This window comes from Peribacillus sp. SIMBA_075 (assembly GCF_046534585.1).
Map to the genome: position 1 here is coordinate 1 of NZ_JAWRYN010000001.1, position 57,671 is coordinate 57,671.

The window sequence follows — 57,671 nt, forward strand, 5'->3', positions numbered from 1 at the left end:
CGCGGAAAGCGAGTGCCCTACGTTCCAATCAACGGCCAAATTGTACAACTCATAAAAAATAGACAAACTCGATTTTCCTCGAGTTTGTCTACAGTCTGAGACCTTTCCATCGAGGAAAGGTTTTTTGCGTTGTTTGCAGGAATCAAAGGTAAAATGTTGAAGTTTACCTATAAGTGAGTTTTTAACCGTTTTAATATACAGTATATGCATAATTTGAACCCTTACTTGCTGGAACTCCGTCGAATGAAGTTTAAATCATTAGTAAAGGAGGTGGAAAAAATGAACAAATATACTGGAAGGATCATTGTCCCTGCCCTATTCTTCATATTGATATTGCCCTATTTAGGATGGTTGGGCCATGAAGAACGCAGGTTTTCCGCCTTTGCAGGAATATATTTACTCGCCATTCTATCCATTGCTTGGTGTTTGGGTGCTATCTATGATAATAAACGGAAAACGATAGCTATATTGCAAGATAGCGAAGGACGTTATCGCATCTTCTCCAAGTACTCCAAAGAATTGGTCAATAGCTTCAATGAGGTTATTTTTCAAACGGATGATAAAGGAAAATGGTTGTATTTAAACCCAGCATGGAAATCGATGAGTGGTGCGACGGTGAACGAATCACTTGGGCTTCACTTTTCTAAACATATGGATATGACTTCTTATCAGGACGTATTAAAGGCCTTTGCGGAATCCTTTCATCAAGGAAATAAATATTTTCGAGTGGACATTAAACTGAATGCGAAAAAAGGGACCAGTTGGGTTGAAGCATTCGTTAAACTAATTTACGATGACGCAGGGAAATTCATAGGGACGGCAGGCATATTATCGGAAATTAATGAACGTAAACATGCAGAAGAAAAGCTTGTTAGCCTAAACGAACATTTGGCAATCACATCAAGCAAGTTATCAACGGCTGCACAACTTGCGGCAGGGATTGCACATGAGGTCAGGAATCCGATGACAGCCATAATGGGGTTTGTAAAGTTGATTAAAGATGGCGGTGCTGATAAAGATGAATATTATGATATTATTTTTTCGGAAATAAATCGAATCGAGCAAGTCCTGAATGAACTTTTGCTGCTTTCGAAACCCGCGGAGGCGGTTTTTCTTGAGAAGGATTTAAAAGAAAGCTGTAACCATGTCGTTACACTGTTGGAGACAAATGCCGTATTGAACAATATTCAAATTCATAAAAATTACGATACAGAACCCATTTTTATTTACTTTGATGAAAACCAAATCAAGCAAGTATTAATAAACATGATAAAAAATTCCATAGAATCGATGCCGAATGGCGGAAATATTTTTGTGAGCGTAAACGAAAAAAATGGGGAAGTTTTTTTGAGCATTTTGGATGAAGGGGAGGGTATCCCGGAAAACTCCCTTCAAAAAGTAGGAGAACCATTTTTCACTACAAAAACATCAGGAACGGGATTGGGTCTTTCCGTTTGTTTTAGAATCATCGAAAAGCACGGCGGAAAAGTGTTCATAACAAGCGAACTGAAAAAAGGTACGAAAATCGTTTGTGTATTCCCCGCAGTCCTACCAAGTGATTATAACGGGAACGAAAATGTCCAGATAACGGGACAAGAACGACATGAAAATATATAATTCGATCGTTATAAAAGTCAGAATATTTCGTGTACTCAAACGGTAATAACATACTAACCGGTTAGTCAGTTTTAAAGGAGGAATTCAATTTGCAAATTGAACATGATCAATGGGTGCAAAATCTGGAAAAGAAGTTAACGGAATTCATGGAAAAGTACGTATTCCAAAATGAATCCGTATATCAAAAAAGCAGCTAGATTCACAGAAGAGCCGATGAGTGATATACCGCCGCTTTTATCTGAATTAACGGCAAAAGCAAATTGTGGAATTTATTTTTACCTTATCGCAAATATGGAGCAGGTTTAACAAATCTAGAATATGCCCCGCTTTGTGAAATCATGGGAAGGACGATGATAGGACCTGGAATCTTCAATTGTAACGCGCCGGACACCGGTAATATGGAAGTATTGGTGAGATACGGTTCCGATGAACATAAAGATCGCTGGCTGAAGCCATTGCTTGCCAAGGAAATACGCTCATGCTTCTCGCTAACAGAACCAGTAGTGGCGTCTTCGATGCTACCAATGTAGAGTGCAGTCTTGAAAAGGCAGGTAATGATATGTCATAAACGGCCGGAAATGGTGCCCTTCAGGAGCAGGAGAGCCCCGATGCGAGATTGCCATCGTTATGGGTAAGACAGATCCTGAAGCGTCCAAGCATGATCAACAGTCAATGATTCTTGTACAGCTGGACACACCGGTTTTCAAAATCGAGGGAATGCTCCCCTGTTTGGTTATAATCATGCTCCGCATGGCCATGCGGAAATCAATTTTGCAAAGGTGAGGGTCCTGGCAACGAATATACTATGGTGAGAAGGTAAAGAGTTTGCGATTGCCCAAGGAAGACTCGGGCCTGGAAGGATACACCACTGCATGAGGCTGATCGGTGCTGCTGAAAGAGCACTTGAAGAATTATGTAAGCGCATTCAAACCCGTGACGTTTGGTAAACCTTTGGCGAGGCAAGGTGTGATCATGGAATGGGTTGCCGATTCACGGATTGAAATCGAACAAGCAAGGCTTCTTACTTTATAGGCTGTATGTGATGGATACTGTCGGGAACAAGGGAGAGAAGGCGGGAGATAGCCATGAAAAAAGTGGTGGCACCAACTAGGGCATTAAAAGTGCTGGACAGGGCAATTCAAGGGTTTGGAGCTGCAGGGATTTCAACGATTTACCGTTTGCTGCACATTGGGCAAATGCACGGACGTTGAGGCTTGCTGATGGTCCTGATGAACCGTTCACAAGTAGCTAAAATAGAACTTCGAAAATAAAAGCATGAGGTGAAGGTATAAAAGGTACCGGCCTATTCAATTTAACTGGAAAGACGGCGATCATAACTGGTGGAGGGATGGGATTGGGAGTACAAATAGCGACCTGATTTGTCGATGCAGGGGTGAATGTCGTGCTTTGTTCAAGGAAGAAGGAAGCATGCGGTGAAGTTGCTCGCAAATTGAAAAACTTGGAGGCAGGGCGCTGTCCTTCAAGTGTGATATCACAAATCCGTCAGATGTACAGGAAGTGGTTAACGAAACTTACCGGGGATTCGGTGCCATTGACATTTTAGTGAACAATAGCGGGGCATCCTTGGGGGCTCTGGCCGTCGACATGTCCCTTGAAGCCTGGCAGAAGGTGATGAATGTCAATGTAACCGGAACTTTTATCATGAGCCAGACTGTAGGAAGGATCAGGAAGGCTATGGTCTTACGGAAGCTTCGCCAACTACGTATTGCAAACCGGTATTTGCTGAAAGGAAGCATGGGAGTGCCGGGATCGGAATCCCTTCGACAGAATATAAAGTGATGGATCTAGAATACGGGACTAAAGAAGTGGCCCCAGGCGAAATGGGGGAATTGGTCATCAAAGGACCTCAAGTGATGAAGGGTTACTGGAATATGCCAGAGGAAACGGTGGTGACTCTTAGGGATGGTTGGCTTTATACGGGTGATATCGCCAAAGTTGATGAAGAAGGGTTTGACAGGAAAAAAGATTTGATCATTGCAAGTGGGTATAATATCTACCCGCGTGATGTCGAGGAAGTCCTCTATGAACATCCTGCTGTCCAGGAAGCGGTTGTCTTTGGAGTTCCAGATGCTTACCGAGGGGAGTCGGTAAAAGCAGTGCTTGTACTTAAAAATAATAAAAAGGCAAGTGAACGGGAAATCATCGAGTACTGCCGTACAAATCTATCGGCTTATAAAGTTCTGCTTTTCGTTGAATTTCGTGAGGAGTTACCAACAACAAATGTCGGAAGATTTTAAGGCGTGCTTTAAGGGAGGAAATTTCCAAGAAATAAGAAGGCTTTGATAGTGCGGAGCGTATGATATCAATTCAGCTGAATTTTTACAGATTGCGAGGATGCTTACATGAAAGAAAAAATGACAGAACATAGCATGCGCTTATTCGAAAAGAAGGGCTTTAGTGAAACTTCGATTTCTGATATCGTCGAATCGGTTGGAGTGACAAAGGGAACATTTTATTATTACTTTAAGAGCAAAGAGCAGTTGCTTATGGATATTCATATTGCTTATATAGACGAGTTGCTTAGTGAGCAGGAAATCATCATTTCGGATACTAGGAAAAACTGTAAGGAAAAGCTTTTCGTTATGGTATATATGCTTTTAAAAAGCATCAAAACAAAAAAATCAAGCGCCACGGTCTTTTTCCGTGAAATGAAAAATCTAAGTGACGAAAAACTTGCACAAATCCTTCCTAAACGGGATGAGTTCCGTAATAAAATCAAACAGGTGCTGGTGGAAGGCATCGAAAGCGGAGAACTACGTTCCAACCTTGATGCATCCATCATCTCTTTTGCTATTTTGGGTGTGGCCAATTGGAGCTATCATTGGTTCGACTCTGAAGTTGAAAAAAACGAACAGGAAGTTGCAGACATTTTTATGGGGATGATTCTACAGGGCATTGAAGCTTGACCAGGCTACATACCTACAAGTTAAATGAGAATAAGGGGTATATACCGGATGAGCTATACACCCCTTGGTTGTTAACAAGGATTTCACTTGTACCATTGACCCTTCAAGAATCACTCAATCCGAATCAATGCTAACATCTTTATCAGGATGCATAAAAGAAGGCTGCGGCGTTCTTTTAGCCTCTAACAGTTCACGGTTTTCAGTTGAATTCCAGCCTATATCATTGGTGGGGTGTATCCAGTCGTCTCCAGCCATGATTTCCGGGTCTGTATCTTCGCTCCAATTTTCGAGTGGTGAGTTTTCTGATGCATATTTGCTGTCGCCAATGACGACTCCATAATCATTGACAAATGGAGCTCGTGGTTTTATGCCGGTCCCTTTATAGCTTGGTGCGTTAATTTGGTGGGGTTGTGTATCATCGATAATTGGTGAATCCAATTTCTTTTTCATCTAGAATCTCCCTTTCCGTTTTACGGTTATTTTTTCTCGTCTGTCCCTATAATATCCCTGAATAATTTTCGGCAGTTTTACCCCATTCTAAAACGTAAACTATATTAAAAAGGGTGGATGAAAATGAAACGGAAAGCTAATGTAGATGGTGCTGTCAAAGCAAGTAAAACGCCAAAAAGAAACCAAGCTGAAAACGAGTTTTCCAATGAGTTCGCATTAGAGGAAAACCCAATAAAAGGTGCCAACCGCAATTCAAAGCAAGGCAGAAAAGGAAGAAGTTAATGGAAAAAGAAAAACGGAACTCCCAGGAAAAGGTGGGGGAACATGTACGAACTGAATTTGGAATCGAATTCAGTGGCGATATGAACGCAACCAAAATTTATGAAATATTAGCAAAAGAAAATAAAAAACGTGATAATAAATAAATAAGGACGGACCCATTTTGGGTCCGCCCTTAATCTTTAAAAAATGGCATTTCTAGATTTTGGGAGCGGGAAAATGTTTGATCCCTTTCCACTCGGATCAAAATAGGCAAGCATGATCGATGGTTTCTCGACGATTGTACCCTCTGCTAAATACGTTTCCAAATCAAAGGGTAGTGCCTCGAGCAAGGTATGTTTGTGTATTTCTTTTTCATTAAGTGCCAAGGCTGTGAAAGAGGAACCAAGCTGTTCAGGTTTATTCAGAATATCTTCATATATCACTTTCCGTCCATTTTTATCCAGGGAAGCTTCCCACCAAGGTTTACGTGGTTTGTATTTTTGGTTCATGAAATAATCCAATTTCATGAGTCCGATAATGTTATTCAGTTCAGCAGATTCCCGGGAAGCCAAAAACTGCTGTAAGCGTCTGAACAAGTCTTCAAGCTGGTGTCCGATTCGTGACCAGCCTTGTTCATCCCAAAAGGTACCGAAATCCTGAAAAAAGTCGAATGGTGATTGAAATACCGTTTTGACAAGGTATTCCGTGGTGTGATCCATTCTATGATCGTTCCAGTATTTTTCAAGGACATCTTCAACTTGTTTAATGCGGACAATGTCATCGAAGCTTAAAACATTATTTCCCAGGATTTCATAAGGAGCATGATCACTGTAAATATATTGGTGTTCATTGGCACGTATCCGTAAACCCGTACCTCGGAGCATCTTTAAGAAGCCAAGCTGCATCTCTTCGGGTCTCAGCTCAAAAACATCATTGAAAGTCTTTTTGAAAGAATGATAATCTTCTTCAGGTAAACCGGCAATCAGGTCTAAATGCTGATCAATTTTCTGCCCATCTTTTACCATAGTTACGGTCCTGGTCAGTTTTTCGAAATTCTGCCTTCTCATAACTAGATCATTTGTATGGTCATTCGTCGATTGTACCCCTATTTCAAAGCGGAACAATCCTGCAGGGGCATTATCGTTCAAGAACTGGATAACTTCCGGACGCATGATGTCCGCAGTGATTTCGAACTGGAAAACCACACCGGGAAGATGCTCATCGATTAAGAATTGAAACATTTCCATGGCATAGCTTCGGCTGATATTGAAGGTTCGGTCAACGAACTTAATGGTCTTTGCACCATTAGCCATAAGGTACCTGATATCTTCTTTAATCTTTTCACGATCAAAATATCTGACACCCACTTCAATCGATGACAGGCAAAATTGGCAGCTGAACGGGCATCCCCGGCTAGTTTCGATATAGGTGACACGTTTAGATAGATCGCCACGGTCTTCCTCCAAACGATAAGGAGAAGGGAGCGATTTCAAATCAACCTTACCGTTTTGAGGCTGGATGATTTTTTTTCCATCCAGTCGATACGCAATGCCTCCGACCTTCTTATAGTCATTCGAACCTTCAATTTCAGATAAAAGGGACTTGAAGGTGACCTCACCTTCGCCAATTACGATGAAATCAGCCCCGGGAATCTGATCAAGCCATTCTCCAACATCATATGTGACTTCAGGTCCTCCGAGAATGATGACCAATTCTGGATTGATTTTCTTCAGCATGGCTACTACTTTCATTGTTTCCTCGATGTTCCAAATATAGCAGCTGAATCCTATGACATCTGGTTTTTTGGAATGAAGGTCACCAACTATGTTCATAATCGGATCTTTTATCGTATATTCTGCTAGATGTACATTATAATCTGGCTGGGCATAAGCCTTTAAATAGCGGATGGATAGCGATGTATGGATATATTTTGCATTTAGAGTACTGATTATTATATTCATGTTAAAGGGCGTAAAAGAAACGCCTGGCTCCTTTCGTGTACATATCTTTTTAAGCCAACAAGCACTAACGAGTAATTTTACCATAGTGCGCTCCATTTGAAAAATGAGTTATTGAATGAACGGAAATCTTTCAGCTTTAAAGCCGAACTGGAATTTTACTTTTTGAAAAAAACGGATAAAGCAGAAAATGCTTTATCCGTTTTATTTAAAATGCTTGTTTTATATATTCTTTCGTTTTAATCATGAATCGTTTTGTTTTGGTCGCCTTCAATTCGATGATCGGCTGTGCCATTGTGGCAATCATTTCGCTTGATAATAACACGGTAATCAAGAAGGATAGACCGGCAAGCATGATAAAGCTCTCTGTATTGCTGAAGTAGTCATGTATAGTGCTTTCACGGAAGAAGCGGATGAAGAATCCGTGCAGCAGATATACATAAAGGGTTTGTTTACCCCAATTCGTAAAGAAATATTGTCCGCGTGGGATGAATGAAAGGAAGCTGAACACTGAAATTACGCTCAATCCATAAAACCCCAAGCGTTTAAACATGGATACGATTGTCGCATCTTCAAGCTCGGTATATGGTTTCGAACCGAGGAGCCATTTATAATTGACATCGGCATTTAAATAAAAACCGATAAAAATCACTAACATGACACTAAGTGAAGCCAAACGAACCTTGGGTGTGAACAGTTTCTGTAAGTGTTCCTTGCTTAAATGGTACCCGATCAAAAACATCGGAAAAAAAACGAATGTCCTCGAGAGACTAAGGTAATTGGAGACATTGTCAATATACCCAATCAATAAAGCGATTAAAATGGATAAACCTATGCCTACTGATGGCTTTAGCTTTGAAAAACCAAGCAGCATGATGTTCCAGCAGAATAAACTGATCAAGAACCAAAGCGACCATTGGGGATCAAGCAAGTCAACAGTGATTGCAGAACGTTCATATAAAAAATAATAGTAAACGGTATATATCAATTGGAAAATGATGTAGGGTAAAATTAGTTTTTTTGTAATTTTGGCTAAATACCCTTTTTGATAAAAACCTTTCGCAAAAAAACCTGAAACTAGAATAAAGGCCGGCATGTGAAAGGAATAAATGGTTTTATATAAAGCGTAAATCGTTTCACTATCATGTATATACGTATTCAGCAAATGTCCAAAGACGACAAAAGCCATGAGAATGAATTTGGCGTTATCAAAGAAAAAATCACGTTGTTTCATAGTTGCCTCCTAAAATTTTTAAGGTAGCTAGAGAGCATTGTTATTTCTTATACCCTAAATACATTGATCTAAATCAATATTTATAAAATTTATAAAAATATTATTAAATTAAGCTTTACGCTAAGTTTTAAGTGATTCAACATACTATTATTTGACATTAAGGATAATTTAGGTTTTCGATGAATGCACGGATTTTCGATAATACCGAGGAAAATCAAGATGGGTGTCGAATAAAGTTTGATAAGTATGGGTTTTGAAAAGGGGTGTCAATATGAATATCGGTTATGGGAATGAAACGGAAAATAAACAGGAAATTATAAAATTGAATAAACAGATCGAAGGGTTTTTGAACATTTTCAATTCAATGCCAGAGCCTTATATTAGGGTTGATGAGGAACTAAGGCTCACTTATGTAAATGATGCCGCTTGTGCACTGCTGGAAACATCAAAAAATCAGCTGTTGTCCATGAAGATAACTGATTTTCTCGAGGTTAGCCCTTTAAATGATCAGGAAGAGTCCGGTACTCCAAAAAAGCCGAGTGAAAGTGAAAGACAGATGATCCAGCTCCATACCGGTGCCCTAAAGCATATAGAGTTTATACCAATAGGGGCTCCTTCCGAAGGACAGCAATTTTATCGTTTAGGGGATGTGACATTGGATCTTTCATCATCCCGGGAAACAAGAATGTCAAGGCAGATGTTTTTGGACCTTTTTGATACGGCCGTAGAAAGCATCGTCCTATTCGATGGTTCAGGAATAATCATGGAAGTGAACCATGCTTTTATCCATGCCATGGGCATCCCGAAAAAAGAGATTGTCGGCAAGAATATGAGGGACCTCATTTCCCCTGATTATAAGGCATATTGGGACGAGAGCATAAAAAGAGCATTTGTTGAGTCGAACTTCAAAGGAGAGGTGGAGATAATGATCGGGGTTGAGCGGCATCATTTTACTTTTTCTATCAGCTCAGCGGTAGGAAATGAATTATACATGTCGGTGCTTCGAAGAATTACAGAATCAAATTTAATAGAAAAGAAGTTAGAGACGAGCGAACGGATTTTTGCGGAATTATTCGACCAGTCCATGGATGCGATCATATTCTGGAATGATGACGGAATCATTTTTCGAGTCAATCAATCAGCATGTAAAATATTTGAATCAAGCAGAGAGGAATTGATAGGCAGTTATATCTGGAAATACGTATACAGCAACAAACATCATTTTGAGCAGATAATGGAAACGTTTGAAAGGGACACCCAAGTGAGGGGGGAACTGATTTATAAAATGCCGAATCACCAAATAAAATTACTTGAATTGACTGCCAAAAAACATGAGGGTGATGGGTATAACGTAACGATATTTCGAAATGTCAGTGAACGCTGGCTGATTGAGAAGGAATTAAGGGATAGTGAGAAGAAATTCAGGAAGATTTTTGAGGGGACATTAGACGGCTTGATTTTATGGAACCATGAAGGGTTCACGGATATTAATGAAGCGGGTCAGGAAATATTGGAAATATCGAAGCGTAAACTGCTTTCTTTATCTGTAAAGGGATTCATCGAGAAAATCCCTGGAAATGTTCCTGCCTTGAACGCACATATTGATAATGTTTACAAGCATGAGGTCTACTCATCCATCATTCCGATAACATTCGAAGACGGAACAATTAAGCATATTGAATTTTTAACGAGAAAGAATTTATATTCGAACTTGAATCTAAGTATTTTCCGTGATGTGAGTAAAAATCTCGAAATGCAGGAACAGATCCGGAAATCAGATACTTTGAATGTCGTTGGTGAATTGGCTGCAGGGATTGCCCACGAAATCAGGAATCCAATGACTGCATTAAAAGGGTTTATCCAGTTGCTTGAGGATGGTGTTAAGGGAGATTTCTCCACATATTTTCATGTGATTACATCTGAAATTAAGCGAATCGAAACCATTATCACGGAATTTTTGGTACTGGCAAAGCCACAGGCGCTAAAAGTTTTTAAACAGGATGTCCATACCATTTTGAGAGAGACGCTAGAATTACTGGCCGCTCAGGCATTGTTGGAAAATATTCAATTCGAGACAGATTTTGAAGAAGATGAGTTTAAGGTTTTATGTGAAGCGAACCAGTTAAAGCAAGTGTTCATTAACATAATCAAAAATGCATTGGAAGTCATGCCGGATGGCGGATCTGTACGAATTAAAACAACCCGATATTCAGAGAAATATATTTGTATTTCTATTACCGATCAAGGCATGGGGATCTCAACGGAAAAGCTAAAAAAATTAGGTGAACCTTTTTATACGACGAAAGATAGGGGAACTGGGCTGGGGCTCATGGTCAGCTATAAAATCATTGAAGAGCACAAGGGCTTTATAGAAGTGGAAAGCGAAGTAGATATAGGGACGAGCTTTCATATATATTTGCCATTCGAGTGAGAGGTGGAAATGTTCTAGCCCTTTGCCCAGTAACCAGAAAAGTATGGAAAATCCTAATAGTATATGGGGGTCCTTATTCAATGGATTCCTTTTTTTAGTTTCCATTTTCCATCATTATTATCTTAGATTGTACCTGTCCAAAAAATATTGGGCTCACATTAAAGGTACTATCATTTTTGATGAATTTGTACGGTTTGATATTGAGTTAAACTGCTGAATTATTTAAGAGGAAACGAACAGTGAAAAATCAAATGGGAGAACTTTCGACTCGAGGTTCGGAGCTGGCTTCATATCAAATCCTCCTAATCATTATAAGAGGAATATGGGTTAGATATTTCCGTCATATCCTGTCTGCTGGTGGGTCAAGCTTTATCGCAATTTAAGAAGTTTTGTCTTTTTTTGCGAATCTATTTACATATAAGGCATATTTTGTAATACTTCTTTATTATGATGTAACTTTAAAAGGGCAGGAGTAGTGAATGCAGTTATGAATTCTAGGTGTGTAACGGAAATTTGTTCTGAGATTCAAATGAAGCGTTGGGAAATGATGGAGCTGGCAAAAATGTATGGAATAGGCCATGAGTTTACCCTTCGCCAAAGCGAGCAACTTGATAAACTTATAAATGAGTATTTGATCCTTCAACATCATTCGTCAGTGGAAGTGAGAAATAAGCGCGAAGAAATGGTTGTTATTGTACAGAAGCCCTTTAATGATGATATTACAATTTAAATGGAACTGAGAATGCACCATGTCTACTTAAATTGGCGGTATTGGAGATAATCACCTTTAGGGCTAATGATCAGGTGACCGTTTTCTGATGGAAATGAACTTTACAAGCATTTCATAAATAATGTCAAGAAAGACTCATATAAAGGACAATCATTTTCTTTTGAAATTCCTATGGGTATGAGGCATACATTGAGGGGAGGCCACCAGAAGGTGTCCTTTCTAACATCGGGAGTAGTTTAGAAGTCGAATTTAACTGAGTGGATTACACTGATAAATAAAAACTAAAGGCTGACCCAAATAATGGAGCCAGCCATTGTCAGGTCCGGAAATCACAAAATTTCCAATAATATTACCATGAACAAAAGACCAACAATGAAGGAATAGGTTGAGGTGCGTTCATTACCATCCCCATGGCTTTCAGGAATCAACTCCTTATAAACGATGAAAAGCATGGCTCCGGCGGCGAAAGCTAGGCCGTAAGGAACCAGGAACCCAATGTAAGAGGTTAAATAATAACCCAATAAGCCCGTAATTATTTCGATGGTACCAGTTAAGGTTGCTATCAGGAATGCAGTGAATTTACCGATTTTTTGATTAATTAAAAACAAAGCGACTAGTAAACCTTCCGGAGCATTTTGCAGGCCGATGGCAAAGGCGATCAAGTTACCTGTATCAGCTGAATCAGAGGCGTAACTGACACCAACAGAAAGGCCCTCAGGAATATTATGGAGTGTAATGGCAGTGATGATAAGCAAAGCCTTTTCATCAAACTGAATACCACTTTTCGTATGGCTGAGATCGATATGCGGAATGTTTTTTTCCATGATCGTCAATGTCATTACCCCGAGAAAAACCCCAATGACAAGCTGTATATACCCTCCGGTGGCTATAGACTCCGGGATCAGGCTCAATAACGAAGCAGCCATCATAATACCAGCGGTAAATGCCAGAAGCGTGTCTCTGAATCGATGTGTGATTGAATCTTGAATGAACAAGATCGGTAACGCACCGAACCCTGTAGACATGGCAGATAGGATGCTGCCTAATAGAACTCCACTCATGAATTTCTCCTTTGTATGGTCCATATCAACTTATTTATCAACTTAAACAATACTTCATTGTATGGGATGGTAAAAAAATATGTTCCAGGAAACACCCATTTTGCAGTCATGCATGAATGATCTGTATCATTCTTCTGCATACCACTTTTTCAATGTTAGATCAGTCGGCAGCAATACGCTGATGATCCCGAGCAATGGCAGGAATCCCACTAGCTTAATCATGGATTCGATCCCGATTATATCAGCAATGGCACCCAGTGAAACGGATCCAATGGCTCCCATTCCAAAGGCTAACCCTACAGTCAAGCCGGCCATTGTTCCGACTTTTCCCGGGACCAATTCCTGTGCGTATATTACTGTGACAGAAAAACTGCTCATTATAATGAAGCCTGCCATCAATAATAGGATAAAAGCGGCTGTAGGTGGTACGAATGGTAAGAGTGCGGTTAATGGCATACTGGCAGCGAACGAAAAGAGAATCACATTTTTGCGACCGTATCTATCCGCAAGCGGACCACCGAAAAACGTACCTACAGCTCCAGCGGCTAAGAAGGCAAATAGGAAAATCTGAGCGGATTTTATCGTGAATGAATGCTGCTCGATTAAATAAAAACTATAAAAGTTCGTCATGCATGATACATACCAGGAACGGGCAAATATAATGAATAAAATTAATACCAAGGCTTTGGCCACTTTATGGGACCGCTCTTTATTGATTACTTTTGCCGCAACCTTTTTAGGCTGGAAATGAACTAATTTTTGAGAATACCACTTGGCAATATACAGCAATAGGATAACGGCCGTTAAGGCAACTAGGCCAAACCAGAGTGCACCTTTTTGACCAAATGGAACAAGCACGATGGCTGTGATGAGTGGGGCAAGGGCCTGCCCGCTATTCCCGCCTACCTGATAAATTGATTGTGCCAGGCCTCTTTTGGGGCCGCCTGCCATGTAGGCAACCCTAGAGCCTTCCGGATGGAAAATGGCTGATCCAAAGCCCATCAAGATGACTGCACCAAGGATTATGGTATAGTTTGGGGCAATTGCAAGAATGATGACCCCAATTAATGTACTGGTCAATCCAATGGGCAATGCATAAGGAAGGGGCTTTTTATCCGTATAGAACCCAACTGCGGGTTGCAGAAGGGATGAGACGATATTCAGGCAGAATGCAATCATCCCCAGCTGAGTATACGTTAGAGACATTGATTTCTCGAGGATTGGGAACATGGCCGGTACAACGGCTTGAAGAGAATCATTCATTAAATGGCATATGCCTATGATTATCATGATTTTCAGAGTCATATCTTGTTTTTGGGGTTTTGCTTTAATGGCAGCGATGCGTCCCATATGTATATTTCCTTCTTCCTGATTAAGAATTTTACCCATTCCATAATTAAAATAGATTCGATAAGGTACGTCTGCATGACACCTTAAAAAAAATCGGAATCGTTAGTCCCGGCTTCATTTATAAATGAAACTCCTCAATGCATTACTAAGGATGGTCATTAATTAGTGGTAGGCTGATTGTCACGGTTGTACCGTTGAGAGGTTTACTTGTAAGCTCGATGGTTCCGTTAAAAGATTCAATTATTCGTTTACACACAAAAAGTCCTAATCCGGTTCCTTCCTTTTTCGATGTATAGAATGGTTCGAACACTTTACCGATATCTTGTTCATTCAGTCCTTGCCCGGTGTCGATGATTATGATTTTAGCCCGTTCATTTTCATGGTGGATTCGTATCCTTAACTTTTTTCCAACTTCCATGGCCTCGAATCCGTTTTTGGCAATGTTAAGAATGACCTGTTTGAGTTGGTCCTTTGTACAATGAACCAGGATCGGTTCCTTTACGATATTCCATTCCACTTCAATATTGAAGTGACGTGCTTCTGATTCTATTATTGGTCTCAATTCGGCAATGATACTGCGAATATCATATAAGGATAAGGTCTGGACCATGGGTTTCCCTAAAATCAAAAACTCGCTCACGATACTATTGATCCGTTCAATTTCCTTCATGATGACAGAGTAATAAAACTGATCTTGTTCTTCAGGATGTTTTTCAACCAGTAACTGTACCAGTCCCTTTATGCCCGTTAGTGGGTTTTTTATTTCATGTGCAGTACTAGCAGCCAATGTGCCGACAAAATCTATTTTTTGTTTATCGTTTAATAACTTTTGGTTTTTCGTATTTCTGCGTACGATCAGTTCCTCCACGACGGTATAGATTATGTGAGTAAAGAAGAAGGTGAAAAAGACAAGCATTAAAAAGACATTCATGTTATTTGTGTTAATCTTGTCAGGTATCTTCACGGACAGTTTCCAGTCCACTTCGGTTAAAGGAACATCCACCCATGTTGGATGTTCAGTAAATTCTTCGGCATTTATATCTAAAATTCGGGTTTTATCGTTTGTTTCCAATCTAAAGGTATGACCAGGGCTGAGCATTTTTAATATTTTTTCCATATGATCCAGCCTAATATGCGCCAATAAAAACCCTTGCGCCTTTTTATCATGATCCAGAATGGGAGCAAAAATGGAAAAATAATTGAAATCCGGGTCATACAGCTCCTGGGTTCCTACAACAACGGCTTTTTGAGTTTTTACTGCACGCTTTATATCATCCTGTTCAATTAAATGGTAATTATTGAAATGCTTATTCGTCCCCGAGATGGAAACGCCATCCTGATTTAGCCAATATACTCCGGCATACCTGGAATCTGTATCTTTGATCCATTTCATAAGGTGTTCGGTTTTTTTATCATCCATATAAAGAACAGAACTGCTAAGGCTAAGCAGCTCAAGGTTTTCCTTTGTTTCACTGATAACTTGATCTATGTATTCTTGATAAACCGTTCCCGCCCATACAGCTTGTTCCCGTCTTTCTTTTTGAATGGAACGTTCTAAATACATCCAATAAATGATGGATAGAATAATTAATGGTAGAATAACAATAAGTAGATATGTGGTGAATTTATGCCTGGTTTTCATGTTCGTCACTACTTTAACTTTTTTTTCAAGTATATCAAACTGAGTGATTAAACAATAGTGCATACTAACAGAGCAGATTGACAAAAAAGTCATAATGCCATATAATAACTTTTAATTCAAGATATTTTAATTAAAAACTTTAAGGTTGTGAAGTTATGGAGAATAATAACATCCAACAGTCTTTGAAACTGTTTATTGTGATGTCTAGAGCTCATCGATCAATTAATGATGTGGTGAATAAACATATAGCCGAGGAAGGTTTGAATCCAACTGAGTTTGCCGTACTGGAATTACTTTATCATAAAGGCGATCAGCCTCTTCAGCAAATAGGCGGAAAAATCCTGCTAGCGAGCGGCAGCATTACCTATGTCGTGGATAAACTTGAACAGAAGGAATATCTACAGAGAATAGCATGTAAAGAGGATCGCCGTGTAACCTTTGCAAAAATAACGGATAAAGGAAAGGCCTTTATTGAAGGAGTATTTCCTGAGCATGAAAAAAGAATCGATGATATCATGAGTGTACTTACTCAAGATGAAAAGGCCACCGTGATTGAATTACTTAAGAAGATTGGATATTCAGCTCAAAATTAGCTTAAGAACCAGCACCCCGATTTTACTGCAGGTGCTGGTTTTTTATGTCTAATTGGATGTTGTGCAATGCTGGTACAACCTTAATTTGTTCAAAGGACATGAAGGTTTTTACTAACACTGTGGCGAATTAAATTATATTACGATAACCGCGATAATGAAGAATGTGTCTTGACGTTAATCCGGATTTTACAGTCAAAAAAAATCTTGTTATATCGTGAAAAGGAGTGTATGTGTATATATGAAATTTAATGAGTATGAGTATAGACGTCCTGAAATGGATGAGATTAAAACCCGGTTCATGAAGGCCTTGGAAAAGTTTACGGAAGCTGAAAATGCTGCTGCACAAATAAAATCCATGGAAGAAATAAGTGAAATTCGAAATTATGTGGGTACGATGTTTAATTTGGTCTATATTCGACATTCCATTGATACCAATGATGAATTTTATAAAGCGGAGAATGATTATTTAGATGAATTCTCCCCTGAAATGGAAGAGTTAACATCAAAATTTTACAAAGAACTCGTCCGCTCGAAATATCGTCAGGAGCTTGAGGGGAAATGGGGAAATCAACTATTTGACTTGGCAGAGGCACAGCTTAAAACATTTTCGCCCGAAATCATACCGCAACTGCAAAAAGAAAATAAATTGTCAAGTGAATATTCGCAATTAATTGCCTCTGCAAAAATTCACTTTGATGGAAAAGAGCTAACACTTGCGCAGCTTCAGCCTTTTATGGAGTCGGCGGACCGTGAGTTAAGGAAAAATGCAAGTAAGGCATATTACGGTTTCTTTGAAGAAAAGCAGGAGGATTTGGATCGTATATTCGATGAACTTGTCAAGGTGAGGCATGGGATTTCGATAGCGCTAGGTTATAAAAACTTCGTGGAGCTTGGGTATTATCGAATGACAAGGACTGATTATAATGCTGAAATGGCTGCTGCTTTCCGCAAGCAGGTGAAAGAAGAAGTGGTACCGCTTGTAACCCGGCTGAAGGGACGTCAGCGTGAACGGCTTGGCTTGGAGAATTTGAACTATTATGATGAGAATTTTCATTTCAGAACGGGTAATGCCCTTCCAAAAGGCGATGCTCAGTGGATTATCGAAAATGGGAAAAAGATGTACCAAGAGCTTTCACCTGAAACGAATGAGTTTTTCAACTTTATGATCGATAATGACCTGATGGACCTTGTGGCGAAGAAAGGAAAAGAAAGCGGGGGCTACTGTACTTTTATAGAAGACTATAAAGCTCCATTCATCTTTTCAAATTTCAACGGGACTTCAGGGGACATAGATGTTTTAACACATGAGGCAGGCCATGCTTTCCAAGTGTATCGCAGCCGTAATCTTGACATTCCGGAGTATTATTGGCCTACCTATGAAGCGTGTGAAATCCATTCGATGAGTATGGAATTTCTAACCTGGCCATGGATGGAGCTATTTTTTAAGGAAGATACGGAAAAGTATAAGTTTTCCCATTTAAGTGGTGCACTTACATTTCTCCCGTATGGGGTAGCCGTTGATGAATTTCAGCATTTTGTCTATGAGAATCCTGATGCCTCCCCAATTGAAAGAAAGCAGGCTTGGCGTAAGATCGAGATGGAATATTTGCCGCATCGTGATTATGAAGGGAATGAATTCTTGGAGAATGGTGGGTATTGGCAGCGGCAAAGCCACATTTATCAGGCACCTTTTTATTATATCGACTATACATTGGCTCAAATTTGCGCTTTCCAGTTTTGGAAAAGGTCGGCTGAAAAAGATGAAACGGCTTGGAGGGATTATTTGAACCTGTGCCAACTTGGAGGCAGCAAATCTTTCCTTGGTCTCATTGAATCTGCGAATTTGAAATCCCCATTTGTTGAAGGTACTGTTCAGTCCGTTGTAAAGGTGATAGACGAATGGCTTTCAACTGTCGATGATAAAGCATTATAAAAGATGAGATTTTATATGATACGGTAATAAATTGAATGCTTTTAAAAAAACGCTTGAGAATTACTCCTTAAGCGTTTTTAATCTTTCATCACATTCAGGAAGTTAGGCAGGGCACATACAAATCAACTGCTTTTAGCCTTAGGGAAATGCATAAGAGGTGAATAGGGTGCAATGATGGAGAGAACTTTTTCTTTAATGCCTTTAAGTCATGGTAAAAAACAGCTGACATAAGGAATATTGCTTGGCTTGTCTTAAATGTCCCTTCCTTACATATAAATGTAGGGAGGAGGGGAGAGTATGCTGTCAAGGTGGTCAGGGATTTTTCAGATTGCAGCGGTATATGTAGGCACAGTCGTCGGTGCAGGTTTTGCAACTGGAAAAGAGATTGTCGAGTTTTTTACCCGTTATGGCTTTTATGGCTTTATTGGTATTTTAATAGCAGGTTATATTTTCATTTTTACTGGAACGAAAATCATGCTCATTTCCGCAAGAATCAGAGCATCTTCTTATGAGGAATTCAATGAATTTCTTTTTGGAAAGAAAATAGCAGGAATCATCAATATTTTTTTCCTTATCATGCTGCTAGGGGTGACGGCTGTCATGATTTCCGGTTCAGGCGCCGTTTTCGAGGAACAACTTGGCGTTCCGAAAAGTATAGGAAGCTGGTCTACGATCATCCTGGCATCCTTGGTCTTGATGATGGGTATGCGCGGGGTATTCACTGTAAACTCTTTTGTAGTACCAATCATGATCTGTTTTAGTTTGATCCTTTTTTTCTCGACTTTGGGAAATGGGGATTTCTTCAAGAACCTTACTAAAGTTCCCGATGAAATGATTACCTTGAAAGTGATTTTGTCACCATTTGCCTATACAGCCTTTAATCTTGCTTTGGCACAGGCTGTGCTGGTTCCGGTGGCATATGAAGTCCGAGATGAGAAGGTCATTAAACATGGAGCAATCCTTGGGGGGATATTCCTAACCATCATTTTATTATCGGGGCATTTTTCACTTATGACACTTCCTGACGTGAATAGTTATGAAATTCCTTCGGCAGTTATTATGAGAACGGCAGCCGGTCAATTATATTGGATGTTCATTTTGGTGATCTACGGGGAGATATTCACTTCGGTCATCGGAAACATATATGGATTACAAAGGCAAATCAGCAATTATATCAAATTGCCAAGCATGCTAATCATAGCTGTAATTTTTTTAATAGCTTTGATCATTAGTGAATTCGGATATGGAAGGTTATTAGGATACATTTATCCGATTTTTGGATACATAAGCCTGCTTTTTTTAATTCTGGTCTGGAAAAGCAAGGCAGGAAAGAAGTAATGAAGTACGGGGGGCAAGATATTTGCCCTCCGTCCCAGGGGAAATGGGGGTTCATCCTTTCATAAGCGTCTTAGCCATTTCTAGAAAAGCATCCCGGAAATCCATATCTTTTTTCGTGAAAATAGTTAAGCGGACGGGTGCTTTCTCATCCTTGAGCAATATGGAAGTGATCACATCATCCCCACTTTCGACTTCAAATCCCGCGCCGTTCTCTATATCAAGTGCCGGATCCCTAATCGTTTTTGAATGGCTTTTCAGCTGGGTATGGACATTTTCTTCCACCTCATCCCAATTGACATCCGCTGTCAACAATTCGATTCTCATATAAATGGAGTCATCCTCAGTCAGGAAAATAATATCCTTTCCAGGTTCTTCGGCACTTAATTTAAATTGTTGCAAAACATAGAGGCTGAACGGTTGATTATCACTTCTTTTTAAGAACGCTGTTTTTTCTATTTCTTTCCCATTACTTGTATATTGCAGGTTTTGCTCCATCAGTCTTACTTTGTTGTTGTTTCCGTCATTGCCACCTTGAGAAGAATTGCCTTCGTTCTCCTCGTTTACTGAATCTCCCTGTGGCCCATCTGCATTTTTGTCTGTGGTCATACCGCAGCCAGTCAGCAAAGCGGCGAATGCGGCACAGCCAATAGAACGTGCCCAACTAGCCATTTCTTTTCCCTCATCTCTCTGATAGAAATAAAAATTCATATAATAGATATCCCCGCAATCACAAATGCAGGACCTTTAATGAAATAGACGGTATGGAGTGAATATTGTTACAAAAAAGCAGGAGAATGAATTGGCATGCTTCTAAAAAGTGAAAACGGAATGGTCATTAAGAAACCATCCCGTTTGTTTAAAATTGACTTATCCTATGATTTTATAATTTTTATGGTTGACGACTGTCTTCTGTTCAAGTTCCAAATCACGATAATTTTCCATATACGTGACGTCCACGATTACTGAGTTCTCGTTCACTTTCTCGACGATTCCTTTTAAGCCTTCTCTAAATTCAATGATATTTCCAACTTCCGCTTTCTTCATGGTAATCATCCTTTCCCATTTCGTTTCCAATGATCAAACTATGGAGTAATTGGATTATTCGAACATCTTGCCGTTTAGATATTGACGTGGGGAGTGCAAGTAAGAGAATTAGATTCTCTTCTGTCGGTACAGTAAGCTAAACTGTTAAAGGAGGTGCAATTCTTGTATGGAGCAGTTGTAATGATGTGGCATAATTTGGTATATCTTGAGAGCATAGTTATGCATACCAGTATGTAATCCTATGTACAAAAAATGCCAAACATTTTACATTATGATATTTTACTATACAGTTTGCACTATTTTAAAGCATTCGTAAAGAATAATGTAGCAAGAGGGCCTTAAAAAATTCCGATTTATATTAAGCGGCATGTTTATGATAAAATGAAAACGGAATTTCTCCTGTATGAATATGGATAGAACATTTGATAATTAAGGAGGATAATATTATGAATGCTGAAGAAGCAAAAGATGTACTCGATAAACTGGCAAATCGGGAAATGGATGAATTCAGGATAACAAAGGAAGAATTTTTAGCTTTTCGTGAGGTTCTTGTAAAAAGGGACGACTTTAAACATTTTCGGGGGAATGCTCAACATAACGGTGTGATAATTTATACGTATTTAGAAGAAGCGAGAAGTTAATGCCCGGATATATTGGGGTGGCTCATGACTGGGCCACCCTATTATTATTTACAGTGGAAAATCATTTGCTTCCTTAATTTAATTAAAGTGGACTTTCTCCACGATTTTACAGATGCTGTAGTGACTTGATATAACTCAGCAATTTCAGTCACTGTTTTATTCTTCAGGTAGGTTTGCAAAAGCCAGCGTTGCTGATTCAATGTCAAGCCTTCAGTATAGTGTAAGATGCTTTCGATGGCGAAGGCCTCTTCATGCATTGAAAAAGGATCTTTAATCTCTAGTATGGTGGAATCAAATGGTTTGCTTTGGGCTTCATATTTATGATGATGCTTCAATTCATTCAGGATTTTGCCTTTGATTACTGTGTAGGCATAGTTAGAGAATTGTCCGTATTCCTTATTGAAACTTCTAAATGAATCCCATAAAGCAATCAATCCTACTTGAAAATATTCTTCCTGATTTTTATAGATGGAAAGTGAACGGATAATATGATGGATCATAGGGGTGAATTCAGTCTTTAGAGCTGAGAAATCATCCATTGAGCAGCTACCTTTAGAAAGTGCACTTTCAGTATTCCCGGGTGCTTCTACCATAAATGATCCGTTCGGCTATTGCGAAATGGCATAACGGAAAAATGTATGGGATGAAAAGTGGGTTATCCGGCGTGAACCAGAAACTAAATTGAAAGGAAAAGGGAGATTCGGGAGTATTGAAAGTGTTTTGAGCGTGGGGATGACCAAAAGAAAAACACATCCGGATAGTGGATGTGCCAATTCTTCTTCGAAAGATTTTAAGTTCTTTAATGGTGACTCCTTCTCGTTTTCATTTTCGTTCAAGTTAAACCTATATTCATATGAAGATGATGTACTTTTCTTTTACAGATACTTTTCCTCGCAAGCATCATTTAGTATAAACGTCAGCAATAGCTCAAAGTCTCCGTTCACATGGAGCTCAAGATAACACTGGGTTACTCCACGGAGGCTGATATCGAGAACGGGCATGTCCCATTTCGGCTTTCATTATCTATATTGGGCACTTTTATTATATTGAAAAAAACCAGGAAGTGGGGGAGAAAAGCTGACAAGCTTCATCCCTGTTGTATTTCATTATGTATCCCCCTGAACATTTCTATTGCAATTTCCAAAGTGGGCATATTGATAAAACCATTATTTTTGTTAACTCTGCGATTTTCGGAATCCAGCATCCTGTGCGTCATGCTCGGTACAAAACATTTCTTCTGGTTTAGTTATTTCGTAATATTGGCCCGAAGGAATGTGATATATTTTATTGCCTTTAGAATTTATATTGCCTTTAATTTTGGGGTTACTGCAAGATGAGTTCACAGTGGTTTTTTCCTCTGATTTTTCCCCTGACTTCGAATCATCAAACCCTCTTGAAGTTGCATAGTTTTCAATTGACCATATACCGATTTCGTTTTTTTGGGCTTGTTTCTGAATATCTTCAAATTCATCAAGATATTTAGTGTTCGGTGCATATACATAGGCTACCCTGGCCAGTCCTTTTTCAAGCAGGAGCTTATTCACCATTTTTCCATCAACATAAAAATAGGCAAGCAGCCGGCCGTATTTATCTCTTTCACCAATGCCGGTTTCTACTTCCACTTTAGAACCAGCAGGCATTAAATCCTTGGTGAACTTGCTTGCTTCAGGTCCAAAAGGCTGAACGGGCTTGGAAGGGTGCACGGTTTCCGGGGTATCTACCAAAAGGAGCCTGACCGTTTCTTCATTTCCGTTAGTCATTTTGATTTTTACTGTATCTCCGTCAACAACCCTGACGATCTTGGCTGTGAATGTCTTGCCTTTTTCTTCTTTGGAAGAATCCGTTTTGGATTGGATGTCTTCATTTACCAACGAATTATCCTGTTTGGATTCATTAATCAGGTTATCTGATGCGGCCTGGCAGCCAGACAAAGAGATCAGGCAAATGGCAGTAAGGAAAAAAACATACAGATAAGAATGTAAAAAGGAATTTTTGTTCATGATAAGTTCCTCCATTTCAAAGGTGTTTTCCATGTCCGTCATGGATATATTCGGCAGGAATAATACTAACCTATAAAAAAGGGAAAGAAAATGAAAAATCATAAAAATTTTTACATGGATCGCTACTCCCTATCATGATAGTTTCTTATAATGATAGGGTGGAATATGAGAGGCAGGCGTGAAAAATGATGTTTAGGCTTGAAAATATTAGGTATAAAGGGATTCTGCATATTGATGAGTTGGAAATATCCGCTTGTGTGGTTACTTGTTTGACTGGGGAAAGCGGAGCAGGAAAAACCTCATTGCTCCGATTATTGAACAGGATGGATGACCCGGATAGCGGTTCGATCTATTATCAAGATCAGTTGCTGGATAAATTCAACCCAATAGAGCTCCGGCGTAAAGTCACAATGCTGTCTCAGACATCGTTCACTTTACCCGGAACGATTGAAGAAAATCTCCAGCTGGGCCTGGAATTGACAGAACGGAAAAAAAGGAAAAATCCGAATTGGTGAAGGCGCTTGAAACCGTCGAGTTACAGAAGTCATTAGACGAGGGAACGGGGAATCTTTCTGGCGGGGAGAAACAGAGGCTCGCACTGGCGAGGTTACTTTTATTGAAACCCGAAGTGTATTTACTGGATGAGCCGACAGCAGCTCTTGATGAGGAAACCGAACTGAGGATCATGAGCCGATTTTTAGAAGAAGTAAAACGGGAAAAAGGAACGGTCATCATGATAACGCATTCAAAACAACTTGCGGACATCTGTGCTGAAAAGATGATCGTTCTGAAAAAGGTGAAGGGGAGTGACTATTAATGGAGGGGAATGGGATAATAGATATTGAGTTCTGGCGTCTTTGTGCGGCCTACTTCTTTGTTGTAGTTCTGCTCATTATCGTGAAATGGCGAGGGATTTCAAGGGAAAAGCAAATCATTCTAGCCACGATACGGATGACGGTCCAACTCATTCTTGCCGGTTACGTTTTGACATATATCTTTGAAAATCCCCACCCTTTACTTTCTATAGGGTTTCTATGTGCAATGGCTCTGTTCTCCATCCATAATATTTTTAAGCAAGTGCCCTATACGCTTAATGGGAAAATCAAAAGGATGGTTATCCTAAGTATGTTGACAGGTCCCATGGCTGCCCTGTTTTATTTTAATCTGGTCGTGATCCATTTCACGCCTTGGTATGAGCCAAGGTATTTCATTCCAATAGCAGGGATGATCGTGGGGAATGCGATGACTGGAGTGACATTAGCGCTTAAAAACCTCCATGATGGGATTAGCAGTAATCGCGAAAAGGTAGAAGCGATGTTAATGCTTGGAGCGACACCAGCGAGGGCCGTGAAGAAATATGTGGATGCTGCATTCGATTCGGCAGTACTCCCAACTTTGAACAATATGCTCGGAATGGGGATTATTTTCCTTCCCGGAATGATGACAGGACAAATCCTGTCGGGGATAAGCCCGCTCATCGCAATTGAATACCAGATTGCCATACTTATTGGGATTCTCGGGAGTGTTTCATTAACAGTTGTCCTTTTCATTATGCTGAGTTTCAGAGCTTTTTTCACCAAAAATGCACAGCTGTCCATTTAATCATTGAAGAATCTGAAAAGTAATAGTTGCAGTTCTATCTATATTTTTGTACTATTTTTTAGGTACCAGATAGTTTTGGTTTGTTTGTTGGGAATGATAATGCTATTCTGATAAGGAAAAGGGTTTTTTCATTTCTTTCCTGATTGGATAGAGAAAGTCCCTTACATAATCTAATTTTGTTAATTTATCTTAAAGGAGATTGATTTATATGGTAGAAAAAACATTTACAGTAACTGCAGAAACAGGAATTCATGCTCGTCCGGCTACATTGCTTGTACAAGCTGCAGGAAAATTCGATTCAGAAATAAACCTTTCTTATAAAGAGAAAAAAGTGAACCTTAAGTCTATTATGGGTGTAATGTCACTAGGAATTGGCAAAGGGGCAGAGATTACGATTTCTGCTGAAGGAAGCGATGAAAATGATGCACTGAACACACTTGCTGAAACATTGAACAGAGAAGGATTAGCAGAATAATGTCCACTTTGATTAGTGGAATAGCAGCTTCAAACGGAATAGCCATCGCTAAAGCCTACCGGCTGACTGAGCCAGATCTATCGATTGAAAAAAGAAGCATAGAAGATGTCGGGGCCGAAATATCCCGTTTTAAGGATGCTATTCAAAAGTCAACAGTTGAATTGGAGATAATCAGGGATAAAGCCGAAAAGGACTTAGGGGCCGATAAGGCCGCTATTTTTGACGCGCACCTGCTTGTTTTGGCTGATCCGGAACTTATAACTCCAATTCAGGATAAAATACAATCAGAAAACGTCAACGCTGAGTTCTCCTTAAATGAAACCGCAAGCATGTTCATTACGATGTTTGAACAAATGGATAATGAATACATGAAGGAACGTGCAGCAGATATCCGAGACGTCACCAAACGGGTATTATCACATCTTTTAGGTGTTCATATTCCAAATCCAAGCATGATTGCTGAAGAAGTGATCATCATTGCGGAGGATTTGACTCCATCCGATACAGCACAGTTGAATCCGGCTTACGTCAAAGGTTTTACGACCGATATCGGTGGACGTACATCCCATTCAGCCATAATGGCGCGTTCATTGGAAATTCCAGCAGTCGTTGGGACAAAGTCAGTAACCTCGTCCATCGAAAATGGTGACTTGGTCATTATTGACGGGTTAAAAGGTGAAGTGCACATCAACCCTACTCCTGAACTCGTAAAACGCTACGAAGAGGACCAGGAAGCCTATGCTTTGCAAAAGGCTGAGTGGGCGAAACTGGTCCATGAACAAACGGTTACAAAAGATGGACATCATGTGGAATTGGCTGCAAATATTGGTACGCCGAAAGATCTAGAAGGCGTTCATCAAAATGGCGGTGAAGGCATCGGGTTATACCGTACGGAATTTCTTTATATGGGCAGAAATGACTTTCCAAGTGAAGAAGAACAGTTCGAGGCATACAAAGCGGTGCTGGAAGGAATGTCAGGAAAGTCTGTAGTCGTCAGAACGCTTGACATAGGCGGAGACAAGGAGTTGCCGTATTTAGAGCTTCCTAAGGAAATGAATCCTTTCCTTGGATACCGAGCGATTCGCCTCTGCTTAAATGAGCAGGAGATTTTCCGGACACAGCTCCGTGCCCTGCTTCGTGCAAGCATCTACGGAAATTTGAAAATCATGTTCCCAATGATTGCGACACTAGGCGAATTCCGCGAAGCAAAAGCCGTCTTGGCTGAAGTTAGACAGGAATTGCTTGATAATGGTGTTCAAGTTGCTGAAAAAATAGAAGTCGGAATTATGGTTGAAATCCCTTCAACTGCAGTGATGGCTGATATATTTGCTAAAGAAGTCGATTTCTTCAGCATAGGCACCAATGACTTGATTCAGTATACGATGGCCGCTGACCGAATGAATGAGAGAGTATCTTATTTATACCAACCATATAATCCAGCGATTTTACGCCTGGTTAAAATGGTTATAGATGCAGCTCATAAAGAAGGGAAATGGGCCGGAATGTGCGGTGAGATGGCTGGAGATGAAGTGGCCATCCCGATCTTGATCGGAATGGGCCTTGATGAATTCTCAATGAGTGCCACTTCTATTTTAAAAGCACGTTCTTTAATCAGCCAACTTTCACTTGAAGAGATGAAAAAACTATCTCAAGAAGTTTTAGTGCTGGATACGAATGATAATGTGAAAGAAGCGGTAATTAACGCTTTGAAGCAATAAATAATGACAAACGGCACCCCATCCCCTTTGGTTGGGGTGCTGTCCTGTAATTTTTCTTAAATCTTTTTAGAAAGAATGTTTATTGCAACAAAATGGGGGTAAATAAGAAGCAAGCACAGTTGTTTGGCTCTATTAGGACAGCTGACATTCTCATTTCCCCCTTTGTCGCCGGTTGGTTAATCCAACCGGCAGTTTTTTTGAGTTTTTCCAAGGGAAATAAAAAAACACGGGAATGATTATTCAAATTTTTCACTTTTCGATTATGACGATATAATGGAATTATAATTTATATATTGAAAATGGAGGATTGATAGTATATGGAACTACATTTGAAAAAGAAAAATGCTTTGATTTTAGCTTCAAGCCAAGGTTTGGGGAAGGCGATGGCAGCTGAACTGGTTAAAGAAGGAGCAAATGTCATGATAGCCAGCCGTGATGGAGAAAAGCTTGCCGCCGTCCAAAGGGAATTATCACAGCTTGGGGCGGGTAAAGTGGCTTATATGGCAACGGATATAACAAAAGCTGAAGATATTAAAAGCCTTGTTGAACGAACAGCTGAGGAGTTCGGCGGTATCGACATTCTTATTAATAACGCCGGAGGTCCTCCCGGTGGGGCATTTTCAGATTTCAATGATGAAGAATGGCAACAATCTTTTGAACTTAATTTATTAAGCTTCATCAGGACGATCCGTGAGAGCTTGCCGCATCTAAAAAAACAGGGCGGAAAAATTGTTAATATTGCATCTTCATCCATTAAGGAGCCAATTCCAGGATTGATATTATCGAATACATTCCGCACCGCAATCGTGGGATTGTCAAAGACGCTTGCTTCCGAGTTAGCTCCAGACGGGATTTTGATCAATACAGTCGGTCCTGGAAGAATTGCAACAGACCGCATTCAGCACCTTGATAAAATGAATGCAGAGAAACAAGGCGTCACTCCCGAGAAAATAACTGAACAATCCTTAAATAAAATCCCTCTTGCCCGTTACGGGGAACCCGAGGAATTTGCTAAGTTCGTTACTTTCCTTGTTTCAGGTGCGAATACATATTTAACCGGCCAGTCCTATTTGGTTGACGGGGGAATGATAAAGTCCATTTAAGGTTTTTTGAAACAAAATGATTGGGAGGAATTTGCAGTGACGAAATCAAACGAAGTTATCGGATTCATAGGTTTAGGAGTTATGGGAAAAAGCATGGCCGTAAATCTGCTAAAGGCAGGGTTTGAGGTATTTGTTTATACCAGGACGAAAGAGAAGGCAAGTGAATTGCTTTCACAGGGCGCGAAGTGGGCATCTTCACCTAAGGAAATAGCACAGTTAGCTAATGTGATCATTTCCATGGTAGGATACCCTAGCGATGTGGAGGAAATTTATTTTGGAGAAAATGGGCTTATCGAGAATGGGAAAAAAGGAACCCATTTAATCGATATGACGACCTCCACTCCATCCCTGGCCATGAGAATATCAGAGGAAGCCAAGAAAAGAGGAATGCAATCATTGGATGCACCGGTTTCCGGAGGAGACATCGGTGCTCGTGATGCGAAGCTTACGATCATGGTGGGCGGGGATAGTGAGGCATTTGAAGTGGTTCGGCCCATTTTTGATATTATTGGCAGCAATGTTGTACATCAAGGCCCAGCTGGGTCAGGACAGCATACGAAAATGTGCAATCAAATCGCCATTGCATCTAATATGATCGGAGTAACTGAAGCGATTTCTTATGCCAAAAAGGCGGGATTGGATCCAGACCGGGTTCTAAGAAGCATATCATCGGGTTCTGCCGGTAGCTGGTCACTGTCCAACCTTGTGCCGCGAATGGTCAAAGGGGATTTTGAACCAGGTTTTTATATCAAGCATTTTATTAAGGATATGAAGATTGCACTTGACGAAGCGGAAAGAATGGGAATGGAGGCTCCTGGATTAAGCCTGAGCAAATCCCTATATGAGGGGCTGGCAGAAGCTGGCGAGGAAAATAGCGGTACCCAGGCATTATATAAACACTATAATTAAGTGCTAGCATTTCTTTTTCATGAATAAGCTGATAGCGACAGCCTTTATAAAAAGGAGCGATCGATATGGGCGAATTCGATGATATCAACATGAAATTCCAGGAATTAGAAGATGGTCGATATATTGTCAGGATTGAAGGTTATAAACGCGAAAAAACCATTCACCAAACAAAGCCCATTCGTTGGGATCTGAAATTAATGAATGAAAGTCCGCTAATCTTGCCGGTGAAATTCAGTCATATCGAAACGAATGCCGGTTTCCAGATCCTAATGCGCGAGTTGAAAAGTTTAGGTCTTTCTAAGCCGCGCTCCGCAAAGGAATTTGAAGAAGTGATGGCTGACTTACTCGGTTCCATCGTTGAAGTGAGCCTTACCACGACAAATAAAGAGGAAGGATATCGGGAAATTCGTTTTTTACGGAGATTGTATTAGTTGTCCGGCCTGGTGAAAAACCATCAGTAGCCTGAAATCTTTGAGAATAGGAAAGTGGCCCTCAATCATTCCATTGAAGGCCACTTTTTTTGTCCGAGTCGCTCAAGATAAAAATGCTTCTATACGGTCCAAAGCCTTTTCCAATGTTTCCATGGAATAGGCATAGGAAATCCTAAAGTACCCTTCCCCAAGTGGAGAGAAAGCGTCACCAGGGACTACCGCCACTCTCTCCTGTTTGACAAGATTGAGGCAAAAGTCAATGGAAGAGGTATAGCCCTCAGGTAGCTTTATAAAGAAGTAAAAGGCACCATTTGGTTTGACTATTTCCAGTTTCATCGCTTCTAATCGACTGTATACGTAATCCCGTCTCCGTGCATACTCGGTCTTCATGGGAATGGCATCATCCTTACCTGCCGTCAATGCAGCCAAGGCAGCTCTCTGCGATATGGAGGAGGCACAAGTCACATTGTATTGATGGACCTTCAGAATATGCTGAGAGATGGCTACCGGCGCAAATAGAAGGCCTATTCTCCACCCGGTCATGGAATGGGACTTGGATAAACCGTTCAGGACGATGGTTTGTTCTTTTAAGAAAGTGGCAATCGATACATGTTCCTGATCAAATACAAGTTCACTGTATATCTCATCAGCCAATATGAAGATGTCCTTGCCCTTTACAAGTTCGGCAATGTCCAATAATTCTTCTGCAGACAATGTTACCCCAGTCGGATTCGATGGATATGGAAGAACGATGCAACGAGTTTGATCAGTTATGTACTTTTCAATTATATCTGCAGTCAAACGAAATCCATTTTTTGTTGTATCGGCGTAAATGGGTGTTGCACCGCACATTTTGATGATAGGTTCGTATCCTGGATATACCGGCCCTGGTAATATGACTTCGTTCCCTGGAATGAGAATCGTTCGAAAGGTAATGTCAATGCCCTCGCTGGCACCTGAGGTCACGATGACTTCATTCGCTGGATCATAACCAAGCTTGTATTTATCCTTTATATATTCAGAGGCAGCTTCCCTTAATTCCAGATAACCGGCATTGTGAGTATAAACAGTATAATCATTATCGACGGCTTTTTTTGCCGCTTCTTTTATATGCATTGGAGTGGGAAAGTCAGGCTGTCCTATCGTTAAGGAAATGGTGCCTTCGATATCAGCGACCATATTGTAGAATTTACGGATCCCTGATATTTGAACGTCTTTTACTAAAGGGTTTATTAAATGTTCCATGATGAATATCCTCCCTTTTCATACTTCATGAGATTATGTACTATGTTTGACGGATTCATTCTATTTTATCATTTAGTTTGGATGGGGGAGAAATACTTTTTGAGATTATTGAATTAAAGGTATAATGAATGATAAGAAAATTTTGAGGGTTGATACAAATGATAAGGACTTGTGCAATTACTGCTAACCAAGAAATCAGTTTCGGTTTACCTCTAACAGAAATGAATAATCCGGATATCGAGTGGTATTGGGTGGATTTTTCCAATCCCACAAGCAATGAAATCAAACTTTTATCCAGTCATTTTCACTTTCATCCGCTGGCAATTGAAGACTGCCAGGATGATTTTAACCAACGTCCCAAAATGGATTTTTATGAGGACTACCAATTTCTTGTAATACATGCTCTCACGCAAAAGACCTTTAGAGCGGTTGAATTGGATATGTTCGTTGGCGAAAAATGGATAGTCACTTTTCATAAGGAAGAAATGCTTGAACTTGAAAAGGTCTGGGAAGAGATTTCTGACAATAAAATGTTGAAGCATGGTCCCTTTTTCTTGATGCACAGGATAATTGACAGGATTGTTGATGAATTTTTCCCTCCCGTCTATAAAATAGAAGGCGAGTTGGGTAACATTGAGGACAATACTGAAAATGAAACGATAAACGACTTGATGGATCAGCTATTCGATTTACGTACGGATATGTCCAGGCTCCGTCGTACCATATTACCGATGCGTGATTTATTGTACAGGATGATTTCATCAGAGCGGCTGAATTACTTAAAAGACCAGCACCTATATTTTAATGATGTGTATGATCATCTTCTTAAATTAACTGAAATGCTGGAATCCTATCGGGATTTCTCTTCCGATATCCGGGATAGTTATTTGTCGGTGAACTCTAATAATATGAATTCAACGATGATGACATTGACTGTAATCACTACCATTTTCATGCCGCTGACCTTCATAGTAGGCGTATATGGGATGAATTTTAAGTATATGCCGGAATTGAATTGGCACTATGGCTATTTCCTCATCCTCGGAATGATGGGCGGAATTGCCTTGATGATGTTTTTATACTTTGTTAAAAAAGGTTGGCTCAATCCAAGGAAAAGGTCATGAAAGAGCTAAAAATACCCAACTGACCTGTTAGTTATATGATGGGAAAAATACCGAATTTATGAGTGCTAGGTGTTGAAATGGAAGTTTCGGCTGTTGACAGTCCAGAGGAAAGCGGGCTGTATGCTGGATTTTGGTTACGCTTTAGCGCGAATATCATTGATGGAATTATAATAGGAAACCCTGCTGGAATCTTATCGGTTTTATGAGTATTTTTTGATGGAATTAGAGGAAAAGACAATGGAGCCTTTATTTTTACCATGCTTAGCTTTCTTTATTATAGTTTGTTGTATTCCTCTAAATGGTAAGGGAGTGTCGGTAAAATACTCCTGAATATTAAAGTTACGGATTTATATGGAGAACGAATCGGGTTTGGAAGGGCTGCAGGGCGTTATTTTGCAACGATCCTATCAGGTATGATCATTTATATTGGTTATATCATGGCAGCGGTTACGTCGAAGAAACAGGCACTTCACGATATGATTGCGGAACGGTAATGGTAAAAAAATGAGCTGGGTAAAAAGGGGACCTGTATGGGTCCCTTTTTTGTTTGGCCTTAATAGATAAACACATCTTGATCCTTTTTTATCATTGCGCTAAACAAAAGACAAAATTAACCGAATTATTAGGTATGTGTTGATGATAAAAAAACATGATAGGTCCATGTAACTGACAAGCAGGATTTTTATGCTGGTTAAATGATTTAGGGAATTATAAAAAGTAAGAGAAGGGCGAGATGAAATGGAAACTAATAAAGGGATATTACTGGAAAGTGGTACAAATGAGCTGGAGATAGTGGAATTTGGCATCGGTAAAAATAGATTCGGCATTAACGTAATTAAGGTGAAAGAAATCATTAATCCTGTTCCTATCACGCTTGTACCTCATTCCCATCCAAATGTGGAGGGGATCATTGAGCTTCGCGAAGAAGTCCTGCCGGTTGTGAGTGTAGCGGATGCTATAGGATTTCCGCCATCTGAAACCCCTGAGCAGGATAAATTCATAGTCGCTGAATTCAATCAGCAAAAAGTGGTTTTCCATGTTCACACTGTAACACAGATCCATCGTATTTCCTGGTCTCAAATAGAGAAGCCTTCGGATATGTATCAAGGGCTTGAAAGTCAGATTATCGGAGTAATAAAATTAAAAAGCGAAATGGTACTGTTACTCGATTTTGAAAAAATAGTGGTCGAAATCAATCCGGAATCGGGAATAAACATCCAGCAGGTTAAAAAGCTCGGTAGCCGACAAAACTCAGATAAGAAAATCCTGATTGCAGAAGATTCTCCATTACTGAGAAAGCTGCTTTTTGATACATTGTCGGAAGCTGGATTCAAGTACTTGGAGTTTTATGAAAATGGACTTGATGCAATTAATTATCTGGAGAATTTGATTGATTCAGGAAAAGTGGCCGAAAAAGAAGTGCAACTTGTGATTACCGATATTGAGATGCCCCAAATGGATGGTCATCATTTGACTAAAAGAATAAAGGAAAGCGGTGAACTCGCAGTATTGCCGGTGATTATTTTCTCTTCCTTGATTACGGACAGCCTGCGTCATAAAGGGCAGGTCGTAGGGGCTGACGCCCAAATCAGCAAACCCGAAATTGCTGAGCTAATAAAATTGATAGACAGGTTTATATTATAAATGTGTGAAAACGGGCCGATGAGGCATTACCTCACGGCCCGTTTGATTTATCCGGAATTCATACTTAATACTTGGAACCTTTTCCTAAAAAGGAGGATGGGAATGGATTGTGAAAAGGTTGCTTGACCGACCCACGCCCGTAAGCCCTTTTCTCGGTATTGGTTGGGGTCGGTTGTTTTTCACCTGCTTGTCCAACGTAAGATTGCAGGATTTGTTTGGCCTTGGATAATGACAACGCAGCTTTAGGATTACGTATGGATGCTGCCCGGCTGCCGAGGTGAGGTAGTTTTTTCAAATCTTCCTTAGTGGGAGGCAGATGAAAAACATATGATCCGCATTCGACAATCACGTCGGATTGTTGTGCTGCAAAGCGAGGGTTATCAGAGAAATGAAGTCCTATCTTCTTCGCTTTTCCTTCTTGCATAAGCTTGCTTAATGCGAGCCGTTTCAAATTATATAAATTTTTAGGCTCCAACGCAGTTTTTGCGTGCTTATTAACAATAAACACGGCTTGGGCAAGGGAGTTAATCGAAAACTCATCCCTTTCAGAATGTCCTTTCGTTTGGTTCATTATGGAAACTCCTTTTCTTAATAAGGTTAGAAGGGCATTGCAAACTCCTTCAATAAAAACCTGTTTTTATAATGGGTGAAATATAGACGTGTGCCAATAAGGCAAGAAATAGTTAAAAATTAATGCATGTACATACCTAGGCTATGACAATCATTTCCCAACACTTTACCATCTATGCATTTCATATTATACCACTTCAAAATATATAAGGAAGTAAAATTCAATCGGATGCCTTTTAAGCTAAGAAAAAGAAGGCGTTTAATGACGCCTTCTGTCCAATCCTTATCTAGTGTATATATTGATATTTTCGGATACTCCAGCCTGTGCGCCGAATTGTTGTTGCTGGTAGCCCTGAAAACCTTGATAAGCAGGGTAAGCAGGATAAGGAGGGTAAGCGGGTGGAAATGGGGGAGGATATGGAGCGTAGACTGGTGGACGGTTATTGAATAGCAACGGTCCAATTGCCAATCCTGCAACAAAAGCTACAGGCGCCAATAGAGGAAAGAAAGGAAAGAAGCGCTCGTCATTCCAATATTCAGGTCCATATTCATTCCCATATGCATTTCTGTATTCGTTCTGTAGCATCATGGTTTGTGGATAGTGGTAGTAAGGAAAATGCTGTACTTGCATAATTAGCCTCCTTTTCTCTAATTCTTTACATAGTATGGATTTTTTTTAGAAAAGAGCCTGTTTCATCTTAATCTGTTATAATGAATCTACTTGTGAGAAAAATTTGGGGTGACTGTAATGGATCGGTTAAAAAGCTTTATTGCCGTCGGTTTCGGAGGAGCAGCGGGAGCGTTATTGCGTTATTGCGTAATCTTGACCACTGCCCATTCCTTCTTCCCGTTTGGAACCCTCTTAATAAATATAGTAGGCAGCTTTTTACTTGGGATGATAAGTGGCTATTTCGCCTCAAAAAAGAAATCGTATGTTTTTTTGGCTCTGGGAAGCGGGTTTTGCGGCGGTTTCACCACGATGTCCACGTTTTCCCAAGAAATGGTGAATCTATTACAGACTTCTCTGCCATTTGCAGGACTGTATCTTGTGTCCACGCTTTTATTTGGTTTGGTCGCCGGTTTCCTCGGACTGTGCCTTTCTAATATAAGGAGAGGTGAGACCTTATGATAGAAGTTTTTTCAGTTTTTATAGGAGGCTTTTTTGGAGCATCCTCTAGATATGTCTTACAGATTATTTTTAATAGGCTATTGCCAGTTGGCTCAATACCCATTAGTATTTTACTGATTAACCTTATAGGATCTTTCGGTTTAGGAATGGCATTTCCACAGAAAGAAAGCTGGGCTTTATCTTTACAAGTTTTCATTACAATAGGTTTCTTAGGGGCTTTTACGACCTTTTCCACGTTTAGTATGGAAACACTAGAACTTATTAGAAAACACCGTTATATAGATAGTCTTATCTATATAACGGTGTCGGTTATAGGTTGTATCGGAACTTTCCTGTGTGGCTACTTAAGCATGTTATGACTTTATGCCGCTTACCTATGTTTGCTGGTAAAAAAAAACCTGGTTTTCTCAGATATACATCTAATGCTATAATTCATAAGAATACATTACAAATGATTTATGGAACAAGTTGTTTTAGTCGCACAGGTTTTGTTAATAAGTCTGGCGGTTTTCCCCTGTGTTCTTTTCTTATCATTTTTCGGCCTGGAATTCGTAAACCGTCAACTCAGGACGCGAAAGAAAACGATAAGGGAGTCGGGTAGTGCCAAGCCCTCTATTAACATGTAACGTTAACGAATCGATTTCATACGTGCCTTCTCGGTACTTTTCAGCGTATGGGGGAGTTACAAGTGCTCCGGCAAAGGGAATTTGTACTTGGCCCCCATGACTGTGACCGCTTATTTGATACTGGATGTCGTAAGTCCTTGATATGTCGGCAAGGTCAGGAGCATGCGAAAGCATAATGGTGAACACTTCTTCTGGAATGCCTGAAAGGGCTTTTTCAAAATCCGGTTTTCCAAGCATAGCATCATCAACCCCGGCAATGAATATTTCTTCTGCCGTTAATAAGGTAATCTTAGTCGAGGTATTTTGCAACATGGTAAAATGAGATTTATTCATGATATCGTTGTAAATTTCCGAGCCATATCCCCCATGATCATGGTTGCCATAGATGCTGAATTTTCCAAGCGGCGCTTTGAGCTGATTCAAAACAGGAGGGATTTTCTGTTGAGCCTTGTATTTATTAGGCTGGTCCATTAAATCTCCGGTAAATAAAATAACATCCGGGTCGAGTTGGTTTATCTTATTGACAATTGCTTGTAAATCTTTAAGCTGAAATTGAAAACCTAAATGAGTATCACTGAATTGGACCATTTTCATGCCATGGAAACCTTCAGGGATAAGGGGATGTCGAATGATTTTATGCTTGGTTTCTAACCATTTCGGCTCCAAATTATGGGCATAATAGCTGCCGCCAATACCTAAACCGGTTAAGGTAGCCAATGTACCAAGGCTTTTTTTTAAAAATGTTCTTCTGGATATGGGTTTATTCAAATTAATCAACCTATCTAATATAAAAATGTTACTTCCTCATACTAACAAACAATATTCATAAAATGAAGAAAATATCTTCTGTACGCACATGAAAAACATGTAAACTGGGGTTTAATGAAACCGTATCCGGTTTGAAATTGAACATCTATACGGAGGTAACATGATGACCGAACCAATGTTTATTACACTGATTATACTTCTATGCGCCATTGCGCTTTTTATACAAGGAAAATTCCGCGCAGATTTAATTGCACTTAGTGGACTTTCCATACTTGGTTTACTGGGGATACTTACATTGGATGAGCTAGTGGCCGGGTTTGCGAATCAAGCGGTGATTATGCTTGCTGGGCTATTTATCGTCGGTGCCGGCCTTTTAAATACAGGAATCGTGGAAAAGGCAGGAAATAAGTTGTTAGGTTTATGCGGGGGCAGTGAATGGAAATCGCTGCTTATCGTCATGCTTACAGCTGGAATATTAAGTGCGTTTTTAAGTGGAACGGGCATTGTTTCCATACTGCTTCCGCTCGTTATGAGCATGGCTTTACAACAAAAAACAAGTCCGACAAGGTATTTATTGCCCCTTGCCTATGCAAGCAGTATTGGCGGACTATTAACACTTACCGGTACACCCTCCAATATGGTCGTTGCTGATGTATTACGGCAAAACGGAATAGGAACATTATCATTTTTTGACTTTACACCAGTGGGCTTAATCGCTTTTGCAGCAGGATTATTGTTCATGTTGACACTTGGGCGCCTGTTACTACCCGAGAAAACGATTGCCGCGAACAATAGTGTCAAGGGACTGTCTGCAGGGGAGCTTGCCGGCATGTACAAAGTGTATGACCGATTGCATTATCTGCATATACCCGCTACTTCCGATATTGTTGGGGAAAGGCTGTCAGACCTTCAGCTTCCTATCCAGTATGAATTGACTTTGATTGAAATTCAGCGGAAGCCAAAGGATAAGCAATTGCCGCTGTTGCAAAGACAGCTGACGATTCCAGCCAGAGCGGATGAAGTTCTTCATCCTGAAGATATCATTTTGGTGTTTGGGGAAGAAGAAGCAGTTGAGAGATTGGCACTTAACTATGAACTGGAGTTTAAGCATTTCAATACCGAACAAATAAAAAAACATTTTCTAAGCAGTAGATTTGGATTGACGGAAATATTGATCGTTCCGAATTCGGATTATGAAAACCAGACATTGATAGATGTGCATTTTCGTGAGAAATACCAATGTAATGTGCTGGCAATCAATCGGAATGGTGAATATATTCAAGCGGATGTCGGTACGGAACGTCTGAAACCTGGGGATGCAATCCTGATACATGGAGAATGGGAGAACATTGAGAGGATATCCTCGGATTTACAGGATGTCATCGTTATTGGCAGTACTTCGGAAGATGGCTCTCCGGTCAACTCCAAAGGTAAAACATGGATTGCCTTGGGCATCACTGCATTGATGGTCATTCTTTTATCGATGGAGTCAATCCCTGCTGTGCTATCAGTTTTGACGGCCGCATTGTTGATGGTAATCACTGGCTGTGTCCGTTCGATGGAAGATGCTTACCAAAAGATTAACTGGGAACCTGTTCTATTGATCGCCGCCATGTTCGGAATAACGGCAGCATTGGATAATACGGGTGGAGTAAGAATGATAAGTGATTGGCTGGCCGTTCTATTCAGTAATATCGGGGCACATGGCATATTAGCATTCTTTTACCTCCTGACACTTATCCTAAGCCAATTCATCCCGTATGGAGCAGCGACGGTAATCATGACGCCCATTGCCCTGACGTCTGCAGTGAATCAAGGAATCGATCCTCTTCCTGTATTTTTATGCCTTGCAGTTGCAGGCAGTTTGGCGTTATCCACGCCTAGGGTTGCCACTACAAATGCGCTTGTCATGACAGCAGGTGATTACAAGTATAAGGACTTTATCGTGATCGGGATATCCATACAGATCTTCATTGGCGTTATCATGGTGATCACCATCCCATGGTTCTTCCCTTTTTAATTAGTCAGTAAGGCATTGTTCGATTTATGAACAATGCCTTTTCGACGAGGAATCGTTCAGTTTCATTCAAAAATCATGACTGAAAAAAGAGTTATGTTGTAGGAATTAAAATTATATATTATCAATACTAGAAACTAATGGTATAATTTTTGCATATTGGTGTTTCGTAATTAGGGGGAAGATGCATCATGGATACAGAAAAAATATTGAAGAATTTAGACAGGGTGACACCATTCTTTCAACCGATTTTCAGTGCAGATCAACATCAGGTAATCGGATATGAAATTTTAGGGCGTTATGAGGAACAATCAGAATATAAAAGCCTTGGCCCTTTTTTTCACGATTCTGCAGTGCCGGAAGAGTACAGGGTGGAAGTGGATAATTACGTTCTTGAAATAGCCTTGGAAAGAATAAAAGACTATGGTGAAGATTTTCTTATCTTTATTAACAGAGATCCAAATTTGCTTATGCTGGATCATGGCGAAGAATTCATGGAGATTTTACATCGTCATTTTCAACCGGAGGAAATGCACCGGATTGTGCTGGAATTATCAGACACGATCAGTCCGGAAAACTTAGACCCTTTGCAGCATGTGCTCGCTTATTTTAAAACATATGGGATTAAGATAGCTCTCGATCATTTAGGACAAGACACGCAATTGGACCGAATTGCACAAATTTCTCCGAATATTTTAAAAGTTAACCTGGACCAGCTTCGCATATCAGGTGGAGATGCCTATCAGGTCATACTGTTTTCTCTAACCATGCTTGCGCGAAAAATAGGCGCCAATCTACTATTTGAGAACATTGAGTCTGAATACCAGCTTCGCTTTGCATGGAAAAACGGTGGACGATATTATCAAGGGTATTTTTTGGCGAAACCGGAAGGTGAGTTCATCAATAAGGATTTATTGCGTGAAAAATTCCATCAAGAATGTCAGTCCTTCATTTCACTTGAGACCAAGAAGCTTGAAGCCGTTTATCAAAAGACTTCGCAATTCAACGAAAATATGCAAAGCTTCTTAAAACAGCAAAAGCGAGTTGGCTCCCATGAAGAATTTCTTCGTAGTTTGGCGAAAAAATTGGATTACATATGTTTTCGGCTTTATGTTTGTGATGAAGAGGGGTATCAAAAATCACCCAATATCCTCCATAAGGACGGGCAATGGTTAGTACAACCCAAATATATGAATAAAAATTGGAGCTGGAGACCTTATTTTCTCGAAAACATCGTAAAGATGCGTAATGAGAAGAAAGGAATTTTATCCGATTTATACAGTGATATCGAAACGGGAGAAACCATCCGGACCTTTTCATATCCCCTGAATGATAAGGAATACATTTTCTTTGATCTTTCTTATAGTTATTTATATGAAAATGAAGCCCTTTTATAGAAAAACGGTTCATGTATATAATCCCTTGAAGTGTGTAACATAAGCAGAAATGATGCACTTGGAGGAGACATATTTTGAGCACGTACATCTGGATTTTAATCATAATCGTTACAGTCATGGCGCTATATCTGCTCTTTTATACTTATTCTGTAGCAAGGGCACAGAAAGTGAAAGCCAGATATGATTCGATGATTGATGATTCGGTTAAAGAACATCCGTATTTAAAGAACCCGGTATTCGTTTCCCTTTTTGTCGGGACGGTTTTGGTTGCCGGTTTTATTTTTTACTATGCTTTTCAATAATTGTAAGAGGGAGATTTCGATTTCATGAAATCTTCTTTTTTTATTGTGAAGGAATGGGCAATGGTATCAAGGTATCCCGGAGAATTTGATTTTGTAGTTTGGCTTTGATTTTGACGGGTATTGAAAGGCATAGGCAAAAATCAGAACCATTAGGAGAAATTCTATAACTAGGAGATGATTGTAATGAGGAAATATCTAGTTGCATGTCTTGCCAGTGTCCTTCTTTTTTTAGGAGGAGGGTTAACAGCTTCAGCGGAGGGCTTACATAGAGAGGAAGTACTATCTTTAGTACAAGATGCCATGGAGAACCAAGGCTCGATCAGTGAGGAAGTACGTACTAAGGAAGCAATTGAAGGGAAGCTGGATGAACATTTCACAGGTGATTTCATCAAGAAGTTTGTCCAAGCGAATGTAGTGAAAGTCGATGGCGGTTATACCACATTTGGATCAGATTTCGCTCCGTATTATATCCCTTTTTTCAGTTATGACAAGAATACGGAAATTGTATATGGGAAAAACGGTGATGTCATTTATGTTCAAGAGGAATTCCAGGGCACTGGGGACGGACCGGTATCGATGGAAAAACATGTTGAATCAGTTACATTGAAAAAGGAGAATGACGTTTGGAAGGTAATGGACGTAAAGTATGAAAGCGAAAAAATGAGATGAAGTATTCAAAAGGAAAGTCTTCCTTCATCTGAAAAATATGGAGCCTGAAAAAGTCTAGAGGAGGGCAGCCTTCTCTAGACTTTTTGCTATATATTCAGTTCTTTTTTTATTTCGTCCAGTTCAAAACCGATAATGGCTTTCCCATCGATGACGACCGTTGGCGTGGAATAGGCGCCATATTTATTCGTTAGTTCTTTACGTGCATGTCCATCTGCTTTAATATCCTTTTCTTTGTATACGACATTATTATCATCAAAGAACATTTTCATGATTTTGCAGGGAGGGCAATCAGGTTGGGTATAAAGCGTCACGTCTTTCATTTCATTCCTCCATGTATGCTATATGTTAGATGTACTTTGTCATTATAGAGAATCGCAGGACATTTGAATAGGGAAAAACCTTGAAGGAACCTTTTTACTTAACCTTTTCCTGTTTTATCAGATAGTCTATCAGCCCCATGGAACAAACGTTTACGTCCATGGCGATGATTTCAAAAACGGGATGATCAGTAATGATTCCTTTTTCACCTAAATGAACCGCGACTTCCGTGAAAATATTTTTACTGGTTGCCGCTACTTGTTCCTCGAAGCTATCATATTCTCTATATGCCGATTTGGCAGTCTCCACAAATTTGGGCAGCCAATAATGAAGTTGTTTATATACTTCCTTAGGGTTTTCCGATACCCCGTAATGACCAAAATATATACGCTCGACGCCGATGCTTTCGTACAATTCCGCTGCAGCAAGCATCGCATCGGGATTAAATTGGTTTGGTGATGTGGATGGTAAATAAAATTCCAAACCTTCTTCATCAAGTTCACGATAAAAGATGCCGACGGTGTCACCTGAAAACATGCCTTTTGATACGGAATCGAAAATGCTTAAATGATGGTTTGCATGCCCTGGGGTATCATAAAAGGTCAAGGAGGAATTATCACTGGTCTTTAGGGCTTCCCTATCATGTAAAGTCAGCATTCTTTCAAATGGAATAGGTAAAATCGGATTGAAAAGCTCATTGAATTCTTCACCATAGACAGCTTTAGCCCCAGCGATCAAACGTGTTGGGTCTTCTAGATGCCGTGCACCTTTTGGATGGACGATCACTTTGGCGTTCGGACAATGCTGTAAAAAAAGTCCCGCTCCACCTGCATGGTCCAAATGTATATGGGTAAGAATGATATATGTAATATCCACAGGGGAGATTCCCAAATCTTCAAGACCCTTCATTAAATGGGGGATGGAAGGGCTGGCGGAAGTTTCGACTAAAGTGATGTCTGTATCGGCAATTACATATGTTCCTGTTCGATTTCTTCTATTCAAATCAAAACCATCAATCAATGAAATGCGATGACCAAGTTCACTAATGTTTTGCAACTAGAATCTACCTCCAGAAAATTTTTCATGTACAAAATCCATTCCTTATTTTATTCTGTTAATAGTACCATGTAAAGAATGAAGTTTTAAATTATTCTGAATTTATTTCAGCGTGGCTACTGGATAGAAAAGTATGGTATAGTGGAACCTATCGAAAAGGTTTTATTCAGAAAGGAGAGGGAGTATGTCTCAATTACAGGGCATTCTTACCAGATTGAAAAGTCTTCAAGAGCAAGCGAAGGAATCTGAATCTGCTCAACGTTTTTTTGAAATAGATGGTGTGAAAAAGTGCCAGGTTACATATTTCAGCAAAACAGAAATGTTCGAGCTTGAAGTATACAGTGATAAAGGGAAATCAGCAAAATATCAATTCGATAATATTGATATGATTACCATTGAAATCTTTGATCTTCTTCAATCTTAAAAAATCATTAAAAGTCGCCTTCCCATGGAAGCGGCTTTTTTTATTGTGCATGAAACCGTTCAATTATTACTTTTTGAATGAAGAAGTGATTTTTACGACATCTTATTAATTGGAGGGATAAAAATGAAAAATCCAATGGTAATTTGTCCTGTTTGCGGAGAAGAAAGGGAAATGGAAAATGTATTAACGGCACAATCAAACCAAAATGTGATTTATCAATGCCCGGAATGCGGTTTTAAACAGGTTAACATTAAAACTAGTAAGGGGTAAGGAGCTTTGTCAAAATCCCACAGTTTGGGATTTTATTGATCTAGGAATGAGCCTTTTCTGCTTACATATGTTAAACTAATGAAAGAGCTGTATATAAAAACATATGGTAAGGGGTTTTAACATGATCGGTACTCATGATGGGGATTTATTGGAATCCAGCGTTAAAGACTTAATGATTTCTTCTGAACGCGTGGCCCACGTGCAGGTAACCAATAATTTAGAACATGCACTTTTGGTATTAACAAAGAGCGGTTATACGGCCATTCCTGTGTTAGATCCGATGTATAAACTGCATGGCTTAATCAGCACACCAGTCATTCTTGATTCAATTTTGGGACTGGAACGAATTGAATTCGATAATCTTGAGAATAAAAAAGTTTCTGAAATAATGAATATAGAAATACCTCGCCTGCATATTGAAGATACTTTGACAAAGGGTGTGGAATTGTTAATCGATCATCCGTTTGTCTGTGTAGAGAATGACGAACATGTATTTGAAGGTATCTTAACTAGAAGAGCAATCTTGAAAAAAGTATTTAAACAAAATACAGCTGAATAAAAATGTGGCTGAATATGGACCTTAAGACTCGCCAGTTGGCGAGTTTTCTTATTTTTACATATTTGTACCAGTTGATGGTAAAATCTAAAAACAGTTATTGCTTATTAGGAAAGGATGGCGGAAATTGGGCCAAGCAGTGGATAGAGCAAAAGTGCAGAATAAAAAATTGAAACGTCCCTTCGTTTTAGCTGCCATCATGTTGGCTATGTTTATGAATGCTATTGAAGGAACGATCGTTTCGACGGCTATGCCAGCCATTGTAAGCGATTTAGGTGGTTTTTCACTTTACAGCTGGGTGTTTTCAGGCTATTTGTTAATGAACGCTGTGACAGTCTTGATATATGGAAAGCTCTCAGATATTCTCGGTAGAAAACCTGTCTTATTATTTGGGATCGTTGTTTTCTTAATTGGCTCCCTTCTTTGCGGCTTTGCCAATTCCATGACGGAACTCATCATTTATCGCTTTGTACAAGGTTTTGGGGCAGGGGCTTTAGCTCCAGTAGCTTCAACGATTGTTGGTGATATCTATAAAAATGAGGAGAGGGCACGCGTTCAAGGGTATCTATCGAGCGTTTGGGGCATTTCAGCGGTAATGGGGCCGGCTTTGGGCGGCATGCTCGTTGAATCCCTGACTTGGAAGCTTGTATTTTGGGTTAATATTCCTCTAGGCTTACTATCTTTTATAGGGATTTGGTTTTTCCTTCATGAAAAAATTGAAAAGAAAAAACGTGATATCGATTACATTGGTGCAACCCTATTGACGTTATCCATATCCACTCTTATGGTGATACTCGTAGAAGGGGGAGTAAAATGGTCATGGGCTTCAGCTCCAGTCATTTCCCTGGCATTAGTGGCCATAATCGCCTTTATCTTATTCATTCTTCAGGAAATGAAAGCAACCGAACCGATGATGCCATTTGAAATCTGGCAGGAGCGCTCCATCTTGATTGCGAATCTTGTATCTCTGACGACAGGGGTGATGATGATAGGATTATCAAGTTTCCTCCCAACATTCGTTCAGGGTGTGATGGAACGCTCTCCTACGGTAGCTGGGTTTACATTGACAGCCATGTCAATTGGCTGGCCGATCGCTTCAATGGTATCAGGCAAGTTATTGATGAAAATAGGCTTCAAAGCGACCTCCCTCCTTGGAGGGTGCTCGCTGATCCTTGGGAGTTTGATCCTAGTATGGATGAAGCCAGAAGCAGGGCCCCTTATTGCTGCCATGGGATCCTTCTTTGTCGGTGTAGGGATGGGTTTGACTTCTACCTCATTCATTGTCGTCATTCAAAAAACAGTCAGCTGGGAACGCAGGGGGATTGCGACAGCTTCTAATATGTTCATGCGTAATTTAGGAAATACGGTAGGTGCAGCATTACTTGGAGGAATCATGAATACGAGACTTCAAGCCTATTTAAACGAGCATGCACCATCCGGATCGGGAGTGACGATAGATACGGCAAATAAACTGTTGAACAGTGAAGAACGTACGAAGCTTCCTGAAAATGTGGTAAAAGTTTTGCAGGAAGGACTTACATTGTCTTTACAAACGATTTATCTCATTGTTCTAGTCTTCTCAGTAATCAGTTTCATGTTACTTACAAGACTAAGAAAGAATAAGAAGGCATATGAGAATAAGGCAGACTCATAATCGGGGCTTGCCTTTAAGTGGGAGGGAAATGTGACTCGGATGATCAATGGAATCAATCATGCGTTCGAGACCGTATGTTGAATTTCAGCTGTCGATGTGCCTGCATTGAATGCTGCAAAACTGATGACCAGCAATAATATGATCGTAAAAGGATATTCACTCCATTTCTTTTCCCTTGTAATATATGCGGACTTTGTTGATAATTAAATGTAAATAAATTAAGTCAGCATGATAAGAATTAATTATCAAGAGGTTGGTGTGTATGTCGTTTTCAGAATTTCATTTATTATCTGTACTTGCTCAGGAAATGAATATGAGAAAAGCTGCTGAGCGGTTGTTCGTTTCCCAGCCGGCTTTATCACAGCGTTTACAATCAATAGAAAAGGATTGGGGATCGAAACTGTTTCTGCGTTCACAAAAAGGGCTGTCGCTGACGCCTGCAGGGGAAGCGGTAATCCGTTTGGCCAATGAGGTAATAGAAAAAGAAGAAAAGGTCAGGGAAAGTATCCAAGCTATGGATCATGAAGTATATGGTACTTTGAAAATAGCCTGTGCCTCGATTGTCGGTCAAAATTGGCTTCCGCAAGTATTAAAAAAATTCGTCCAAAAATATCCCTATGCCAAAATTTCATTAATCACTGGCTGGAGCAGTGAGATTTTAAAGTCTTTGTATGAAGGGCAAGTACATATTGGAATCATAAGGGGAGCCCCGGATTGGAAAGGGGTTAAACAGCATTTATTTACAGATATGCTTTATTTGGTGGATACTGAAATGAAGGAACTGAATCAAGTGTTTGAAACGGACCGGCCATTCATTCAGTTTAAAAGCGATTCGAATTATTACCAGGAAATTCAGGACTGGTGGCACCGACAATTTAAAACGACACCCAAAAACACCATAGTCGTGGATCAAATCGAAACATGCAAACAAATGGTATTTAACGGCATTGGATATGCAATCCTGCCTGCCATCACTTTACATGATAAAGATACGAATGTTTTTAAAATCCCTCTTCTAGATGGGCATAATCACTCAATCGAACGGGATACATGGCTTTGCGGCTATGAATCTGCTTTCCAGTTAAAGCAAGTCCAAGCATTCACGGAAGTGGTAAAAGAGCATATTCGCCAACAAGGAATGTTATGAGTCCGATGACGAAAATGTCAATAGGGCAGAATAATATTTAAGAGTGACATTCAACTTGTCTTGCCGGCATTTGTCTGTTAAATTTAAGACGAGTAATGATACATATTAGGAGGTTTTACCCGGAATGAATAAAATGGATGCAAATGAAATTATTTCTTTTATCTCAAATAGTAAAAAATCGACACCAGTAAAAGTATATGTCAAAGGTGATTTAGAAGGTATGGATTTTGGACCAGCTTCTAAAACCTTCATTACAGGAAATACAGGGGTTGTATTCGGTGAGTGGTCTGAGGTCGAAGAGGCAATCGAGGCAGCGGGGACAAAAATCGAGGATTATGTAGTTGAAAACGATCGCCGTAACTCTGCCATTCCTTTATTGGACCTAAAAGGCATCAAAGCCCGTATCGAGCCTGGAGCAATAATCCGTGACCAAGTATCGATCGGTGACAATGCAGTGATCATGATGGGAGCATCGATCAATATTGGCTCCGTCATTGGTGAAGGCACAATGATTGACATGAATGCAATACTGGGAGGACGTGCAACAGTGGGTAAAAACTGTCACGTTGGTGCAGGTGCAGTATTAGCAGGTGTCATCGAGCCTCCTTCTGCACAACCGGTCATTTTGGAAGACGATGTTTTAATCGGAGCTAATGCGGTGGTTCTTGAAGGTGTGAAAATCGGTCAAGGTTCAGTTGTAGCGGCTGGTGCAATTGTAACGAAAGACGTTCCGCCTTACTCAGTGGCTGCTGGTATCCCGGCGAAGGTCATTAAACAAATTGATGAAAAAACTAAATCAAAAACAGAGATCATGCAAGAACTTCGCCAACTTTAATTTCTTAAGTGAATATTGCCTTAAGCGTGGATATAATTATCCACGCTTTCTGTATAGGAGGGAATAATGTGAAAACAAATCCTTTTGCCGAGATCCGGCGTGATTTGCATCAAATACCGGAGATAGGATTTAAAGAATATAAGACCCAGCAATATCTATTGAATTACATAACGAATCTTGCCTCTGATCGAATAGAAATAGAAACTTGGCGAACGGGGATATTCGTGAAAGTGAAGGGAAGGAGCCCTCGGAAAATAATTGGCTATAGGGCAGATATAGACGGTCTGCCGATAAAAGAGGAAACTGGGCTGCCCTTCGCATCCAAACATGAGGAACATATGCATGCCTGCGGCCATGATTTTCATATGAGCATCGGTTTGGGATTATTGACGTATTTCGCCGAAAATCAAATCGATGATGACTTGCTATTCATTTTCCAGCCGGCAGAAGAAGGCCCTGGTGGTGCGGAACCGATGCTTAAATCGGAGACCATGAAAAAATGGAAGCCTGACATGATCCTTGCTTTACATATTGCTCCAGAGTATCAAGTTGGAACGATTGCCGTTAAAGAAGGGCTTCTATTTGCCAATACATCTGAATTGTACATCGATTTGAAAGGTAAAGGAGGGCATGCAGCCTATCCACATGAAACAAAAGACATGGTCATCGCGGCCTGCTCGCTTGTAGGGCAACTGCAAACCATCGTTTCGCGGAATGTAAATCCACTTGATTCAGCTGTCATTACAGTTGGGAAGATTACTGGAGGAACCGTTCAAAATATTATTGCGGAGACAGCGCGGCTAGAAGGCACAATACGAACCCTTAACCCCGAATCGATGGTAAAGGTCAAGTCAAGAATTAAAGCGCTTGTGGATGGTATACAAGTTGGATATGAGTGCTTGGCAGAAATCGACTATGGTGCGATGTATCACCAGGTGTATAATGAGGAAAGGCTGACCCGGGAATTCATGGAATTTACAGACAAGGCATCGGATGTTCATTTGCATCGCTGTACTGAAGCGATGACCGGTGAAGATTTTGGATATATGTTAAAGGAGATTCCAGGTTTCATGTTCTGGCTAGGGGTTTCATCAGAATACGGATTGCACCATGCTAAGTTGAGTCCGGATGAAAGTGCGATCGAACTCGCGATTAACCATTTGACGGATTATATAACGTTTAAAGGAAACAGAGCTTAAAAAACGCTTTTCAGGACGGAACATTAAAGAGAGAACGAATGATGTTGGAGGGCTTATTGTGAAAAAAGAATTTGCGGTGATTGGACTTGGCCGTTTTGGCGGCAGTATAGTCAAGACATTGGCTGAAGAGGGATTAGGAGTGCTGGCCATTGATGCAGACGAAGATCGAGTGAATGAATTTGCCAAAATAGCTTCTCATGCCGTAGTAGGGGATACGACAGATGAAAATGTGCTGAGAAACATAGGAATTCGTAATTTTGATCACGTCATCGTAGCGATTGGCGAGAATATTCAAGCAAGTATATTGACGACTCTCATGCTTAAGGAATTGGGTGTCGGAAATGTTACGGTAAAAGCGCAAAATGATTATCATGAGAAGGTTCTTCGTAAAATCGGGGCCGACTTCGTTGTGCACCCCGAACGAGATATGGGGAGAAGGATTGCACATAATATCGTCTCCAATAATATTCTCGATTATTTGGAGCTATCTGATGAACATTCCATCGTCGAAATTGTTGCAAGCCAAAAGATGAATGGAAATTCGATATTTGATCTTGATATCCGCGCCCACTATGGGCTGAATATCGTCGCGATTAAAAGAGGGAACGAAATAAATGTCTCCCCACAGGCAAGCGATTTAATACATAAAGGTGATATATTGATCGTCATCGGAGCGGATTCGGACATCAATCGTTTCGAAAAAAAGATTGTAGAATAAGCAAGCGTCCTGCTAAATTAGTATCAGGCAGCGCTCACTTTCTTTTATCAAAGGAAAACAAAAAGGTTTCGGAATGGTCTCATTCCGAAACCTTTTTGTTTTTTTATTGGTTTTGAAGCAGATACCGAGAATAGCCTGCAGCGAAAATTTTTTTAAGTTCCCTTAAAGTAGTCCAACGCATACGATACTTCTTTTGCGTCTTTAGAATACACGCTCTTTCGTTTCTTTACGTTTCGCATATATGGATTTTACATCTTCATTATGACGCAGATGATCTGCTTCTTCCATAATTCTTGCCAAAAATAGCGTGTCGCCGCTTACTTTCGGAAGCTATCATCAATACCCGATAGAAAATCTGTTCAAACAGGCCAGTATCTTTAAAGCTCCGCCCATTTTTTTTCGCGATCGTAGAGAAAGCAGACCTTTGAATAAATATCTTTCACCAAGTCATGCCCGAAAGCAAGTGCCCTACGTTCCAATCGCCGGTCAAATTTAGTAAACCTAAAAAAACTGTGGACAAACTCAATTATAATCGAGTTTGTCCACAGTCTGAAAACCCAGCCATATGATGGCTGGGTTTTTTGTTTATTGGACTTCCATGATGATCGGTAGGATCATAGGACGGCGTTTAGTTTTTTCATATAGGAATGGAGATAAAGTGTCTGTAATCTCATTTTTAATTTCAGACCATTGAGTAGTTTTGCGATCCATCACTTTATTTAAATGCTTAGTGATCAAGGATTGAGCATCACTGATCAGGTCTCCCGATTCCCTCATATAGACAAATCCGCGTGAGATGATGTCAGGGCCGGACGCAATTTTGAATTCCTTCATATTTATGCTGACAACGACAACCACAAGACCTTCTTCGGAAAGAATCCGACGATCGCGTAAGACGATATTACCGATATCCCCGATGCCGCTTCCATCGATATAAACAGAGCCTGAAGGGATTTTACCAGCAATTTGTGCTGTGTTTTCACTTAAGGAAAGAACTTCACCATTATCCATGATAAAGCAATTTTCTTCCGGGACACCGCAATCGACTGCATGACGGGCATGAAGTTTTTGCATGCGATATTCACCATGGATTGGCATGAAGAATTTTGGCTTTATCAAACGAAGCATTAGTTTTTGTTCCTGCTGTCCGCCATGACCTGAAGTATGAATATCATTCAGTGGCCCTGAAATGACGTCTGCACCTGCACGATATAATTGATTAATCGTTCTGGAAACACTGATTGTATTACCAGGAATAGGTGAAGAAGAAAATACGACTGTATCACCAGGAATGATTTGAATTTGACGGTGAGTCCCATTTGCTATCCTTGACAGTGCTGCCATTGGTTCACCTTGGCTGCCTGTACAAAGGATGGTTACTTTGTTCGCAGGCATACGATTTAATTGCTGTACATCTATAAATGTATCTTTAGGCGCTACGATATAACCAAGGTCTTGGCCAATTGATATGGCGGAATCCATACTGCGGCCAAAAACAGCTATTTTACGGCCATTAGCCACGGCTGCTTCTACAACTTGCTGAAGGCGATGGATGTTCGATGCAAACGTTGCAAAAATGATCCGGCCGTCAACCTTACGGAAAATGTCTTGAATGGTATCGCCGACACGGCTTTCAGACATAGTGAAGTTCTGCACTTCACTATTTGTGCTATCCGAGAGTAAGCACAATACGCCTTCTTTGCCAATTTCAGCCATCTTGGTCAAGTTTGCTGGCTCGCCAACAGGTGTGAAGTCAAATTTAAAATCACCAGTATGGACAATTTGCCCAGGTGGCGTTTTTACAACGATTCCATAAGAATCAGGGATACTGTGAGTTGTGCGGAAGAATGAGACGGAAGTCTTCCGGAACTTGATCACTTCATCTTCACTGATTTCAATCATGGTTGTCTGACGTAAAAGGCCATGTTCTTCCAATTTATTCCGAAGTAATCCAAGTGCAAGCTTCCCGCCGTACACAGGGACATTCACTTTTCTAAGTAAATAAGGAATCCCGCCAATATGGTCTTCATGGCCATGCGTGATGAAAACACCTTTAATTTTATCTACATTTTTCTCTAAATAGCTGTAATCCGGAATCACATAGTCAATACCGAGAAGTTCATCTTCAGGAAATTTAATTCCAGCATCAATGACGATGATCTCATCTTGAAACTGAACAGCATATGTGTTCTTACCGATTTCGCCTAAACCGCCCAGGGCGAATACAGCTGTTTGATCATTTTTTACAAATTTCATAAATTATAGCTCCAATACTTTGTAATCTTCATTTTGTTTTTCATATTCTAAATATGCTCCGGTTACCGGTAGTACAATTTCTACGTTATAAGGTTCTTTTTTTAATTTTAAACGGACGTCACGAACAGATTCACCTTCAACAAACACTGTTTTAGTATTCTCCCTGATGGGAACCTCTGCTATGGTTACTTGATAGTATACCTTAAAAACCATTTTAATCTCTCCTCACTTGTTTGCATTGCTTTTTTCATTATATATAAAAACAACAATTTTTTCATGTTTTTCAACATCATGTAAAAATAAACCCAGCTCCGCCATAAAAACGGAAGGGGTTTTGATGAATTAAATATACCAATGTCTAAAAAAGTATATAAAAAAATAGATGGCAGATATCGGGTATCAATCCAATTATAGCTTCCTCTATCATATATCCTATCCGTTTTTACTATGTGTAAAACTTAAATCGCTAAGAAAAGTTTCTGCAAGCTTCTTTTCATGCGAAAATAGTTTACTCACTTTATCTTATTTAAATGGGATCCTTTTTCGCAGACGATTTCTTTCTTAATTATATAGTACCATTGGGTACAGCGTTTCATGAAAAGACAACGGCTAATAATTTGATGAATTATGTAATCACCTTGCATATCAATGCCAAGATAGAAAGAATGCTTAACAAGAACTTTACAACAAGGAAGAAGCCCTCCGCAAGTTTTTGAAGGGCTGTCCGAAAAAAATTCGCATATGGATGACGGCCATGGCAGGATATGAATGGCAAATCATGCGATAGATTTTTTTCTTAAAAGATCATTCCACTGTTTAACAAGCTTTTTACGAAGCTTTTTTAACATGGCGATCACGCTCCCTTAGTTATTATTGTATAGGATTATTCAATAATGTAAATATGTCTTTACAAGTACTTGGCCCATTTTTGAAAAAAAAGGCACATTCATACCGACAACTGTGATTTCAGAGGCAAGAAGGAGGGGAGAAGTGTAAGATGGAAAACCTGAGTTTTAGTTCTATTAAGAATAGTATATGCTCATTCTTGAATACAAACCGTAACTTTGAGTGGAATTCGGTAGAGTTACTTGACTTATCTTGATGACAATTATTAAATGGGTACATATTAAAAAAGGAAAAATGAATGAATTGGAAGTGAATCGTTAGTGAAAATCGTATTTTTTGATATTGACGGAACATTGCTTGATCATGAAAAAAAGTTACCTGCTTCAACGAAAAAAGCCATTAAGCAATTACAGGATAGCGGGGTTTTCGTAGCGATTGCCACTGGAAGGGCACCGTTTATGTTCGAGTCTTTAAGGGAAGAACTGGGCATCGATACATTCGTTAGTTTCAATGGACAATACGTTGTTTTTGAAGGGAAAGTCGTTTATAAAAACCCTTTGAGCATAACTGAGATAAAAAGGCTCCACGAACATGCTGAAAATAATAAAATACCAATCGTTTTCATGAATGAGGAGACAATGAAATCGAGTGTCCCACATCATAGCAGAATTGAAGAAGCATTAAGCACCTTGAAGTTCCCACACCCTGAACATGTGGCAGACTTTTATGAGGACCATGAAATATACCAGGCCTTATTATTCTGCTCGGAAGATGAAGAAGGGAATTTTGTTGGGAAATATAATGACTTTCACTTTATTAGATGGCATGAATACTCGACGGATGTACTTCCATTCGGGGGTTCAAAAGCTGAAGGCATTAAAATATTAATGGATAAAGTCGGGTTTGCTCTTGAAGATGTTTACGCCTTTGGAGATGGCTTAAATGATATAGAAATGTTAAAAGTAGCGGGATATGGCGTGGCAATGGGGAATGCCGGTCAACTTGTGAAGCAAGAGGCCGACTTTGTAACGAAGGATGTCGATGATGATGGCATACTTTTTGGTTTGAAGGAACTTGAACTGATTTAAATAAAAACTCCCGTCAACCAAAAGACGGGAGTTTTTGTCGCTTATACGTTACCTTTCCACCGCAATGGAATTTTCCGGAACGGCATAGGGTTCTTCCTGATTGATATGATCATAAAACATGATTCCATTAAGATGGTCGATTTCATGTTGAAAGCAAATGGCTGCGGTGCCTTTAAGGCGGAGCTGAACCGAATTTTCTTCCAGGTCCGTACCTACAACCGTTATTCGAGCATAACGTGGTACATAGCCGGAAACGGGGCGATTAACGGAAAGACAGCCTTCTCCGGATGTCAAGTATGCTTTCTCCACTGAATGACTAATGAGTTTTGGGTTGAAAAGTGCATAGCTATACAGTTGATCATCTTTTTCTTTCAAATGGACCGCAATCATCCTTTTTGAAACATTAACCTGTGGTGCAGCCAAGCCTATTCCTGCCCTTAACCCGTATAAAGCAGCAATATCGGGCTTTTGGCTGTTTTGGACGTATTCCATCAAGCTAGCTAAAAGTTGCTTATCTTCATCTGACGCCGGAAGTGGAACCTCCAGCGCGACTTTCCTTAATATCGGATCGTCTTCCTTAACAAAATCATCCATAGTAAGCATAATCTTTCACCCCATAGAAATTCTTATAATATGTATAGGTTATTTTAACAAAAAAAATGCTGAAAGTTAATGGGAGGGATGGAATCGGTCGACAAATTCCTATCCCAGCCATTATTTGTTGAGGTCTTTTAAAAAAAAATAGAAATTTTTTTGTGAATAGGGTAAATAGATAACATTTTCGGGTAAAGGTAAAAGTAATTATCTGTTTAGCAAAAGCAAGCGCCGACAATGATGAGCAGAATGAACAGGACGATGATTAGGGCGAAGCCGCTTCCAAAGCCGCAGCCTCCACCACATTGACCACCGTAACCAAAGCTGGGTTCAACGGAAACCGGATAACAACAATCCTGGTTGTAACCTCCATACATATTTTCATACCTCCGTTTTTGTATTAGTAAAATGTTGACCACTCTGATTTGAAACGGTCCCTACAGCCTATGCAGTATGGTTTAAAGGGTGTAGGCTTGCGCCCAGTAATGAAAAATTCATGTTCGGAATATGATTAGTACAAGTGTCTGTGCTTAAACAGAAATTTAGAGAAATATGAATCTACAAAGAACTATCAGAAGGAGCTGTCTATGTTGAAGCGTTTTGGTCCATATGTTATTTTACTTCTTTTTTTAGCGATCTTGACCGGTTGTTTTAATGGTTCACCGGAAGAAAGAATCCACAAGATCCTAGAGAAAACTGCAGAAAAGGAAAGTGATTTCACCGAGAATCAGGAGCCACTTAATGATTTGGAGAAAAAAGAAAAAGAACAGTATGAGAAAATCATTAAACTTGGCTTGGAAGAGTATGAACAAATCGTCGAGCTTTCAGATGAAGCAACTAAAAATATTGACCAAAGGGAGGAAATAATTGAAAAGGAACAAAGCAGCATGCAATCCTCGAAAGAACAATTTAATAAGATAGATGAACAAATCGGGAAAATAGAGGATGAAAAGGTAAAAAAAGAAGCGACTGAAATGAAAAAGGTCATGAGTGAACGTTATAGCACCTACGACAACTTATATGATGCCTATCAGCAAAGTCTGGCAAATGATCGTGAATTATATGAACTGTTTAAAAAAGAGGATTTGAAAATGGATGAATTACAAGGACAAATCGAGAAAATCAATACTTCCTATACAAAAGTTTTGAAAGCGAATGAGCAATTTAATGCATTAACGGTAAAGTCCAATCAAAAAAAAGAAAGTTTTTATGACAGTTCGGGCATAGAAATGGCTGACTCAACAAAATAATATAAGTAATGATGGGCTGTGATCCTCACTCACAGCCCATTTTTTGTGGATCCAGTTTTCTATAAACTGAAAAATTCTAGAATGATTTTTAAATGCAGATAGCCGAGGGTAAATTTCAGTACCTGTACTAAAAAAAAATGAAAATAGAAAATCTAACAGCAGACTGATATGAAAGCGTTTGAATATTTTTTTAGAATATTATCTTAAAGGCTCAAATGCCTTTAGTTAAAGCGGTTTTGGAATCGATTGGATATGCTGAGGGATTGAAATATTATCTTTATTCATCCATAAATTGAGAAATGGTGGGGGATTAATAGTACAGTTGTAAAATGAAAACTGATACAGAGAAGAAGTATGAGTATTGTAGATTCTCGTAAATCAAAAAAATAAGGAACTCCAAGTGATTGACTTGATGTTAATTCATCTTGTAAACTAAATCTGTAAAAGTTCTTGTATCATTTTCCTTGATTTTTTTTATGGTACAGAATAAGATTGAGACATATTAAGCATATCCACGTTTGAGGGATTGGTCTTAAGGGAAAAATAAAACAATGAATTGTTGAAGAAACTATAAAGCAAACTATTTTTGCTTTAGAGAATAATAATAGCAAACCTTTTTAATGAAAGGATGAGGTGCCAAATGGCTCAAAAAACTAAACAAGCTAAAATTAATGTTCAAGATCAGCTTAAGAAAGTGGAAGAACAATTTGAAACTTTCCAAATTTTAAATGAAGAGGGAGAAGTCGTTAACGAAGCGGCAATGCCTGATTTAAGTGATGAACAACTGCAGGAATTAATGCAACGTATGGTTTATACCCGCATTTTGGATCAACGTTCTATATCACTGAACCGCCAAGGCAGATTAGGGTTCTATGCACCGACTGCCGGTCAAGAAGCTTCTCAGATCGCTTCCCAGTATGCATTGGAAAAAGAGGATTTCATTCTTCCAGGTTACCGTGACGTGCCGCAAATCGTTTGGCATGGCCTGCCGCTTTGGCAAGCATTCTTATTCTCTCGGGGACATTTTAAAGGAAATCAAATTCCTGAAGATGTCAATGTGATTTCCCCTCAAATCATTATCGGTGCTCAATATATCCAAGCTGCCGGAGTGGCACTTGGTATGAAGAAACGCGGAAAAAAAGCTGTAGCAATCACTTATACCGGTGACGGTGGAACCTCACAAGGTGACTTCTATGAGGGAATTAACTTTGCAGGTGCATTTAAAGCGCCAGCTATCTTCATCGTGCAAAATAACCATTTCGCAATCTCAACTCCGGTTGATTTACAATCAGCATCGAAAACATTGGCCCAAAAGGGTGTGGCTGCAGGTATTCCTGGCATCCAAGTTGATGGTATGGATGCATTGGCTGTTTATACAGCAGTTAAAGAAGCGCGTGAACGTGCAATTAATGGTGAAGGCCCTACATTGATTGAAACATTAACTTACCGTTATGGACCACATACGATGGCTGGGGATGACCCGACACGTTACCGTACTTCAGATATGGATAATGAGTGGGAATTAAAAGATCCATTGGTTCGTTTCCGCAAGTTCTTGGAAAACAAAAAACTCTGGAATGAAGAATTAGAGAACGAAACAATAGAAAAAGCAAAAGACGATATTAAAGAAGCAATCAAAAAGGCTGATGCAGAACCTAAGCAAAAGGTTACAGACCTTATTGAAAACATGTATGAAGAAATGCCTTATAACTTAAAAGAACAATATGAAATTTATAAAGAGAAGGAGTCGAAGTAAGCCATGGCTCAATTGACGATGATTCAAGCAATTACAGAAGCATTACGTACAGAACTTAAAAATGACGAGAATGTACTCGTTTTTGGAGAAGATGTTGGTCTTAATGGAGGAGTTTTCCGTGCAACGGAAAATCTTCAAAAAGAATTCGGCGAAGATCGTGTATTTGATACACCTCTAGCTGAATCCGGAATCGGTGGATTAGCTGTCGGTCTTTCCTTGCAAGGTTTCCGTCCTGTTCCTGAAATACAATTCTTCGGTTTCATATATGAAGTAATGGACTCCGTAAGCGGTCAGCTTGCTCGTATGCGCTACCGTTCAGGCGGACGTTACAGTGCGCCGGTTACAATTCGCTCACCTTTTGGAGGCGGAGTGCATACTCCGGAAATGCACGCTGATAGCTTAGAAGGTTTAATGGCTCAGCAACCTGGGTTAAAGGTAGTTATCCCTTCCACTCCTTACGATGCTAAAGGCTTATTGATTTCGGCGATTCGTGATAATGACCCTGTCATTTTCCTTGAGCACATGAAATTGTACCGCTCTTTCCGTCAGGAAGTTCCTGAGGAAGAATATACAATTCCATTAGGAAAAGCGGATGTGAAAAGAGAAGGAACGGATTTATCCATTATTACGTATGGTGCGATGGTACAGGAATCAATCAAGGCAGCTGAAGAATTGGCTAAGGAAGGTCATTCCGTAGAAGTGGTCGACTTACGGACTGTATCTCCATTGGATATTGATACAATCATTGCTTCTGTAGAAAAAACA

At 39.8% G+C, this 57,671-nt stretch carries 58 protein-coding genes and 5 pseudogenes (1 of these 63 running past the window's edge); 42 read left to right on the forward strand and 21 right to left on the reverse strand.

The features are described 5' to 3' along the window. The first annotated feature begins 279 nt into the window (after nucleotides 1-279). The 5 genes and pseudogenes from SB775_RS00005 to SB775_RS00025 all read left to right on the forward strand — a co-directional run bounded on the left by SB775_RS00005 (nucleotide 280) and on the right by SB775_RS00025 (nucleotide 4,544). Nucleotides 280-1,617 (forward strand): ATP-binding protein, encoded by a 1,338-nt coding sequence (locus SB775_RS00005; RefSeq protein WP_176431866.1) that lies wholly within the window; start codon nucleotides 280-282, stop codon nucleotides 1,615-1,617. An 89-nt stretch (nucleotides 1,618-1,706) separates the two neighbouring features. Continuing rightward, a pseudogene (locus SB775_RS00010) lies at nucleotides 1,707-2,888 on the forward strand (acyl-CoA dehydrogenase family protein). 77 nt (nucleotides 2,889-2,965) lie between these two features. Next, nucleotides 2,966-3,303, forward strand: a pseudogene (locus tag SB775_RS00015) (SDR family NAD(P)-dependent oxidoreductase); the annotation flags it as partial. Nucleotides 3,304-3,305: 2 nt separating this feature from the next. Beyond that, a pseudogene (locus SB775_RS00020) lies at nucleotides 3,306-3,910 on the forward strand (AMP-binding enzyme); the annotation flags it as partial. Nucleotides 3,911-3,980: 70 nt separating this feature from the next. Continuing rightward, nucleotides 3,981-4,544 carry a TetR/AcrR family transcriptional regulator gene (locus tag SB775_RS00025; protein WP_410860188.1) on the forward strand — a complete coding sequence of 188 codons (564 nt, stop codon included), beginning with the start codon at nucleotides 3,981-3,983 and terminating at the stop codon, nucleotides 4,542-4,544. Between the two features lie 114 nt (nucleotides 4,545-4,658). Here the strand turns inward: SB775_RS00025 and SB775_RS00030 are convergent, their stop codons facing one another. Beyond that, a complete protein-coding gene (locus tag SB775_RS00030; RefSeq protein WP_089362348.1) occupies nucleotides 4,659-4,994 on the reverse strand; it encodes a DUF3905 domain-containing protein in 336 nt (111 codons plus the stop codon). Between the two features lie 123 nt (nucleotides 4,995-5,117). On the opposite strand from SB775_RS00030, the gene SB775_RS00035 reads away from it, so the two are divergent. After that, entirely contained in the window at nucleotides 5,118-5,276 is a 159-nt protein-coding gene (locus SB775_RS00035; RefSeq protein WP_089362349.1) for a hypothetical protein, read from the forward strand. After that, nucleotides 5,276-5,419 carry a hypothetical protein gene (locus SB775_RS00040; RefSeq protein WP_167555972.1) on the forward strand — a complete coding sequence of 48 codons (144 nt, stop codon included), beginning with the start codon at nucleotides 5,276-5,278 and terminating at the stop codon, nucleotides 5,417-5,419. Before SB775_RS00035 ends, SB775_RS00040 begins: the two co-directional genes overlap by 1 nt. 36 nt (nucleotides 5,420-5,455) lie before the next feature. Here SB775_RS00040 and SB775_RS00045 read toward each other — a convergent pair whose 3' ends face one another. Next, nucleotides 5,456-7,216, reverse strand: coding sequence for a B12-binding domain-containing radical SAM protein (locus SB775_RS00045; RefSeq protein WP_089362350.1), 1,761 nt, complete (start codon nucleotides 7,214-7,216; stop codon nucleotides 5,456-5,458). 205 nt (nucleotides 7,217-7,421) lie between these two features. Beyond that, on the reverse strand, nucleotides 7,422-8,447 hold the full coding sequence (locus tag SB775_RS00050; RefSeq protein WP_410860190.1) for an acyltransferase family protein: 1,026 nt from the start codon (nucleotides 8,445-8,447) through the stop codon (nucleotides 7,422-7,424). Nucleotides 8,448-8,718: 271 nt separating this feature from the next. Here SB775_RS00050 and SB775_RS00055 point away from each other — a divergent pair, with 271 nt between their 5' ends. Together SB775_RS00055 and SB775_RS00060 are read left to right on the forward strand one after the other, a co-directional pair. After that, nucleotides 8,719-10,878, forward strand: coding sequence for a PAS domain S-box protein (locus tag SB775_RS00055; protein ID WP_410860191.1), 2,160 nt, complete (start codon nucleotides 8,719-8,721; stop codon nucleotides 10,876-10,878). A gap of 487 nt (nucleotides 10,879-11,365) precedes the next feature. Then, nucleotides 11,366-11,608, forward strand: a complete 243-nt coding sequence (locus SB775_RS00060; protein WP_318684406.1) for an aspartyl-phosphate phosphatase Spo0E family protein — start codon at nucleotides 11,366-11,368, stop codon at nucleotides 11,606-11,608. 329 nt (nucleotides 11,609-11,937) lie between these two features. Here the strand turns inward: SB775_RS00060 and SB775_RS00065 are convergent, their stop codons facing one another. The 3 genes from SB775_RS00065 to SB775_RS00075 form a co-directional block, all read right to left on the reverse strand. Next, nucleotides 11,938-12,669, reverse strand: a complete 732-nt coding sequence (locus tag SB775_RS00065; protein WP_061462225.1) for a ZIP family metal transporter — start codon at nucleotides 12,667-12,669, stop codon at nucleotides 11,938-11,940. 126 nt (nucleotides 12,670-12,795) lie between these two features. After that, entirely contained in the window at nucleotides 12,796-14,019 is a 1,224-nt protein-coding gene (locus tag SB775_RS00070; RefSeq protein ID WP_061462226.1) for an MFS transporter, read from the reverse strand. A gap of 145 nt (nucleotides 14,020-14,164) precedes the next feature. Beyond that, nucleotides 14,165-15,661, reverse strand: a complete 1,497-nt coding sequence (locus SB775_RS00075) for an ATP-binding protein (protein ID WP_410860192.1) — start codon at nucleotides 15,659-15,661, stop codon at nucleotides 14,165-14,167. A 155-nt stretch (nucleotides 15,662-15,816) separates the two neighbouring features. Here SB775_RS00075 and SB775_RS00080 point away from each other — a divergent pair, with 155 nt between their 5' ends. From SB775_RS00080 to SB775_RS00090, 3 genes are all read left to right on the forward strand, one after another. Further along, the gene (locus tag SB775_RS00080; protein ID WP_034314147.1) at nucleotides 15,817-16,254 is read left to right on the forward strand and encodes a MarR family winged helix-turn-helix transcriptional regulator; all 438 of its coding nucleotides are present in this window, start codon (nucleotides 15,817-15,819) and stop codon (nucleotides 16,252-16,254) included. A gap of 238 nt (nucleotides 16,255-16,492) precedes the next feature. Further along, complete coding sequence (locus tag SB775_RS00085; RefSeq protein WP_410860193.1) at nucleotides 16,493-18,187, forward strand: M3 family oligoendopeptidase; 1,695 nt, start codon at nucleotides 16,493-16,495, stop codon at nucleotides 18,185-18,187. Nucleotides 18,188-18,484: 297 nt separating this feature from the next. Beyond that, a complete protein-coding gene (locus tag SB775_RS00090) occupies nucleotides 18,485-19,525 on the forward strand; it encodes a YkvI family membrane protein (RefSeq protein ID WP_410860194.1) in 1,041 nt (346 codons plus the stop codon). A gap of 51 nt (nucleotides 19,526-19,576) precedes the next feature. Here the strand turns inward: SB775_RS00090 and SB775_RS00095 are convergent, their stop codons facing one another. Then, nucleotides 19,577-20,194 carry a hypothetical protein gene (locus tag SB775_RS00095; protein WP_410860195.1) on the reverse strand — a complete coding sequence of 206 codons (618 nt, stop codon included), beginning with the start codon at nucleotides 20,192-20,194 and terminating at the stop codon, nucleotides 19,577-19,579. Nucleotides 20,195-20,392: 198 nt separating this feature from the next. After that, nucleotides 20,393-20,569: a YkvS family protein gene (locus tag SB775_RS00100; protein ID WP_064505160.1), complete on the reverse strand. Its 177-nt coding sequence runs from the start codon at nucleotides 20,567-20,569 to the stop codon at nucleotides 20,393-20,395. 446 nt (nucleotides 20,570-21,015) lie between these two features. Between SB775_RS00100 and SB775_RS00105 the strand changes: the two genes are divergently transcribed. Further along, nucleotides 21,016-21,210 (forward strand): hypothetical protein, encoded by a 195-nt coding sequence (locus tag SB775_RS00105; RefSeq protein ID WP_061462231.1) that lies wholly within the window; start codon nucleotides 21,016-21,018, stop codon nucleotides 21,208-21,210. Nucleotides 21,211-21,254: 44 nt separating this feature from the next. Here SB775_RS00105 and SB775_RS00110 read toward each other — a convergent pair whose 3' ends face one another. Together SB775_RS00110 and SB775_RS00115 are read right to left on the reverse strand one after the other, a co-directional pair. Continuing rightward, the gene (locus SB775_RS00110; RefSeq protein WP_410860196.1) at nucleotides 21,255-21,749 is read right to left on the reverse strand and encodes a sigma-70 family RNA polymerase sigma factor; all 495 of its coding nucleotides are present in this window, start codon (nucleotides 21,747-21,749) and stop codon (nucleotides 21,255-21,257) included. A 636-nt stretch (nucleotides 21,750-22,385) separates the two neighbouring features. Beyond that, the gene (locus SB775_RS00115; RefSeq protein ID WP_089362496.1) at nucleotides 22,386-23,210 is read right to left on the reverse strand and encodes a thermonuclease family protein; all 825 of its coding nucleotides are present in this window, start codon (nucleotides 23,208-23,210) and stop codon (nucleotides 22,386-22,388) included. 185 nt (nucleotides 23,211-23,395) lie between these two features. Here SB775_RS00115 and SB775_RS00120 point away from each other — a divergent pair, with 185 nt between their 5' ends. From SB775_RS00120 to SB775_RS00155, 8 genes are all read left to right on the forward strand, one after another. After that, complete coding sequence (locus SB775_RS00120) at nucleotides 23,396-23,725, forward strand: ATP-binding cassette domain-containing protein (protein ID WP_410860197.1); 330 nt, start codon at nucleotides 23,396-23,398, stop codon at nucleotides 23,723-23,725. Beyond that, nucleotides 23,722-24,027, forward strand: a complete 306-nt coding sequence (locus SB775_RS00125; protein ID WP_410860343.1) for an ATP-binding cassette domain-containing protein — start codon at nucleotides 23,722-23,724, stop codon at nucleotides 24,025-24,027. The genes SB775_RS00120 and SB775_RS00125 overlap by 4 nt, the downstream gene beginning before the upstream one ends. Next, nucleotides 24,027-24,812, forward strand: coding sequence for an ABC transporter permease (locus SB775_RS00130; protein WP_089362360.1), 786 nt, complete (start codon nucleotides 24,027-24,029; stop codon nucleotides 24,810-24,812). Before SB775_RS00125 ends, SB775_RS00130 begins: the two co-directional genes overlap by 1 nt. A 208-nt stretch (nucleotides 24,813-25,020) precedes the next feature. Beyond that, entirely contained in the window at nucleotides 25,021-25,287 is a 267-nt protein-coding gene (locus SB775_RS00135; RefSeq protein WP_061462235.1) for a phosphocarrier protein HPr, read from the forward strand. Next, complete coding sequence (gene ptsP, locus SB775_RS00140; protein WP_410860198.1) at nucleotides 25,287-27,005, forward strand: phosphoenolpyruvate--protein phosphotransferase; 1,719 nt, start codon at nucleotides 25,287-25,289, stop codon at nucleotides 27,003-27,005. The genes SB775_RS00135 and ptsP overlap by 1 nt, the downstream gene beginning before the upstream one ends. A gap of 317 nt (nucleotides 27,006-27,322) precedes the next feature. Beyond that, nucleotides 27,323-28,108, forward strand: a complete 786-nt coding sequence (locus SB775_RS00145) for an SDR family oxidoreductase (protein WP_410860199.1) — start codon at nucleotides 27,323-27,325, stop codon at nucleotides 28,106-28,108. Between the two features lie 6 nt (nucleotides 28,109-28,114). Then, a complete protein-coding gene (locus SB775_RS00150) occupies nucleotides 28,115-29,017 on the forward strand; it encodes an NAD(P)-dependent oxidoreductase (protein WP_410860200.1) in 903 nt (300 codons plus the stop codon). A gap of 65 nt (nucleotides 29,018-29,082) precedes the next feature. After that, nucleotides 29,083-29,448: a hypothetical protein gene (locus tag SB775_RS00155; protein WP_061462238.1), complete on the forward strand. Its 366-nt coding sequence runs from the start codon at nucleotides 29,083-29,085 to the stop codon at nucleotides 29,446-29,448. 102 nt (nucleotides 29,449-29,550) lie between these two features. Here SB775_RS00155 and SB775_RS00160 read toward each other — a convergent pair whose 3' ends face one another. Beyond that, nucleotides 29,551-30,693, reverse strand: a complete 1,143-nt coding sequence (locus SB775_RS00160) for an aminotransferase A (RefSeq protein WP_410860202.1) — start codon at nucleotides 30,691-30,693, stop codon at nucleotides 29,551-29,553. A 158-nt stretch (nucleotides 30,694-30,851) separates the two neighbouring features. Here SB775_RS00160 and corA point away from each other — a divergent pair, with 158 nt between their 5' ends. The 3 genes from corA to SB775_RS00175 all read left to right on the forward strand — a co-directional run bounded on the left by corA (nucleotide 30,852) and on the right by SB775_RS00175 (nucleotide 33,461). Beyond that, the gene (gene corA / locus SB775_RS00165; RefSeq protein ID WP_410860203.1) at nucleotides 30,852-31,817 is read left to right on the forward strand and encodes a magnesium/cobalt transporter CorA; all 966 of its coding nucleotides are present in this window, start codon (nucleotides 30,852-30,854) and stop codon (nucleotides 31,815-31,817) included. Between the two features lie 362 nt (nucleotides 31,818-32,179). Then, a complete protein-coding gene (locus SB775_RS00170) occupies nucleotides 32,180-32,311 on the forward strand; it encodes an RDD family protein (RefSeq protein WP_410860344.1) in 132 nt (43 codons plus the stop codon). A 244-nt stretch (nucleotides 32,312-32,555) separates the two neighbouring features. Next, the gene (locus SB775_RS00175; RefSeq protein WP_410860205.1) at nucleotides 32,556-33,461 is read left to right on the forward strand and encodes a chemotaxis protein; all 906 of its coding nucleotides are present in this window, start codon (nucleotides 32,556-32,558) and stop codon (nucleotides 33,459-33,461) included. Between the two features lie 64 nt (nucleotides 33,462-33,525). Here the strand turns inward: SB775_RS00175 and SB775_RS00180 are convergent, their stop codons facing one another. Then, entirely contained in the window at nucleotides 33,526-34,032 is a 507-nt protein-coding gene (locus SB775_RS00180) for a YkyB family protein (RefSeq protein WP_061462243.1), read from the reverse strand. A gap of 282 nt (nucleotides 34,033-34,314) precedes the next feature. Continuing rightward, complete coding sequence (locus SB775_RS00185) at nucleotides 34,315-34,662, reverse strand: hypothetical protein (RefSeq protein ID WP_375166246.1); 348 nt, start codon at nucleotides 34,660-34,662, stop codon at nucleotides 34,315-34,317. Nucleotides 34,663-34,779: 117 nt separating this feature from the next. On the opposite strand from SB775_RS00185, the gene SB775_RS00190 reads away from it, so the two are divergent. Further along, entirely contained in the window at nucleotides 34,780-35,160 is a 381-nt protein-coding gene (locus SB775_RS00190; RefSeq protein WP_061462244.1) for a fluoride efflux transporter FluC, read from the forward strand. After that, nucleotides 35,157-35,519: a fluoride efflux transporter CrcB gene (gene crcB, locus SB775_RS00195; RefSeq protein WP_410860207.1), complete on the forward strand. Its 363-nt coding sequence runs from the start codon at nucleotides 35,157-35,159 to the stop codon at nucleotides 35,517-35,519. Before SB775_RS00190 ends, crcB begins: the two co-directional genes overlap by 4 nt. A gap of 171 nt (nucleotides 35,520-35,690) precedes the next feature. Here crcB and SB775_RS00200 read toward each other — a convergent pair whose 3' ends face one another. Then, complete coding sequence (locus SB775_RS00200; protein ID WP_410860209.1) at nucleotides 35,691-36,554, reverse strand: metallophosphoesterase; 864 nt, start codon at nucleotides 36,552-36,554, stop codon at nucleotides 35,691-35,693. A 163-nt stretch (nucleotides 36,555-36,717) separates the two neighbouring features. On the opposite strand from SB775_RS00200, the gene SB775_RS00205 reads away from it, so the two are divergent. The 4 genes from SB775_RS00205 (at nucleotide 36,718) to SB775_RS00220 (ending at nucleotide 40,939) form a co-directional block, all read left to right on the forward strand. Further along, nucleotides 36,718-38,574 carry an SLC13 family permease gene (locus SB775_RS00205; RefSeq protein ID WP_250211770.1) on the forward strand — a complete coding sequence of 619 codons (1,857 nt, stop codon included), beginning with the start codon at nucleotides 36,718-36,720 and terminating at the stop codon, nucleotides 38,572-38,574. 188 nt (nucleotides 38,575-38,762) lie between these two features. Further along, the gene (locus tag SB775_RS00210) at nucleotides 38,763-39,968 is read left to right on the forward strand and encodes an EAL domain-containing protein (protein ID WP_410860210.1); all 1,206 of its coding nucleotides are present in this window, start codon (nucleotides 38,763-38,765) and stop codon (nucleotides 39,966-39,968) included. 74 nt (nucleotides 39,969-40,042) lie between these two features. Then, entirely contained in the window at nucleotides 40,043-40,270 is a 228-nt protein-coding gene (locus tag SB775_RS00215) for a hypothetical protein (protein WP_089362370.1), read from the forward strand. Between the two features lie 183 nt (nucleotides 40,271-40,453). Then, nucleotides 40,454-40,939 carry a DUF3993 domain-containing protein gene (locus SB775_RS00220; RefSeq protein WP_176431876.1) on the forward strand — a complete coding sequence of 162 codons (486 nt, stop codon included), beginning with the start codon at nucleotides 40,454-40,456 and terminating at the stop codon, nucleotides 40,937-40,939. A gap of 86 nt (nucleotides 40,940-41,025) precedes the next feature. On the opposite strand, the gene SB775_RS00225 is transcribed toward SB775_RS00220, so the two are convergent. Both SB775_RS00225 and SB775_RS00230 read right to left on the reverse strand, forming a co-directional pair. Then, nucleotides 41,026-41,259: a glutaredoxin family protein gene (locus tag SB775_RS00225; RefSeq protein WP_061462251.1), complete on the reverse strand. Its 234-nt coding sequence runs from the start codon at nucleotides 41,257-41,259 to the stop codon at nucleotides 41,026-41,028. A gap of 94 nt (nucleotides 41,260-41,353) precedes the next feature. Continuing rightward, entirely contained in the window at nucleotides 41,354-42,313 is a 960-nt protein-coding gene (locus SB775_RS00230) for an MBL fold metallo-hydrolase (RefSeq protein ID WP_410860211.1), read from the reverse strand. Between the two features lie 184 nt (nucleotides 42,314-42,497). Here SB775_RS00230 and SB775_RS00235 point away from each other — a divergent pair, with 184 nt between their 5' ends. The 8 genes from SB775_RS00235 to SB775_RS00270 all read left to right on the forward strand — a co-directional run bounded on the left by SB775_RS00235 (nucleotide 42,498) and on the right by SB775_RS00270 (nucleotide 49,116). Continuing rightward, nucleotides 42,498-42,737 (forward strand): YkuJ family protein, encoded by a 240-nt coding sequence (locus SB775_RS00235; protein WP_061462253.1) that lies wholly within the window; start codon nucleotides 42,498-42,500, stop codon nucleotides 42,735-42,737. Nucleotides 42,738-42,860: 123 nt separating this feature from the next. Beyond that, on the forward strand, nucleotides 42,861-43,007 hold the full coding sequence (locus SB775_RS00240; RefSeq protein ID WP_089362373.1) for a hypothetical protein: 147 nt from the start codon (nucleotides 42,861-42,863) through the stop codon (nucleotides 43,005-43,007). A 121-nt stretch (nucleotides 43,008-43,128) separates the two neighbouring features. Further along, entirely contained in the window at nucleotides 43,129-43,566 is a 438-nt protein-coding gene (cbpB, locus tag SB775_RS00245; RefSeq protein WP_061462254.1) for a cyclic-di-AMP-binding protein CbpB, read from the forward strand. A gap of 124 nt (nucleotides 43,567-43,690) precedes the next feature. Beyond that, on the forward strand, nucleotides 43,691-45,217 hold the full coding sequence (locus SB775_RS00250; RefSeq protein ID WP_410860212.1) for an MDR family MFS transporter: 1,527 nt from the start codon (nucleotides 43,691-43,693) through the stop codon (nucleotides 45,215-45,217). 262 nt (nucleotides 45,218-45,479) lie between these two features. Beyond that, a complete protein-coding gene (gene ccpC / locus SB775_RS00255) occupies nucleotides 45,480-46,364 on the forward strand; it encodes a transcriptional regulator CcpC (RefSeq protein WP_061462256.1) in 885 nt (294 codons plus the stop codon). 124 nt (nucleotides 46,365-46,488) lie between these two features. After that, a complete protein-coding gene (gene dapD / locus SB775_RS00260) occupies nucleotides 46,489-47,199 on the forward strand; it encodes a 2,3,4,5-tetrahydropyridine-2,6-dicarboxylate N-acetyltransferase (RefSeq protein WP_061462257.1) in 711 nt (236 codons plus the stop codon). 68 nt (nucleotides 47,200-47,267) lie between these two features. After that, nucleotides 47,268-48,398 (forward strand): N-acetyldiaminopimelate deacetylase, encoded by a 1,131-nt coding sequence (locus SB775_RS00265; protein ID WP_410860213.1) that lies wholly within the window; start codon nucleotides 47,268-47,270, stop codon nucleotides 48,396-48,398. 58 nt (nucleotides 48,399-48,456) lie between these two features. Further along, complete coding sequence (locus SB775_RS00270) at nucleotides 48,457-49,116, forward strand: potassium channel family protein (RefSeq protein ID WP_089362376.1); 660 nt, start codon at nucleotides 48,457-48,459, stop codon at nucleotides 49,114-49,116. 145 nt (nucleotides 49,117-49,261) lie between these two features. Here SB775_RS00270 and SB775_RS00275 read toward each other — a convergent pair. From SB775_RS00275 to SB775_RS00285, 3 genes and pseudogenes are all read right to left on the reverse strand, one after another. Next, nucleotides 49,262-49,404, reverse strand: a pseudogene (locus tag SB775_RS00275) (transposase); the annotation flags it as partial. Between the two features lie 297 nt (nucleotides 49,405-49,701). Next, complete coding sequence (gene rnjA / locus SB775_RS00280; RefSeq protein WP_061462260.1) at nucleotides 49,702-51,372, reverse strand: ribonuclease J1; 1,671 nt, start codon at nucleotides 51,370-51,372, stop codon at nucleotides 49,702-49,704. A gap of 3 nt (nucleotides 51,373-51,375) precedes the next feature. Beyond that, nucleotides 51,376-51,585: a DNA-dependent RNA polymerase subunit epsilon gene (locus SB775_RS00285; protein ID WP_061462261.1), complete on the reverse strand. Its 210-nt coding sequence runs from the start codon at nucleotides 51,583-51,585 to the stop codon at nucleotides 51,376-51,378. 953 nt (nucleotides 51,586-52,538) lie between these two features. Between SB775_RS00285 and SB775_RS00290 the strand changes: the two genes are divergently transcribed. Further along, complete coding sequence (locus SB775_RS00290) at nucleotides 52,539-53,306, forward strand: Cof-type HAD-IIB family hydrolase (RefSeq protein WP_377382651.1); 768 nt, start codon at nucleotides 52,539-52,541, stop codon at nucleotides 53,304-53,306. Between the two features lie 48 nt (nucleotides 53,307-53,354). Here SB775_RS00290 and def read toward each other — a convergent pair whose 3' ends face one another. Further along, on the reverse strand, nucleotides 53,355-53,909 hold the full coding sequence (gene def / locus SB775_RS00295) for a peptide deformylase (RefSeq protein ID WP_061462263.1): 555 nt from the start codon (nucleotides 53,907-53,909) through the stop codon (nucleotides 53,355-53,357). A gap of 206 nt (nucleotides 53,910-54,115) precedes the next feature. Further along, nucleotides 54,116-54,220 (reverse strand): annotated as a pseudogene (locus SB775_RS00300) (YjcZ family sporulation protein); the annotation flags it as partial. 267 nt (nucleotides 54,221-54,487) lie between these two features. Here SB775_RS00300 and SB775_RS00305 point away from each other — a divergent pair. From SB775_RS00305 to SB775_RS00315, 3 genes are all read left to right on the forward strand, one after another. Beyond that, nucleotides 54,488-55,150: a YkyA family protein gene (locus tag SB775_RS00305; protein ID WP_061462264.1), complete on the forward strand. Its 663-nt coding sequence runs from the start codon at nucleotides 54,488-54,490 to the stop codon at nucleotides 55,148-55,150. Nucleotides 55,151-55,790: 640 nt separating this feature from the next. After that, nucleotides 55,791-56,906, forward strand: coding sequence for a pyruvate dehydrogenase (acetyl-transferring) E1 component subunit alpha (gene pdhA / locus SB775_RS00310; protein WP_061462265.1), 1,116 nt, complete (start codon nucleotides 55,791-55,793; stop codon nucleotides 56,904-56,906). 3 nt (nucleotides 56,907-56,909) lie between these two features. Next, a protein-coding gene (locus SB775_RS00315) for an alpha-ketoacid dehydrogenase subunit beta (protein WP_061462266.1) crosses the window boundary here: on the forward strand, nucleotides 56,910-57,671 show its 5' portion. Its footprint extends 216 nt past the window's final position; 762 of the gene's 978 nt are visible here — the first part of the coding sequence; it begins with the start codon at nucleotides 56,910-56,912; its stop codon lies beyond the right edge, outside the window.

Coding starts and splice junctions, on each gene's coding strand:
- SB775_RS00005 (WP_176431866.1), top strand. CDS start 280: ATGAACAAATATACTGGAAGGATCATTGTCCCTGCCCTATTCTTCATA.
- SB775_RS00025 (WP_410860188.1), top strand. CDS start 3,981: ATGAAAGAAAAAATGACAGAACATAGCATGCGCTTATTCGAAAAGAAG.
- SB775_RS00030 (WP_089362348.1), bottom strand. CDS start 4,994: ATGAAAAAGAAATTGGATTCACCAATTATCGATGATACACAACCCCAC.
- SB775_RS00035 (WP_089362349.1), top strand. CDS start 5,118: ATGAAACGGAAAGCTAATGTAGATGGTGCTGTCAAAGCAAGTAAAACG.
- SB775_RS00040 (WP_167555972.1), top strand. CDS start 5,276: ATGGAAAAAGAAAAACGGAACTCCCAGGAAAAGGTGGGGGAACATGTA.
- SB775_RS00045 (WP_089362350.1), bottom strand. CDS start 7,216: ATGAATATAATAATCAGTACTCTAAATGCAAAATATATCCATACATCG.
- SB775_RS00050 (WP_410860190.1), bottom strand. CDS start 8,447: ATGAAACAACGTGATTTTTTCTTTGATAACGCCAAATTCATTCTCATG.
- SB775_RS00055 (WP_410860191.1), top strand. CDS start 8,719: ATGAATATCGGTTATGGGAATGAAACGGAAAATAAACAGGAAATTATA.
- SB775_RS00060 (WP_318684406.1), top strand. CDS start 11,366: ATGAATTCTAGGTGTGTAACGGAAATTTGTTCTGAGATTCAAATGAAG.
- SB775_RS00065 (WP_061462225.1), bottom strand. CDS start 12,669: ATGAGTGGAGTTCTATTAGGCAGCATCCTATCTGCCATGTCTACAGGG.
- SB775_RS00070 (WP_061462226.1), bottom strand. CDS start 14,019: ATGGGACGCATCGCTGCCATTAAAGCAAAACCCCAAAAACAAGATATG.
- SB775_RS00075 (WP_410860192.1), bottom strand. CDS start 15,661: ATGAAAACCAGGCATAAATTCACCACATATCTACTTATTGTTATTCTA.
- SB775_RS00080 (WP_034314147.1), top strand. CDS start 15,817: ATGGAGAATAATAACATCCAACAGTCTTTGAAACTGTTTATTGTGATG.
- SB775_RS00085 (WP_410860193.1), top strand. CDS start 16,493: ATGAAATTTAATGAGTATGAGTATAGACGTCCTGAAATGGATGAGATT.
- SB775_RS00090 (WP_410860194.1), top strand. CDS start 18,485: ATGCTGTCAAGGTGGTCAGGGATTTTTCAGATTGCAGCGGTATATGTA.
- SB775_RS00095 (WP_410860195.1), bottom strand. CDS start 20,194: ATGGCTAGTTGGGCACGTTCTATTGGCTGTGCCGCATTCGCCGCTTTG.
- SB775_RS00100 (WP_064505160.1), bottom strand. CDS start 20,569: ATGAAGAAAGCGGAAGTTGGAAATATCATTGAATTTAGAGAAGGCTTA.
- SB775_RS00105 (WP_061462231.1), top strand. CDS start 21,016: ATGAATGCTGAAGAAGCAAAAGATGTACTCGATAAACTGGCAAATCGG.
- SB775_RS00110 (WP_410860196.1), bottom strand. CDS start 21,749: ATGGATGATTTCTCAGCTCTAAAGACTGAATTCACCCCTATGATCCAT.
- SB775_RS00115 (WP_089362496.1), bottom strand. CDS start 23,210: ATGAACAAAAATTCCTTTTTACATTCTTATCTGTATGTTTTTTTCCTT.
- SB775_RS00120 (WP_410860197.1), top strand. CDS start 23,396: ATGATGTTTAGGCTTGAAAATATTAGGTATAAAGGGATTCTGCATATT.
- SB775_RS00130 (WP_089362360.1), top strand. CDS start 24,027: ATGGAGGGGAATGGGATAATAGATATTGAGTTCTGGCGTCTTTGTGCG.
- SB775_RS00135 (WP_061462235.1), top strand. CDS start 25,021: ATGGTAGAAAAAACATTTACAGTAACTGCAGAAACAGGAATTCATGCT.
- ptsP (WP_410860198.1), top strand. CDS start 25,287: ATGTCCACTTTGATTAGTGGAATAGCAGCTTCAAACGGAATAGCCATC.
- SB775_RS00145 (WP_410860199.1), top strand. CDS start 27,323: ATGGAACTACATTTGAAAAAGAAAAATGCTTTGATTTTAGCTTCAAGC.
- SB775_RS00155 (WP_061462238.1), top strand. CDS start 29,083: ATGGGCGAATTCGATGATATCAACATGAAATTCCAGGAATTAGAAGAT.
- SB775_RS00160 (WP_410860202.1), bottom strand. CDS start 30,693: ATGGAACATTTAATAAACCCTTTAGTAAAAGACGTTCAAATATCAGGG.
- corA (WP_410860203.1), top strand. CDS start 30,852: ATGATAAGGACTTGTGCAATTACTGCTAACCAAGAAATCAGTTTCGGT.
- SB775_RS00175 (WP_410860205.1), top strand. CDS start 32,556: ATGGAAACTAATAAAGGGATATTACTGGAAAGTGGTACAAATGAGCTG.
- SB775_RS00180 (WP_061462243.1), bottom strand. CDS start 34,032: ATGAACCAAACGAAAGGACATTCTGAAAGGGATGAGTTTTCGATTAAC.
- SB775_RS00185 (WP_375166246.1), bottom strand. CDS start 34,662: ATGCAAGTACAGCATTTTCCTTACTACCACTATCCACAAACCATGATG.
- SB775_RS00190 (WP_061462244.1), top strand. CDS start 34,780: ATGGATCGGTTAAAAAGCTTTATTGCCGTCGGTTTCGGAGGAGCAGCG.
- crcB (WP_410860207.1), top strand. CDS start 35,157: ATGATAGAAGTTTTTTCAGTTTTTATAGGAGGCTTTTTTGGAGCATCC.
- SB775_RS00205 (WP_250211770.1), top strand. CDS start 36,718: ATGACCGAACCAATGTTTATTACACTGATTATACTTCTATGCGCCATT.
- SB775_RS00210 (WP_410860210.1), top strand. CDS start 38,763: ATGGATACAGAAAAAATATTGAAGAATTTAGACAGGGTGACACCATTC.
- SB775_RS00220 (WP_176431876.1), top strand. CDS start 40,454: ATGAGGAAATATCTAGTTGCATGTCTTGCCAGTGTCCTTCTTTTTTTA.
- SB775_RS00225 (WP_061462251.1), bottom strand. CDS start 41,259: ATGAAAGACGTGACGCTTTATACCCAACCTGATTGCCCTCCCTGCAAA.
- SB775_RS00235 (WP_061462253.1), top strand. CDS start 42,498: ATGTCTCAATTACAGGGCATTCTTACCAGATTGAAAAGTCTTCAAGAG.
- SB775_RS00240 (WP_089362373.1), top strand. CDS start 42,861: ATGAAAAATCCAATGGTAATTTGTCCTGTTTGCGGAGAAGAAAGGGAA.
- cbpB (WP_061462254.1), top strand. CDS start 43,129: ATGATCGGTACTCATGATGGGGATTTATTGGAATCCAGCGTTAAAGAC.
- ccpC (WP_061462256.1), top strand. CDS start 45,480: ATGTCGTTTTCAGAATTTCATTTATTATCTGTACTTGCTCAGGAAATG.
- dapD (WP_061462257.1), top strand. CDS start 46,489: ATGAATAAAATGGATGCAAATGAAATTATTTCTTTTATCTCAAATAGT.
- rnjA (WP_061462260.1), bottom strand. CDS start 51,372: ATGAAATTTGTAAAAAATGATCAAACAGCTGTATTCGCCCTGGGCGGT.
- SB775_RS00285 (WP_061462261.1), bottom strand. CDS start 51,585: ATGGTTTTTAAGGTATACTATCAAGTAACCATAGCAGAGGTTCCCATC.
- def (WP_061462263.1), bottom strand. CDS start 53,909: ATGCTTACTATGGATGATTTTGTTAAGGAAGACGATCCGATATTAAGG.
- SB775_RS00305 (WP_061462264.1), top strand. CDS start 54,488: ATGTTGAAGCGTTTTGGTCCATATGTTATTTTACTTCTTTTTTTAGCG.
- pdhA (WP_061462265.1), top strand. CDS start 55,791: ATGGCTCAAAAAACTAAACAAGCTAAAATTAATGTTCAAGATCAGCTT.